We start from the raw sequence: 52,771 nt of genomic DNA on the forward strand, positions 1-52,771 counted from the left end.
TTTGGGTCGAACCGGAGATGATTAATCCCGATTCCGACCTGTTCCGCGCACATCCCGACTGGGTGCTGCAATTGCCCGGCTACGAGCAACCCACTGGCCGCTACCAGTATGTGCTGAATTTAAACCAGCCCGACGCTTTCGCTTATCTACTGGAGCGGCTGAGCTGGCTACTGGGCGAGCATCCCGTCGATTATGTGAAATGGGATATGAACCGCGAACTGGTGCAGCCCGGCCATGAAGGGCGGTTGACCGCCGATGCGCAAACCCGACAGTTCTATCGCCTGCTCGATACTCTGCGCCAGCGTTTTCCTCATGTTGAATTTGAATCCTGCGCCTCCGGTGGCGGCCGCATCGATTACGGTGTGCTTGAGCGTACGCAACGCTTCTGGGTATCGGATAACAACGACGCGCTGGAGCGTCAGACCATCCAGCGCGGCATGAGCTACTTCTTTCCACCAGAAGTGATGGGGCAGCACATCGGCCACGCGCGCTGCCACGCGACGTATCGACGCCATACCATCGCCTTTCGCGGCTTGACGGCCCTGTTCGGCCACATGGGAATCGAGCTCGATCCTGTCAAAGCCGATGACAACGAACTGGAAGGCTATCGCCACTATATTCAGTTGCATAAGACGCTGCGCCCGCTGCTGCACAGCGGCACAACCTGGCGGGTAGAGATGCCGGACGATACGGTACAGGCCACCGGCGTGGTGAGCCGCGATCGCCAGCACGCGGTTTTCCAAATAGCCCAATTGCGTATGCCAGATTATTCGCTGGCAGGCACGCTCCGCTTCCCCGGCCTGCTGCCCGATGCACGCTATGAAGTCAAATTGTTGGATGGCCCAGAGATCAAAACGGTACGTGAAGGTGGCGGCACCATGCGGGAGCTTCCGCCTTGGTTACGTCAGCCGATTGTGGCCTCCGGCGATTGGCTGATGCAGGCCGGCCTTGCCCTGCCCGTCCTGACGCCAGAAACCGCCATTCTGATCGGGCTTTACGCAGTGCGGGACACCGCCAGTCAATAACCTTTTTCCTTGCCCAACCAATACGCAACACGACCGCGCGGGACAGCATTGTCCCGCGTCATGATAACGTCTACCCCATGAGGGGGAATAAAGATGCCTACTACCTCGTGCTACTACAAAAATAACCGTAACTTCTGGATTTTCGGCGCGTTCTTCTTTCTTTATTTTTTTATCATGGCGACATGCTTTCCGTTTTTGCCGATTTGGCTGTCGGATGTTATCGGGCTCAATAAAACCGATACCGGCATCGTCTTTTCCTTCCTGTCTTTGTTCGCCATTCTGTTTCAGCCGTTCCTCGGCATTCTGTCCGACAAGCTGGGCATGAAGAAGCACCTGCTCTGGGTAATCTCCGTGCTGTTGCTCTTTTTTGCCCCTTTTTTCCTGTATGTCTTCGCCCCGCTGTTAAAAATTAACGTAATACTGGGTGCTTTAGTCGGCGGCCTATATATCGGATTCTCTTTCAGCGCAGGAGCCGGAGCCATTGAAGCCTACATTGAACGCATCAGCCGACAGCACCACTTTGAATATGGTAAGGCGCGCATGTTTGGCTGCTTTGGCTGGGGAATCTGCGCCTCAACGGCGGGCATGTTGTTTAACATCAACCCCGATATCGTATTCTGGATGGGGTCCGGGTCGGCGATTATTTTGCTCGTGTTGCTATGTCTGGCAAAAACAGAGAGCAACCCAACCGCCGCCGTCATGGATTCGCTGGGTGCTAACGCCTCACCTTTTAGCCTCAAACTGGCATTAGGCCTGCTGACTAACCGTCAATTCTGGCTGCTGGTACTGTACGTAGTCGGCGTCGCCTGTATTTATGATGTCTACGATCAGCAATTCGCTAACTTCTTTAAATCGTTCTTTAGCTCACAGGAACAGGGCAATCAGATCTTTGGTTTTGTCACCACAGCTGGGGAAGCGGCGAATGCGCTGGTGATGTTCTGCACGCCGTGGCTGATCGGTCGGATCGGCGCCAAAAATGCGCTGCTGGTGGCAGGAACGATTATGTCGATCAGGATCTTGGGTTCGGCCTGCGCCACGTCCGTCACGGAAGTCATCATTCTAAAAATGCTGCATGCCTTCGAAGTACCATTGCTGCTCATCGGGATCTTCAAATACATCGCCAATACGTTTGATTCACGCTTATCGGCCACAATTTATCTGGTGGGCTTCCAGTTCGCCAAACAGTTCATGGCGATATTTCTCTCCTCCGCCGCAGGCAATCTGTACGATCGTATCGGTTTTAACCAGACTTACCTGATTCTGGGCGGCATCGCGCTTGCTTTTACGGCGATCTCCGCCTTTACGCTGTCATCTTCACGCAGCACGGCGACTATGCGTTCGCAGGCGGCGCATTAAAGGTGAGTCGAGCGGTGATAATGGGTAGATCGTAAAGACGCTGCGAGTACATCCCTGCAAGCTCGAGCCGCGCCATCCCTGGCGCGGACACTTTACTCTTCTATCCCATTATCACCGTTTTCGTTCTGCAAATAGGTTTGTTAACGCTCTAAATCGCTCAGAACCGTTTTCCAACACTCACCCCGCACCGCTGAATGAATATCAACAGGGCGGGGTGGATAGTGTTACTTCACGTCCCGTAACGCGGTTTTATCCACATAAGGCTTCATGATGTTATCTGCCTCTTTTTGCGCAGCCGCCGCGGCGTCATCGACCTTTTTCGCCGGATCGTTTAGCAGCGCCGCCAGCTGATTTTCCATCGCTTTGCGTACGGCGACCGTTTCATAGGTTGCATACCACGGATGAGCATATTGCAGCTGCGACAACGCAATGGCTGCACGCGGATCTTTCGCCAGATAGTCTTTCATTTCTGGCAGATCGTAGGCGGCCATACGCGGTGCGAAATAGCCGGTAAAACGGCTCCAACTTCCGCTGACTTCCGGGCTGACCAGATAGTTCATAAACTGCCAGGCCGCTTTCTTCTGCTCCTCGGAAATCCCTTTGAAGCTCACCAGACTCGCCCCACCGATGGTCACACCACGACGCTCTTTTTCCGGCATCATTGCCACACCAAGTTGAAAATCTTTGGTGTTTTCACGCATAAAGCCCAGCGCCCCCGTGCTCAGCATCGCCATACCCAGCTTACCGGAGAAAAACGCGGCGCTGATTTGCTTGGAATTCAGCACGCCAGCGGGCATGGCTTTGTCGCGGTGCACCAGATCGCGCCAGAACTGAAGCGCACCCTTGGTCGATGCGGTGTTGTAATACACTTCTCCTGGATAATCAGCATTGTAATACGCTCCGCCGTTGGCGCGCGTCAGCGCAGACAGCATCCAGCCGCCGTAGTCATCGTTCGTGGACGGAATCATGATGCCCCACTGCCCTTTCGCCGGATCGGTCAGTTTCTTCGCAACCGCAACCACTTCATCCCAATTTTTCGGCGGTTCATTAAAGCCAGCCTTCTTCAGCATGTCTTCGTTGTAATAGAGGATCGGCGTCGAGTTGTGGAACGGGATCGCGTAGGTCACGCCCATCACCTGCGCGTTCTGATGCAGTGCAGGCCAGAAGTTTTTGGTCAGGAAAGGCGTCGCTTTTTCATTGCCGTATTTGAACAGCTCGTCCATCGGCAGGATTTCATCTTTGATGACCAGATCGGCGGTGAAGTTGGCCGACATAATGACCAACGCTGGCGGATCGCCCGCTTTGGCGGCGGCTTCCGCTTTCACTTTCGTCGTGTCGTAATTGCCGGTGAAGATCCCACGCACTTCAACCTGATCCTGTGATTGGTTGTATTCCTTGATGATGCGCGTCATTTCCATCGTCAACTTGCCATCGACTGGGGCAGGGAACATAAAATCGATACTCTCTTTTGCCAGCGCCGGGCCAGACATCAGCAAGGCTATCGCCAGCGCCATCATACGAGGCTTACGCATTTCTTTTCTCCTGGGATAAATTACGGGCGGTTTGCCCGGAAAACCAATGACAATCCTGCGGTGAAAAATGAAGCACAACGGACGTACCAATGTTCGGCACACCATCACGATTTGGCCGACGGTAGCGGATATTGCCCAGCGGCGTATCCACGTGAATCAGATACTCTGCGCCAAACAGCTCCCGTTGCTTCACCGTTCCCGGTAACGATAAATCGCCGTCTGACGCGGCGTGTTCGGTAATATGCTCAGGGCGAACCCCTAGCAGCACACTGGTTAATGAACGCGTTTCTTCACTGGCGGGCAGCACCACAGACAATGCTTGCAAAAACGCATGACCATCAGAACAGGCCAGCGTCACCATGTTCATTGCGGGCGTCCCGATAAATCCGGCGACAAAAACGTTAGCCGGATGGGAGTACAATTGCTCTGGTGTACCAACCTGTTGCAGCACGCCACGATCCAGTACGGCAATCCTGTCCGCCATCGTCATCGCCTCGATCTGATCGTGCGTGACGTAGACGGTGGTGGTTTTCAACTGCCGGTGCAGATCCATAATGCCGTCCCGCACATCGCTGCGCAGTCGAGCATCCAGATTCGACAGCGGTTCATCCATCAGAAACAGGCGTGGATCGCGCACGATCGCTCGCGCCATCGCCACGCGCTGACGCTGGCCGCCGGACAATTTCCCCGGCTTGCGTTTGAGTAATGGCTCAAGCTGGAGCAGACTGGCGACGCGCTGTACCCGCTGTGGATACTCCGCTTTCGGTTCACCGCGCATCCGCATACCAAAAGTGATGTTCTGCTCGACCGTCAAGTGTGGAAACAGCGCATAGTTCTGGAAGATCATCGAGAAATTACGCTGCTTTGGGCTCCATGCGGTAATGTCGTCATCACCCAGCAGGATTTGCCCATCGCTGACGTCTTCCAGACCGGCCAACATACGCAACAACGTACTTTTTCCACAGCCGGACGGCCCAACCAGCACCAGAAACTCACCGTCGGCGATATCCAAAGACAGCGATGCCAGCGCCTGCATGTGCTCGAAGCGTTTACTGATATTACGTAACTGAATCACGGCCATTACGCATCCACCGGACAGCTGATACGCGGATCATAGAGATAAGGGCCGGGGTAAGACCCAAGCGACTGGCAATAGCTCACCAGCCCGGTCACCGGCACATAGCGATGCATCACCACGCTGGCAGGCTCCAGGTTGTAATACGGTGCGTCATCTTCGTAGAAATACGGAACCTGATGGACGGTTCCCGGTACGGTGGCAATAATCGCCTGCCGATGCTGCGTCATAATCAAACGGTGCGTATGCCCGCAAAATACGCGTGTGAGCTGCGGGAAACGTTCGATCAGCATCAGCAGCTCATGCCCGTTTTCGCAGGCGATACGATCCATCTGTGCCGATCCCAGCGGCAACGGTGGATGATGCATGAAGATCGCCGTTTCACGCGTCGAGTGATCTTGCAATTGCTGCTCCAGCCAACCCAGCGTGGACGGCGTCAGCCAGCCTTTCGATTGCCCAGCCAGACTGGTATCGATAAACAGCAAACGCATCGGGAAATCATCCACTGCATAGCGAATATTTTCCGGGTCATCACCCAGTTGCGGACACAGCGGGCGCATCGCGTTGAGAAAATGCTGCTTATCATCATGATTGCCTGGGATCACATACAGCGGGTAATCCAACATTTGTAACACGCGCTGTGCAACCTGATACTCTTGCGGACGCCCGCAGTTAACGATATCACCGCTAATCACTACGGCATCTGGCCGCTCACGTAGCGCGTTTAACTGGTTGATGACCTCCGCATTTTCCCCGTTAATATCAATAAATTCATAGAGCTTGCGCCCTTCACTGCGAAAATGCAGATCGGAAATCTGTGCCAGCAACATAACAACCACCTCTATCATTATTTCGCCCACTGGCGAACATCGATCGTTTGAGAATCGAGATACGCGGAGCATGTCGCTCCTGATAAATAGAACTAAGTAACCTGTATTACCCGCATGGCCTTATCAGCGATTCACTTAATACCCGAGAAGCCGAAGCTGCTCAGGAACTGCTTCTGAAACACCACAAAAGCCACCATCAGCGGCAGGCACACCAGCAGCGTACCCGCGCAGATCAATCCCCACTGTCCACCAGACTCTGCGCCCATCGCGAACGACACCAGCCCGATGGTCAGCACCTGTTTGTCCGGGTCGTTGAGCACCATCAGCGGCCAGAGATATTCGTTCCAGTGGTAGGTAATGCTGACCGTGGCGAAGGCCAGAATCGACGGCCAGGTCATAGGAATCAGGACGTGAAACACCACTTGCCACCAGCGACAGCCTTCCATCAACGCGGCCTCTTCGATCTCTTTGGCAATATTGAGAAACGCCTGACGCATCAGAAACACGCCAAACGCTGAGGCGAAATACGGCATCATCACGCCAGTCAGGGTATTGAGCAGGCCGAGCTGCTTGAGCGTCATCATGTTTGGCACCATCATGACGACAGGCATGATCATCATTTGAATCAGCAGCAGGTAGAACAGCAGCGTTTTGCCACGGAATTCGTGGTAGGCGAAGATGTAGCCCGCCGTGGTGATCGTGACCAGCTGTACCAGAAACGTGCCAACGGCAAAGATCAGCGTGTTGGTGTAGAGTCGTAACCAGTCGGCGCTGTCCCACGCATCACGGAAGTTATCGAGCGTCAGCGGGAGACGCGGCAACAGCGAGGCCATGTCTACGCCAAAACTGCTGGTGCTGACAGAAGAAGACAGCATCCAGATAAACGGGCTGACCCACAGTAACGCGGCACAAATCAGCAACAGCGGCAGCGTAAACCGCGTCGTGATACGAAGAGGATTGGCCATGCTTCGGCTTTCAACGCGCTGACTTTTCACGCTCCGAACGTCAACGATCTGATTTTCAGCGCTCATAATGTGCCCCCTTCTCCAACACCTTCAGATTCATAATGGAAAAAGCAAACAGCAGCGCCAGCGTCAGGAAGGTAGCCGCAGAGGCTTTGCCCAGATCGTGCGTGTCATTCGCCAGATCCTGAATGTAATAAAGCAGCACAGTCGTGGCGTTATTCGGCCCGCCGCGCGTCATCACGGCGACGTGATCAATCTGAGTAATGGCGTAGATAAAAGCGATGGTCACCACAAAGGCGATGGTTGGCCGCAACAGCGGCAGCGTGACGTAGAAAAACACCTGACGCCGCGAAGCGCCCTCCATCAGCGCCGCCTCGCGTGCAGAAGCAGAAATGGCTTGCAGACCGGCGAGAAAAAACAGCATGTAATAACCCGCAAACTTCCAGATACCAATGACGCTCACCGCCACCAGCGCGCTGTCACTCATACCGAGATAGTTGTTGTTCATCGGGCCGAACACTTTCGCCAGAGAGTAATCCAGCAGTCCCAGTCCCGGCATAAAAATGAACAGCCACAGCGTCGCGGCGCTTACCAGCGGAATGATCATCGGAAAGAAGAAAGCAGTGCGCAGCCAGCGATTTACCCTCGTGTTTTCCCACAGCAGCACCGCCAGCAACAGCGCCAACAGCACGCCGGGCACGACCGTCATCAGGATATACAACACGTTGTTCAGCAATGCCTGCCAAAACACGGTGTCCTGCACCAAACGAACAAAATTATCTAACCCGACGAACAGCGGCGTATCGGCATTCAGCCGAGTGTCATACAGGCTGTCGATGACCGAACGCAGCAGGGGGAAATAGGTGAAGGCAAGCAAAAAAACCAGCGTCGGCAACAGCACAAGGTAGGGAAAGCATTTTGCACGCATAACTCTAGGGTCGCTCAGTGTGGAACACAGAGGCTTAACCCTAGAACGCCAGCGTGTCACTGGGGCGTCAGTTTAATGACAGTTTGTTTTCGGAAGTAAATAATTCGCTGGCTAATTTTTAATCTTAAAGATCGACGTGGAGATGTTCTCTCTTATTGTGAACGGATAAGCATTTATTCTATATCACTCCATGTGAACACATTTTTCATATTCAGGTAATTAAGCTTATTCATAAGCTTTATCTGACCACTTTTTTCTGTTTCTTTGTTATTTGAAATGATGAAAGGCACAATGTCTAAGTCCTTACCCAACTCATCGACGAGTATTCGTGCAGTAATATATTGACGAAGTAGTTGATGGGGTAAAAATAAATTTCCGTTTGCTCCAAATTTCTGTGAGTCTTTTACCTCACCAATATAGAGTGTTTTACGTGTTTCAATGACAATATCAATTTCCGTATTGCGGATATTATGAAATAAGCTCAGGGGAGCATTTTCTCGCTCAAGAGAATAATTATCCATTGTTTTAACACGTAAAAATTTTGGTTCCCCACCCATAAAGCTCAACACATTTTCCTGCAAATTTGGAAACAATCGTAAGAATCGCTCATAGAGAGCATCAATCTTGACAGTGTTTAAAGTAATATTTTTCCCAAAGATATAATCCCGATAGCCATACCAAAAAAGTTCGAGCCTGGCCTCTGAGCCATCATCGAAAGGAGCGCTATCGTCGCTATTATTCCCCATCAAATGTCTGATTAACTTATTATTTCGCAGATCAAAAAGATGACCGACCGTTGTCCAATTCTCGGTTCTGTTTTTTATTCCTAAAATCATCGCTATCCCTTTTATTCTTCTTCACTTTATTGGCCTCGCACGCGCTAAAACACATGCGAGACCAATATATCACGCCGAACTCGTTAATAGTCGCTCATCGGTACACATGAACAGAACAGATTACGGTCGCCGTAAACGTCGTCCAGACGCTTCACGCTCGGCCAGTATTTGTGTTCACTCCCCGCCGGGAAGACAGCCAGTTCGCGGCTGTACGGGTACACCCAGTCGGCTACCAGTTCCGCCTGCGTGTGCGGCGCGTTAACCAGCGGGTTGTCGTCCAGCGGCCACTCGCCCTGCACGACGCGGTTAATTTCGGCACGGATCGCCAGCATCGCATCAATAAAGCGATCGATCTCCACCTGACTTTCTGATTCCGTCGGTTCTACCATCAGCGTACCCGCCACCGGGAACGACATCGTCGGCGCATGGAAACCGTAGTCGATCAGGCGTTTGGCGATATCCATTTCGCTAATACCCGTGCTTTCCTTGAGTGGACGAATATCCAGAATGCATTCGTGCGCGACACGACCGTCACGGCCGGTATAAAGTACTGGATATGCCTGCTGCAAGCGCGTCGCGATATAGTTAGCGTTCAGGATCGCCATCTGGCTGGCCTGCTTCAGCCCTTCCGCCCCCATCATGCGGATGTACATCCAGCTAATCGGCAGGATAGAAGCGCTGCCGAACGGCGCCGCAGAGACAGCGCCCTGCTCCGTCAGCACACCATCAATTTTGACCACCTGATGACCCGGCACAAACGGTGCCAGATGCGCTTTCACGCAAATCGGCCCCATGCCCGGTCCGCCGCCGCCGTGCGGAATACAGAAGGTTTTATGCAGGTTCAGGTGCGATACGTCCGCGCCGATGTAGCCCGGCGTCGTAATCCCAACCTGGGCGTTCATATTCGCACCGTCCAGATACACCTGACCGCCGTACTGATGCACGATCTGGCACACTTCGCGAATCGTCTCTTCATAAACGCCGTGGGTAGACGGGTAGGTCACCATGATGCAGGACAGCTGTTCGCCCGCAGCCTGCGCTTTCTCACGCAGATCGTGCAGGTCGATATTGCCCTGCTTGTCGCAGGCTACCACCACGACCTCCATTCCCGCCATCTGCGCCGATGCAGGATTAGTTCCGTGCGCGGAGCTAGGAATCAGACAGAGATGACGACCCGCCTCATTGCGGCTTTCATGATAGCGACGGATCGCCAACAGCCCCGCGTACTCGCCCTGCGCACCAGAATTGGGCTGCATGCAAATCGCGTCATAGCCGGTCAGTTGCATCAGCCAGCCCGATAGCTGTTCGATCATCTGGCGATAGCCCAGCGCCTGTTCCGTCGGGCAGAATGGATGTAGCTCGGCAAATTCTGGCCAGGTAATCGGCAGCATTTCCGCCGCCGCGTTGAGCTTCATGGTGCAAGAACCGAGCGGGATCATCGCCTGATTCAGTGCCAGATCCTTACGCGCCAGACGGTGCAGGTAGCGCATCATCTCGGTTTCACTGTGATAGCGGTTGAACACCGGATGCGACAGGATCGCGTCGTGGCGCACCAGCCCAGCGGGGATCGTTGCCGCTTTCTGGCCGATGGCCGCATCGAGCGCGTCGATATCCAACCCGTGATCGTCGCCTAACAGCACCGCGAACAGCGCCTGCACGTCTTCACGCGTGGTCGCTTCATCCAGCGTAATGCCCACGGCACTCGCCAAATCGCTGCGCAGATTGATGCCAAAACTTAATGCGCGGCTCAGCACCGCGTCCTTATCCGCCACCTCAATGGTCAGCGTGTCAAACCAGCTGCGATGGCGCAGAAGTAGTCCGCCCTGCGTTAACCCTGCTGCCAGAATATCGGTCAGACGATGGATGCGCCCCGCAATACGTTTGAGCCCTTCCGGCCCGTGGAATACCGCATACATCCCTGCGATGTTGGCCAGCAACACCTGCGAAGTACAAATATTCGAGTTCGCCTTCTCGCGGCGAATATGCTGCTCACGTGTCTGCATCGCCATGCGCAGCGCGGTATTGCCCGCCGCATCACGCGACACGCCGATGATACGTCCCGGCATGGCACGTTTATGTTCATCACGACAGGCAAAGAACGCCGCGTGTGGGCCGCCGTAACCCATCGGCACGCCGAAACGCTGTGCGGAACCGAAAACGATATCCGCGCCCTGCTTGCCCGGCGCAGTTAGCAATACTAGCGCCATGATGTCCGACGCCACACAGCTAACGACCTTACGCGCTTTCAGTGCGGCCATCAGGTCGCTGTAATCGTGCAGTTCGCCCGTTGTCCCCGCCTGTTGCAGCAGTACGCCGAACACCGCATCGTCTTTCAGTGCCTCTTCAGCCTTGCCGACCACAATCTCAAAGCCGAAGGTTTCCGCGCGGGTACGCACGACGTCCAGCGTTTGCGGATGCACGTCGTCGGCGACGAAGAAACGTTCAGCCTGCTTGAGTTTGCTGATACGTTTTGCCATCGCCATCGCTTCCGCCGCAGCAGTGGCTTCATCCAGCAGCGAAGCAGAGGCCAAGTCCAGACCGGTTAAATCCTGCGTGACCTGCTGGAAATTCAGCAGCGCTTCAAGACGCCCCTGAGAGACTTCCGGCTGATACGGCGTATAGGCGGTGTACCAGCCAGGGTTTTCCAGCAGGTTGCGTAAAATCACCGGCGGCATCAGCACCGCACTGTAGCCCATACCGATGTAACTTTTATAACGTTGATTGCGTCCTGCAATGGCCTTCAGCTCAGCTAGCGCCTCATGTTCCGTCACCGCCTCTCCCACCGCTGGCGGGCCAGGCAGTTGAATGTCCACCGGGACAATCTGGCGAATCAACGCATCCAGCGATGTCGCCCCCACCACCGACAGCATGTGCTGCTGTTGACTGACGGAAGGACCGATATGGCGCTCGATAAACGCGCCGTCATGTTCGAGTTGACTGAGTGTCTGGGTCATTACAGCAATTTCCTGCATCAATCGTGATAGATCGTTGCCGCGCTGAAATACGACGCGGGCGAATAAAATAAAACGCCCCAGCACAGAGGCTGGGGCGCGTTCACTACTCGTCTTCTTCTAACGACGCCTGATAGCCTTCGGCATCAAGCAATTCATCCAAATCAGACTCATCAGAAATTCTGATACGGAACAGCCAGCCGTCGGTATAAGGCGCGCTGTTGACCAGCTCAGGGGAGCTTTCCAGGTCTTCGTTAACTTCCACGATCTCACCGCTGATGGGCGCATAAATATCCGACGCCGCTTTTACCGACTCCGCCACTGCGCAGTCATCGCCTGCGGCGACCACCGTGCCTACTTCAGGTAAATCGATAAACACCATGTCACCCAAAAGCTCCTGTGCGTGTTCGGTAATACCCACGCTGTAGATACCGCCGCCCTCGTGCAGCACCCATTCGTGCGACGTGGTGTATTTTAATTCTGCTGGTACATTGCTCATTGCATCCCCTTTCCTAAAGTCGTTAATCCTGTATACCCGTCATACTTCAAGCTGCTTGTGCGTTAGCTGCCTTCACGCAACTCGAATTATTTAGGGTATGGCTTATTGTGATAAGCACGCGGCTATTAATACTGAACGATGGCTTTTCCGGCACGGACAAAGCCGGGCTTGGTCACGCGTACGGGCAGTTCGCGGTTACGAATCTGCACGATAGCCTGTTCACCAATCCCCACCGGAACACGCGCCAGCGCGATGCTCACGCCAAGCGTCGGTGAGAACGATCCGCTGGTGATGACCCCTTCGCGCATCACACCATCACTATCAGTAAAGCGCACAGGTAAATCATTGCGCAATACGCCTTTTTCCGTCAGCACTAAACCAACCAGTTGCTCGGTGCCTTTTTCGCGCTGATGCGTTAACGCCTCACGCCCGATAAACTGACGCTCTTCCGGCTGCCAGGCGATTGTCCAGCCCATATTGGCCGCCAGCGGCGAAATGCCTTCATCCATATCCTGACCGTACAGGTTCATCCCCGCTTCCAGCCGCAGCGTATCGCGCGCGCCCAGCCCGCAGGGCTTCACGCCAAGCATCAGTAGTTGCTGCCAGAAATCGACCACCTGCACATTCGGCAATGCAATCTCATAACCGGCTTCGCCCGTATATCCCGTCGTGGCAACGAAGAAGTCCCCTGCCTGCCTGCCAAAAAACGGCTTCATGCTGGCAACCGCAGCCACATCTTCATCACTCAGGCCTTTTGCTCTCAGGAGGCCTTGAACTTTTTCTTGCGCCAGTGGACCTTGTACCGCAACCAGCGCCAGATCGTCGCGCTCGCGAATGTCGACACCGAACGGAGCCGCGTGCTGCTCGATCCAGGCGAGATCTTTTTCACGCGTCGCGGAGTTCACCACCAGACGGAAATCGTCTTCCGTCAGAAAATAAACGATCAGATCGTCGATCACGCCGCCGGAGGCATTCAGCATGCCGGTATAAAGTGCCTTACCTGGCTGTGTGAGTTTGGCGACATCATTCGCCAGCAGATAGCGCAAGAACTCACGCGTTCTCGCGCCGTGTAAATCGACGATGGTCATGTGGGAGACATCAAAAATGCCCGCATCCCGACGCACAATATGGTGCTCATCCAGTTGGGAGCCGTAATGCAGTGGCATCATCCAGCCATGAAAATCAACCATTTTGGCGCCATCGGCCAGATGTTGTTGGTACAACGGGGTCTGCTTTGCCATTCCTCATCCCTCTTCAGCGCATGCGTCCAGGCGATAAAACACACTGCGCAAACGATATCTTCTGACTGAACTTACCACCGAAGCGCGGGTTAAACCACACTCTTATCCATAAGATAAATTATATAGAAAGCAAAGAAAGCCGAGCCACTCACAAAAAACAAAGCAGTGTAATATGCTTAATAATCGATGAAATTAAGCATGTAAATTATTTAAATGCGCACATAAAACAGATTAATGACATTAAAACTGGCTAACTCAGGGAATACCACCCAAATAAAAACCCTATTCGGATTAGATAATATAATGATAAAAACAAGCTTAAATTAGATTTTTTCAATCAAAACCCAACGATAAATCCCAGCCTGACTCCCGCCATTACACTGCCATCATCACGATTCTGTGAGCCACTTCTCAGGCGTCTTTACCTCCGTGCCAGCGTACAAGACGACATGGCAGCAGACGGAAGGCGCTCGCAGAGTGTTTTTTCCACACTAATAACAAGGAATTGCACAACATACATTTTTAGGTTTATCAAAATTAACGTTAAACAGGAGCACACAATGGCTAACAGAATGATTCTTAACGAAACATCCTATTTTGGCACAGGCGCCATCGCTCAGATTGTCGATGAAGTGAGGAGAAGAGGGTTCAGGAAGGCCTTGTTGGTGACGGACAAGGATTTGGTTAAATTTGGCGTCGCTGCCAAAGTTACAGCAAAACTGGATGCGGCAGGGTTACCCTACGATATTTACGATGAGGTGATTCCCAACCCCACCATTCGCGTAGTGAAAAGCGGCATCGAGCGTTTCAAGTCATCCCAGGCCGATTACCTGATCGCGATTGGCGGCGGCTCACCGCAGGACACCTGCAAAGCCATCGGTATTATTATCAATAACCCTGAATTTGGAGATGTCCGTAGCCTCGAAGGCGTTGCCGCCACCCGACGCCCTGCCGTACCGATTATCGCTATCCCGACCACCTCCGGCACGGCCGCCGAGGTTACGATCAACTACGTGATCACCGACGAAGAAAAACGCCGCAAATTCGTGTGTGTCGACCCACATGACATTCCGATTGTCGCCATCGTCGATCCCGACATGATGATGAGCATGCCTGCTTCGTTGAAAGCTGCCACGGGGATTGACGCTCTGACACACGCCATTGAAGGTTTCACCACCAAAGCCGCCTGGGAACTGACCGATACACTGCACCTGAAAGCCATTGAAATTATCAGCCGTTCACTGCGCGATTCCGTTGCCGGGAAGCCGAAAGGCGTGGAAGAGATGGCGCTGGGGCAATACATCGCTGGTATGGGTTTTTCAAACGTTGGGCTTGGGCTGGTACACGGTATGGCGCACCCGCTCGGCGCGTTCTACAACACCCCGCACGGTGTCGCTAATGCGATCCTGCTGCCGCATATTATGGCCTATAACGCCGATTATACCGGTGAAAAATTCCGGGATATCGCCATTGCGATGGGGGTAAAAAGCGCGGCAGATATGCCCATCACTCAGGCGCGAGAAGCCGCGATTAATGCGGTGCGGCAGCTTTCTCACGATGTAGATATCCCACCCAGACTGCGCGATGTCGGGGTGAGAGAAGAGGATATTCCAGCGCTGGCACAGGCCGCCTTTGACGATGTTTGTACCGGCGGTAACCCACGCGATGCGAACATCGACGACATCAACGCGCTGTATCGATCTATTTATTGAGGAGTTACAGCCGTTTATTAGCGCATGACAACAAGGCTCTGTTTTGTGCCCGCTATCGTTATTATGCGGGCACAACATTTACACACGCTAAATCAGCACACTGATATTCAGATTCTCCATCAGCCAGTGGTTGTCGGAATAATCAACTGGGATGGCAATCACCGCGGGGCCGTCAACGTCCATTGCCTGACGGAGCTTGCTGACCAGTTCATCAGCAGATTCTACCGCAAACCCTTTCGCGCCAAACGCTTCCGCATAGGCTTTGAAATCAATCGGCCCGAACGCTACGCCCGCCGGGCGATGGTATTTATGCAACTGCTGGATTTCTACCATGTTGTAGCCGTTATCCACCCAGATGATATGCAGGAGATTGCTTTTCAGGCGCACCGCCGTTTCCAACTCCATACTGGATTGCATAAACCCGCCGTCGCCAGAAACGGACACCACTTTTTTGTCGGGTTGCACCAGCGATACGGCTATCGCCCACGGTAGCGCCACGCCCATGGTCTGCTGACCGTTAGTCATCAGAATCTGTCGCGCCCGGAAGCTATACAGGTAACGCGCTAACCAGATATGGAAACTCCCCATATCCACACACAGCGTGACATCCTCATTCACGATATCCTGCATCGCCCGCACGAGACGCAGCGGGTGGATCGCAAATCCTGACATGTTGATAGCACGCGTACTGAGATCGTGCCGCTGACGCTGCCGATCCTGCAATACGGACTGTGTATCAGCAGACAAAATAAACGATTCACTGATACACGCATTCAACGAATCCACCGTCATCGCGATATTCCCGATCAGTTCGATATCAGGCCGGTAGGCGCTGTCGATCTCCGCTTGTAGCACATCGATATGGATCAGCGTCGCTTTGCCGTTATTCCACAAAACGGGATCATACTCAATCGGGCTATAGCCCACGGTGACAATCACGTCCGCCCGCTGTAGCAGCTTGTCACCAGCCTGATTGTTGAATAGTCCGACACGTCCAGCAAAATGGCTAAATTGTTGCTGATCGATCACACCAGCAGCCTGATACGTGCTGGTAACCGGCAACTGGCTGTGGTGCAAAAAACGACGCAGCGCTTGCGTATTTTCCTGCTGGCTCGCCATTAATCCGAGCAGCAGCACCGGATTTTTAGCCTGCTTCAGCCGCTTGGCGGCTTCAGCAATGTCACTCTGAGGCGCACCGTTTAATAGCGGTAAATGCGGGCAGGCCAATACCGGGCTAATAGCCGGTTCGTTGACGATATCCTGCGGCAGGCTGACAAACGCCGCCCCCGGACGCCCACTTTCCGCAGCCCGGAAAGCATTCGCTAACACTTCGGATATGGCAGAAGAGGCGGTGATTTCTGCACTGAATTTACTGACCGGCTGAAACAAGCTGACCGTATCCAGACTCTGGTGCGTCAGCTTAAGTTTATCTGCCCGTTTAACCGCACCGCCCAACGCCACGACGGCATCCCCTTCTGCGGTTGCCGTCGCTAGCCCGGTCACCAGATTGGAACAGCCGGGGCCGGATGTCACCAGCGTCACGCCGGCTTTCCCTGTCAGGCGCCCTATCGCCGCCGCCATAAATGCGCCGTTCGCTTCATGCCGCACAGGGATCGTTTGAATCGTCGAATCTTCCAGCTCATCAAACACGCGATCAATTTTTGCGCCGGGAATACCAAAAATATGCTTCACGCCCTGCGCTTCCAGGTGTTTTACCACCAGCTCTGCTCCGCTATGCCAGCGCTGTGGTTCCGTTGACTTTTCCATAACATAACTCCGATGAAATGACTAACTCTCTACTGACTGGATGACGCTATTGAGGTTTTCTGATGACAGATCGGCATTGAGAAACTCCCGATCCTGAGGCAAGTCGATGATCAATTTGGCAATCGCGCCAAACGTCAGCGTGCCATTTTCAACGTCATAATTCAGAATATGGCCGCCGCCTTGGCGATCGTCGGTAATGAAGTGTTCGTGGTAGCCCGCAACGTTAATGCCCTGGGTATAAGCTGGGCTACGAAATCCAATAACGCTGCCGCTACGGTGTTCAAAATGAAACGTCGGTTGCCCTTCAATGGCCTCCTGCATCGGTTTATAAGGCCGACACTGCCGAGGCACAGTACGCGTTTCAACGCAGCGGAAACGCCCATCAATCCGTAGCGCGCAGAACAGATTGTCTGTTCCCACGATCCTATCGATCTGGCGATGAACTTCTTCACGTGAGGTCCAGCGATCAAAATGGATCGTTTCCGTCGGATGAAAGAACGTCATGACTGCAAATGGCGTTTTCTGCTCCGGCTGCGCCGCCCGTGCACTGCCGTCAGATAACAATTGGAAAATCTGGCTGTTTAACGCAACGAGTTCCCCATCCAAACTGTTAAATGTTCCTAATCCAAAGTCACCATGTTCCAGTAATTCCGTCATTGTTCGGCTACCTTCGTACACGCCATTTATTAGTCCACTCATTAGTGAAGTTTGATAAATAACGCTGTCTACATGCTGACCGCGGAAGTCACAAGCATAGCTAGCAAAGGCTTCTTCACAGGATTGTTCATCGATACACGTTTTCATACATTCCTTCTCACTGCGCCAATTACTTAAAAATTACTAATCTTTAGATAAAGATTGACGCGAGAGAGGACAAAATTCCAATATGCAATGAAGGTCATTTCAAGATCGGGAACATATTGGAGCTACGTGAATGGAACTACGATATCTGCGCTATTTTGTCGCCGTTGCACAAGCGCGACATTTCACGCGGGCGGCGGAGAATCTGGGGATGTCACAGCCGCCTCTCAGCCAGCAGATCAAGAAATTCGAACAGGAGATCGGTACACCACTGTTCAAACGACTGACGCGCGGTGTAGAAATGACAGAGGCGGGGCAAGCATTGTATGAGGATGCATGCCAAATTCTTCAACTCACCGATTCGGCCATCGCACGGACGAGAAGTATTGCACGAGGTGAGACGGGGAGCCTGAAAGTAGGTTTTTCACCGTCGGCCATGTTCCACCCCACCGTGCTTGCACTGCTGCATCGCTACTGCCAGCAACATCCACACGTTCAACCACTACCGAAGGAAGAAAATCCGGCGACGCTTATTACCTCATTACAAGAACGCCATATCGACATCGCATTTCTGCGCTTACCTTGCGATCTCAGTGATGAGATTAACGGGGAAATTTTGGCCGAAGAGCCAATGAAATTGGTGCTGCCCGCTGAACATGCGCTTAGCCATAAAATGCAGGTTTCGCTAAGCGAATTGCGTCAGGAGCCGCTGATTATTTTCCCGCGCGAGGTTTGTCCGGGGCTGCACGATATGATTATTCGTACCTGCTACCTGTCAGGCTATGGTCCCAGACCCAGCCCCTTTGCCCCACAGTTGACGGCGACCATTGGGATGGTCGCTGCGGGCTTCGGTATTACTCTTGTACCAGAATCACTCGCCTGTATTAAGGCCGATAATGTGACCTATCATGATATCGGCATGCCCAAAATCCATACACAAATTGCGGCTATCTGGCGTAAGCATGAACGATCGGCCGTGATCGTGAATCTGATCCACCTGATTCGCCAACATCTGAACAATCAGCATCCCGATTAATGCGGTTATGTAGAAAATTCCGGCCATCTCCCCGTCAAAAAGCTAGTAATTGATATAAATTCTTATATGATATTAGTTATCATTATCACTTTTGCCGGGTGGAAAAATGCTAACAGCAATGATCACAGCCTGCGGGCTATGGGGGGTGAGCTGGTGTATGGGGAAACATCTGTCTAGCGCCTGGGGCGTGCTGTTGCCCTGTGCCATTATGCCGCTACTCGCACTGCTCAATCTGAACCTGACACACTTAAAAGTGATTATCGCCATCGCCCTGTTGGCGACGCTTGTCATGCTGTTCCATCAACGTTTGCGTCACTATTTACTCCTGCCATCCTGCATTGCGCTGGCTGGCGGTTTGGCGGCGCTGTCCGTTATGTTTAATCTAACGACGCTATAAAAACCATGAATGACAAACAAACGCAGAAAGCGCTATAGCTAAAAACGGGATAATAGAGAATAAACAGAGAAGAACATCAGGAAGATACAGAGGCGTTCGGTGGTGCGAAGAGAGGGACTTGAACCCTCACGTCCGTAAGGACACTAACACCTGAAGCTAGCGCGTCTACCAATTCCGCCACCTTCGCACTGAGAACGTTGCTTGTCTTATGCAGTAAATTCATCTCATGTAATACATTTATCACGACATGGTGCGAAGAGAGGGACTTGAACCCTCACGTCCGTAAGAACACTAACACCTGAAGCTAGCGCGTCTACCAATTCCGCCACCTTCGCAACGCTGTCATGCAATTTTTACTATGCGATACTGATTTACTGCTTCGGTTCGACAAACCAGAACCGTTGTAGTGATGTTGGTGCGAAGAGAGGGACTTGAACCCTCACGTCCGTAAGAACACTAACACCTGAAGCTAGCGCGTCTACCAATTCCGCCACCTTCGCAACACTGCTTTACGCAATATCACTACGGGGGCGAATTCTAGAGGTTTTCGCGTTCACGTCAATGATTATTTCCTCGGGAATGCGGGGTTTGCTGTAAAAATCATCATCTATCCACGGCGTTGCGCGTAAAGAGTTCATCAAGCCATTCAATAAACACCCGAATCCGTGGCGCAAGAAAGCGGCCAGGCGCATACATCACATAAAGCGGCATCGCGGGCGGTGGCGTCTCCGGCAAGATCTCCACCAGTTCTCCGCTTTCCAGAAGTGAGCTTAAGCCGCGATGCGGAGCCTGAATAATCCCCAATCCCGCGCGTGCGCCTGCAATGTAGGCATCAGCACCGTTTATCTGTAACGTGCCGGGAAGCATACGCGTAATCCGCTCGCCTCCCGACATGAATTCCAACGGATAAAGATATTCGGTACGCAGAGAGAAATAGCCCACCATGTGATGCCCTGACAGCTCATCAAGCGAGCGTGGCACGCCGTAACGCGCCAGATAGCCGGCCGACGCACAGGTGACCTGCGGCATGGACGGCAAATGGCGGGTCGCCAGCGTCTCGTCCTCCGTCTGCCAGGCACGCAGTACGCAGTCAACACCTTCACGCAGCACGTTAATCGCCGCATCATTGGCACTCAGCATTAGCGTCACCTGCGGATAGCGCGCATAGAACTCGCCCAATGCTGGAACCACAATTTCACGCGCCAGCGAGTGCGGCATATCCACCCGTACTTTGCCTACCGGCAGTTGCTTTTGCTGCGTGAACAGCGTGTCGATTTCTTCAATTTCCACGAGCAATTGCAGGCAACGTTCATAATAAACGCGTCCTTCATCGGTAATCTGCACCTGACGGGTCGTGCGTTGCAGCAAACGTACCCCTAGCCGCCCTTCAAGCTGTTTAATGGTGTTGCTCACCGTCGCACGCGGCAGCGCCAGCCGCTCCGCTGCACGGCTGAAACTGCCCAGTTCGACAATTCGCACAAAAACCCGCATCGCTTGAATATGATCCATCACCGCCACCATTGTTAGTTATTTTTGAATAGTGTTGCATAAAAAGCGCTATTTATCTTTTTCAGATAAACAACCAGACTGCTCTCACTGCCAACGAGATGAGGAAGATGACAATGCAACAGCGCAAATTAGGAGCAAATGGTCCGCAGGTTTCAGCCATTGGGCTAGGTTGCATGGGGATGAGTGATTTTTACTCAACCGCGCAAGATGAAAAAGAGTCCATCGCCACGTTGCATCGTGCGCTGGAACTGGGCGTCACCCTGCTGGATACCGCCGATATGTATGGCCCTCATACCAATGAACTGCTGCTGGGCAAAGCGATAAAAGGCAAGCGCGAACAGGTCTTTTTGGCAACCAAATTTGGCATCGTACGCGATCCGGCAAATCCCCACGCACGCGGTGTCTGCGGTAAGCCGGACTATATTCGTCGTGCGGTAGAAGGCAGCCTGACGCGGCTCGGTACGGACGTTATCGATCTTTACTATCAACATCGTATCGATCCAACCGTGCCGATTGAAGAGACGGTCGGCGCGCTGGCCGAGCTGGTTAAGGAAGGTAAAATTCGCTACATCGGCCTGAGTGAAGCCTCTGTCACCACGCTGGAGCGCGCACATCGCGTACACCCCATTACGGCGTTACAGAGCGAATATTCACTGTGGACGCGCGATATGGAAGCTGAGATTCTGCCGACCTGTGAGCGTTTGGGCATCGGCTTTGTGCCTTATAGCCCGCTCGGGCGCGGCTTTCTGACGGGCGCAATCCGTAGCCCGGACGATTTGGCTGTCGACGATTTCCGTCGCACCAATCCACGTTTCTCTGAGGAAAACTTCGGGAAAAACCTGCAACTGGTAGAGAAAATTAACCAACTAGCGCAGGAAAAACAGGTCACGCCCTCACAGCTGGCACTGGCATGGGTACTGGCGCAGGGCGAACATATCGTGCCAATTCCGGGCACCAAACGCCGTCGTTATCTGGAAGAAAACGTTGCGGCGCTGGATGTCACACTAACGAAAGAAGAACTGGCCGCTATTGATGCCATCTTCCCGCCCGATGCCGCAGCAGGTGAACGCTACGGCAAGGAGAGTATGGCAGCCCTGAATCAGTAGGTTTTTATCGACGGCCTTTACCTGTACGCGGCGGACGACCCACGGTGGCCTGATACACCTTGAAGCGCCCGGTCTGCGCCAGCACTTCATGGCTGCCAAATGCAGCATCTAACAGCGCCGGATAAGGCAGGAAGGCGTTAGCGACGATGCGCAGTTGTCCACCAATTGGTAGATGGGTCACCGCACCACGAATCAGCATTTCCGCGGCTTGCAGGCTGGTTTGTAAGCCGTCGTGGAATGGCGGATTGGACACGATCATATCGAAGCGGCCATTGATGTCTGAATAGACATTACTCGCAATCACACTGCCTTCCAGCGCGTTCGCTGCCAGCGTAGCCTTACTGGACTCCACCGCCGCAGCGCTGACATCGCTCAGCGTCAGGCGGATTTTCGGTGACTGCTTCGCCAGCACCGATGCCAACACGCCAGCACCGCAGGCGATATCCAGCACTTTACCTTTCATGTGCGGTTCAAACGTAGACAGCAGCAGTCGGCTACCTGGGTCCAGGTCATCACGACTGAAGACGCCCGGAAGCGTTTTAACAGTAACGCCGTCCGTCACATACTCATCCCACCACTCATCCAGCGTGAAGTTGGCCTGCTTATCAATCCGACCGTGGTAAAGCCCGCAGCGGCGCGCGCTGTCGATTTTTACCAGTTCAACAAAGTCAGACAGCACAGTTTCAGCACTGCGTACGCCGCTGCGGTTTTCTCCAACCACGAAGATCTCCGCGCCGACAGGCAGCAAGGACAACAGATTACGCAGTTGGAATTCCGCTTCCTGTTTGCTTTTCGGCCAGTAATAAATCAGCGTGTCGCTATCCGCCACCAGCGCCGCATCCGCCACCAGACCGAATTGCGCATTCTCTCCAAGCGGCTTTGTCATCTGCTGCCAGTGGTGATATTGGTTGCAATGGACACGCACCGACGCCGCCTCAAATTGCGCGGGCAGGGTATCCTGCAAATCACCGGCAAACAAAACGCGGCGTGAAAGAAATTCGTCACTATGGCGCAGTATAACTTCACTGGCGGGGGTTAATGCGGACATCAGGCTACAGCTCCTTAATCATTGAACGGGGGATTATATACACTTCGTCCCCGAAGTTGCAGAGCGGAGAGGAAATAACCGCGCCGACATTGGCGCAGCCTGACGGGGTTTGCTAGCATAGGCACGAATTATTTTCTCGCCCGCCAGACAGGACAACGCATGGAATCAAGACGTGACAGGCTGCTACAGCAACTGGGGATTACGCAGTGGACGCTGCGTCGCCCGACAGTGCTGCAAGGCGAAATCGCCGTCAGTCTACCCGACCAGGTGCGTCTGGTGATCGTCTCTGCCGAGCCGCTGGCTGATGATGAACCGCTGCTGGCCGACGTTTTGCATAGTCTGGCGTTGACGCCTGCGCAAGCCTATCGCCTGACGCCGCAGCAGATCGAGATGCTGCCCGCCGACGCACACTGCCATAGCTGGCGGCTGGGCATCGCAGAGCCCATTGCGCTACAGGGCGTTCAGCTTTCCAGCCCTCTGCTTTCCGAACTTCATCAAAATGCCGACGCTAAACGGGCGTTATGGCAACAGATCTGTGAACATGAACACGATATCTTCTCTGACGCCAGCCGACCTGGCACAAGCCTTTAAAATTGAACAAGCCAGTCACACCTTTCCCTGGACGGAAAAAACGTTTGTCAGCAATCAGGGTGAACGTTATGTCAACCTGAAGCTGAGCCATGACGGGCAACTTGCCGCTTACGCCATCACGCAAGTCGTGTTGGATGAAGCGACACTGTTCAATATCGCCGTGCACCCCGACCATCAACGTCAGGGTTTCGGTCGTCAGTTATTGGAACACTTGATCGATGAGATGGAGCGGCGTGGCATTTTGACGCTGTGGCTGGAAGTGCGCGAATCAAACACTCGAGCCATCGCGCTGTATGAAAGTCTGGGCTTTAACGAAGTCTCAGTGCGCCGCGATTATTACCCCACGGCACAAGGCCGGGAAGATGCCATTCTTATGGCGCTGCCACTCGGTTAACATCTTTATCTATACTCTAAATAATTCGAGTTTCAGGAAGGCGGCAAGAGAAGGAATCCCGATGAGCTTACTCAGGTAAGTGATTCGGGTGACTGAACGCGGCCAACGCACATGCAACTTGAAGTATGACGAGTATACGGCGGATGCCATAATGTGAACCCCGTCCCGCTCTGGTTTTTTTTCCGACAAAAAAATCCCCGCAACGTGATCGTCATAAATAAAACCTTGTTTCTTTTTTATCACAATAAGGTTCCATTTCATGTTTCTGGTTTGCAGGCATGCCATGGTTTATCCGTTATCTACGAGGACTACTATGAAAAAATACACTCTGGCTACGACGCTCCTGTGCGGCTTATTCTCTCTTTCCGCTTATGCGGTACAAGTCACGGCGGTTACGGCCTCCGCTTACGATTCAGACAAGGGCCACAAGCCTGCCAACATTGCCGATGGCGACGTAAAAACGCGCTGGGCGGCAAATGGTGAGAGCTGGGTTCAGTTAGAACTGGATAAAGAACAATCCGTTGAGAACTTTGTGCTGGTTCCTTTCAAAGCAGACGAGCGCAAACTGAAATTCTCCGTTTCCTACTCTACTGATGGGAAAAGCTGGCAAAAACTGGCTGACAATCTGGTTACCTCTAACAACGCCAAAGACGGCGAGAAATTCACGTTCCCTGCCGTTAAAGCCAAATTCTTCAAGCTGGATACGTTTGGCACCGATGTGAACAAGTGGAGCGCCATCAACGAGATCAGCTTTAACAGCGCTGCGCAGGTTCCAGCCCAGGCTATTAAGTAACGTGTTGGAAGGGTCTGGCGCGTAGACCAACCCATCTCTATTTCGTTAAACCTCACCACGCCTGAATCGATTACCGGGCGTGGTGCATTCCAACCTTAACCTCCCACCTCGCTCCTTTGGTAGCGTTATCCACATTTTCCTTATCGTTGAAATAAAAATCATTCTCAACTAAGATGCGCCTGAAATTTGACCTCCGATCGATCCGTTTCAGGCACCTGACATGTCATCAGCCAATATTGATACCTCAGCAGATCTGCATCAGCTCTATTGTCAGCACCACGGCTGGTTGCAGGGGCTATTACGTAAACGACTGGGGAATCTGTGTGATGCAGCCGATCTGGCGCAGGATGTGTTTTTACGGCTATTACTGAAACCACGCCAGTTCGACAGCCACGCTGGCGCACGAGCTTATCTAAGCGTGATGGCACAAGGCATGTGTATCGATCTCTGGCGTAAGCGAGAAATTGAGCGGGTGTGGCTCACCTCGCTCGCCGAACAGCCGGAACCCGTTGCCCTGTCGGCGGAAGACAGCAACATCATTCTCGAAACCTTATATCAAGTCGATGCCATGCTACGTGCGTTGCCAGAGAAGGTGCGTGCGGCTTTCATCATGGCGCAGGTTCAAGGGCAACCTTATCGGGAAATTGCCGAGGCGCTGGGCGTTTCCGAACGCATGGTGAAGAAATATATGGCGCAGGCCATGCTGCACTGTGTGTTGCTGGAAGCAGAGATAGATGCGGACGCTCAGGCCGCTCACTTATGAATAAACCCAGTTTTATTGCCTTACAGCAGGCATCGCAATGGTACGCTCAGCTGTGCGATCGAGAACCTGGCGATGAACACGACCACCACTGGCAACGCTGGATGGAGGAAAGCGAGGAACATCGTCATGCCTGGGACTATGTGCAAACCGTCAGCCAGCGTTTCCAACCGCTGCGCGGCGACGGTCAGCAGCCCGCATTGAATACGCTACTGCATAAGCCGGAATCAATGGCACGCCGTCGTGCGCTCAAACTCGCCGCACTGCTCAGTACCGGTTCATTACTTTCCTGGCTGACGTACCGCCATACGCCGTTAAAAGGCTCGCTGCTGGCGATGACGGCCGATCATCACAGTGCGGTAGGAGAAATCAAATCGCTTACCTTGCCGGACAACACCCGGCTGTGGCTGAACACCGCCAGCGCGATTGATATCCGCTACAGCAATCAGCGTCGGGAAATCGCGCTGCTGGCGGGCGATATTCTGATTGATACCGCTGCCGATGCTCGCCCCTTCTTCGTCACCACCGCACAAGGGCACTTGCAGGCGCTGGGCACGCGTTTTAGCGTAGCGCAGGAACCGGACGTCACAACGCTGACCGTTTACCAACACGCGGTCGAGGTCAGCGCCAAGTACGCGAGCGCCGCACGTCGGGTCAACGCAGGCTATCACCTGCGTTTTGGCACCGACGGTCAGGGTAACATCGAGCCCAATCAGCAGAACGATGCCGACTGGTCACACGGCATGTTACAGGCAGACAACATGTCGCTGGGTGAGGTCGTGGCGCAGCTGTCACGCTATCGCCACGGCTATCTGGCGTGCCAACCCGCTATCGCTGATCTACGCGTGATGGGTACCTTCCCCTTAATCGATACTGACATGGCGCTGAATATGCTGGCGCAGGCCTTTCCCGTCCGCATCCATCGGCGTTTTCCGTGGTGGGTGACCGTCGAACCGCGCTGATATCGTTCTTATACCAGTCACCTTTTTAGAGACCGTTTTTGGAATAAAGACAAAAAATTTTCTTTTTTGAGTTCCCCTTTTTCGACTGTCGTTCGATTCACAGTAAAACCACCAATTTTTACTCTGGGTCAGAAGGCGAATTTTCATGGCATTGATTCCATTTTTCTCTACACAGCGCACACCTTCCAAACTGGCGATTGCCGTTCATCTGTTGCTATGTGGCACACCGCTGATTGTACATTCCACCGCAATGGCGGCAGAAGCGACAACCGCAGCAGCAACCAAAACCTATTCCATCCCTGCCGGGCCGCTTAACCAGCAACTCAACCAGTTTGCCGCCCAATCAGGCATTTATCTGGTCGGCGATGCACAACTGTCGACAGGAAAAACTGGGCAATCTCTGCAAGGGAATTACGGCGTGGATGGCGGATTCGCGACGCTGCTGGCAGGAAGCGGGCTTCAGGTGATTCCGCAGCCTAACGGCGTCTGGCGTTTACAGAGAATACCGCAAGGAGATGAAATGCTGATCGTGGCGGGCGTCAACCGCAACGGCGTGACCGAAGGGACACAGTCCTACACCACGCGCAGCATGAACACCGCGACACAGTTAGCTTTGTCGCCGCGAGAAACGCCGCAGTCAGTGAGCGTCGTCACACGCCAGCGCATGGACGATCAGAATATGACCTCGCTGGATGAAGCGATGAAACAAACCACCGGCATCAACGTGGTCAATCAGAACAGCTATCAGGTGAAATACGAATCGCGCGCTTTCGTGATGGATAATATCAAAGAAGACGGCATTAATTTCTCCAGCCAAAACAGCGTATCCAACATGGGCGCAGTTCAGTCTTCAAGCGAATCACCCGATCTGGCGATTTATGACCGCGTCGAGATCCTGCGCGGCGCATCCGGTTTATCACAGGGAAATGGCGAACCCGGCGGCACCGTGAATCTGGTACGTAAGCAACCTACTCACAACTTTCAGGCATCTGGCAGCGTTGGCGCGGGCAGTTGGGATAATTACCGCAGTGAACTCGACGTTTCCGGGCCGCTGAACGACGATGCCAGCCTACGCGGCCGTCTCGTTGGCGTTTATCAGGATAAGCAAAGCGTTAAAGATTACGAGCATAGTGAAAGAAAAGTGCTGTTCGGCACGCTGGCCTACGATCTGACACCCTCCACCACCGTCACCGGCGGCATCAACTGGCAAAAAACCCGAGGCGTGCCGGATGTGTATGGCGTCCCGTTTGCCACCAATAAAAGCAGCCTGAACCTGCCTCGATCGACCTATCTGGGCGCAAGCTGGAACCGCATCGAATTTGAAAAAATTAACCCATTCGTCGAACTGGAACACCAGTTCGACAATGACTGGACGCTAAAAACCGCGCTGAACTATATCCACTCCCGCGCGGCGAGCAGTTATATCGGTATCATGAACGGCACAAGCGGCGTCAATCCGGCAACGGGGAGTTCGTCGCTAAACAATAATCTGCGCTACGACAATAAAGCCGAACAGTGGGGCTACAACTTGAGCCTGAGCGGTCCGTTCGAGCTGCTGGGTCGCAGCCACGAATTGGTGGTAGGTGGTGATTATCAGAAAGAAAATTTTGATAACAACCACATTCGCATCGACAACAAGGATGCGGTAAATATTTTCAACTGGCAGCCGAATTCGCTGGCAGAGCCAGATTGGTCAAATGCGAGTCTCTACAACAACCATTATAACGACCGTTTTAATTTGTATCAGCGCGGTGCTTTCGCTACCGCCCGTTTTGAATTGGCAGACGACTGGAAGCTGATTCTGGGCGGCCGCTATAGCGCCTACAGCTATGACGAATACTTCACGAACCAGATTCGTAATACGTCTTCGCTCAGCACACTGCATGCCAGTAATGAGTTTGTACCTTACGGTGGCCTGCTGTGGGACTTTGCCGATAACTATACCTGGTACCTGAGCTACGCCGAGATTTACAAGCCGCAGAGCGAGAAGGACAGCAGCGGTAAGTTGTTGCCCGCCATTACCGGCACCAACTACGAAACCGGCGTGAAGGGCGAGTTCTTTGATGGCGATCTGAACACCTCGCTGGCGCTGTTCCGCATCATTCAGGAAAATCGGGCAATGGCCGTCGCGAATAGCTCGGTTTGTCTGATCGGCACCAGTTGTTCCCAGCCAGAAGGCAAGGTACAAAGCCAGGGGGTAGAGCTAGATGTCACAGGGAAACTGGCTGAAGGCTGGCAGATTCAGACGGGTTATACCCTGATTAACAGTAAAATTCTTGAAGGAAGCGCGAACGAAAAGGCCGCACAGTTCAGCCCGCGCACGCCGAAGCATATGTTCAAGCTGTACACCTCATACAATCTGCCGGGTGAGTTGAATCAATGGACGATTGGCGCGGGTATGACGGCGCAGACCGAGACGCAAACTTACCCTAACCGGGCTTTTGGCCTGTCTCAGGGCGGCTATACATTGTTTAACGCCAATGTCCGCTATCAGTACAGCAAAAACCTGAGCTTCAATCTGGTAGGCAATAACCTGACGGATAAAACCTACTACTTGAACCTGAATAACCGCCACCTCAGCGGCAATAACTATTACGGTGACCCACGTAATTTCATGCTAACCGCGAAGTGGAAGTTCTAAATGCACTCGCCTGCCGGCTTCTGCTGGCGGGCTATTGCTCAATCCATTATGCAAACGCTTAAACGTTTTTATTCGCTGGTTGCACCTTTCTGGCTGACCACGCGCGCCACGCTGTTGTGGCTGCTACTGCTGCTGATTATGAGCCTGACGCTCTCCGTCGTGTGGATCAGCGTGCAGTACAATAACTGGAGTCGGGATTTTTACGACGCGCTGGCCGACTACTTTCAGCATGCATCAATCTACGATATGGCGGTGCGCTATCTTGCCTACACGCTGCTATTCGTACTGGTGATCATCTGCGGAAACTGGCTCAAGAAACAGCTGATTATCCGCTGGCGCGATACCATGACACGCCAATATGAACAGGACTGGCTGCGCAATCACGCCCACTACCAGCTCAATTCAGGGCTGGATAACCCCGATCAGCGCATTGCGGAAGATATTCGCCTGCTGATCGAGCAAAGCCTCGAACTCCTGCTCTCGCTGTTAAAAAATACCGCTCGGTTCTTCTCATTCATCGCCATTCTCTGGCAGCTTTCCGGCGTCCATACCTTCACATTAAGCGGCTATACCCTCACGATACACGGCTATCTGGTGTGGATTGCCCTCGCCTACGCTGCACTTGCGAGTATCGTGACGCATCGGCTGGGCCATCGCCTACACAAACTGAATATTGAGCGTCAGCGGACAGAAGCGGACTACCGAGCCACGCTGCTGCGAGTGCGGGACAACAGCGAGCAAATTGCGTTTTATCAGGGCAGCGACGCCGAGCAGCAGCGGATGCGGCAACACTTTCAGCCCATCGTGCAAAACTGGCAGCGTTTAATGGCGCGGGAATTGCGGTTAGAAAGCTTTACCACCAGCTATTTCCGCTTCAGCCTGATTATCCCCGTTTTCGCCACCCTGCCGCTGTTTCTTGCCCGTCAGGTCAGCCTTGGAGCAATTATGCAGGCGCGATCCGCCTTCGGCTATGTGCTGGATGCCTTTGGCTGGTTCATCGATGCCTATCGTCAGTTGGTTCAATGGTCTTCCACCATTGAGCGGCTGTGGGAGTTTCAGCACCGCTTGCAGCAATTACCGACGCCAGACGCACCGTGCCGTGAAGGACATGCCTTGTATATCAATGCGCTATCCATACCACGCCCCGATGGTTCGCCGTATTTCGCCCCGCTGACACTTACGCTTCAGGCGGGTGAATGGGCAGTACTCAGCGCAGCCAGCGGCAGTGGGAAAACTACGCTACTGCGCGCGCTGGCTGGGCTGTGGCCGGTATCGCAAGGAGAGTGTCGTTTTCCGGTAGGTCGAGCACTCTTCTTGCCGCAAAAAACCTATTTACCACAGGATACATTGCGTCAGGTATTGTGTTACCCACAGGCACAGCTAGCCGATACCGTACAATTGATCACGGTACTGGAGCAAACCGGACTCGCCTCACTGATTTCTCGTCTGGATGACAAAGCAAACTGGAGCCGAGAGCTGTCGGGCGGTGAACAACAGCGCCTGTCACTCGCGCGTGCGCTACTGCTGCGCCCGACACTGCTTTGTCTGGATGAAGCCACCAGCCAGCTCGATGATGCAGCGGCGCTTCAGCTGTTAGATCACATCAGGATAACGCTACCACACACCATCGTGCTGGCCGTCAGCCATCAGCCCGCCGTGCTGGATTGTTTCACGCATCAGATACGGTTAACGCCACTCGCGCCAGAGGAAAAAGAGGGATCAGGGAGCCACGCTATCGATCGTTCGATTACGTCACCGGAGGCGGACAGTCAGCAGGTTTCTTACCTAAGGATGTGAAGACGAAAACAGGAGAAACATAGCCCGGAGCGAATGTCCGGGCTGTGATGATATTACTCGTTATCGCCCAGCAGAACGGATTCCAGCGCGATCTCGATCATCTCATTGAACGTATTTTGACGTTCTTCTGACGTGGTTTGTGCACCGGTACGAATGTGGTCAGAAACGGTACAGATTGCCAGCGCTTTCGCACCGAACTCTGCCGCTACGCCGTAGATACCGGCCGCTTCCATTTCTACACCCAGAATGCCGTATTTTTCCATCACGTCGAACATCTGCGGGTCTGGCGTGTAGAACAGATCGGCAGAGAAGATGTTACCTACGCGCACAGAAACATCGCGCGCTTTGGCGGCATCAACGGCATTGCGCACCATATCGAAATCGGCAATCGCCGCATAGTCGTGATCTTTGAAACGCATACGGTTCACTTTGGAATCCGTACAGGCCCCCATACCGATCACCACGTCGCGCAGTTTGACATCTTCACGCACCGCGCCGCAGGAACCCACACGAATGATCTTCTTCACACCGAATTCAGTGATCAGCTCTTTCGCGTAGATCGAGCAGGATGGGATGCCCATACCGTGCCCCATGACCGAAATTTTACGGCCTTTATACGTGCCAGTGAAACCCAGCATGCCACGCACGTTGTTCACTTCGCGGGCATTTTCCAGAAAGGTCTCTGCAATATACTTAGCACGCAGCGGGTCGCCCGGCATCAGTACAACGTCCGCGAAATCACCCATTTCTGCATTAATATGTGGCGTAGCCATGCGTTTATTCCTTAATTAATCAAGTTCACGTAAAAACGACGTGTTTTACAGTATCGATTTGCCGTAGTCCATAGGCGACAGGCCAAAGTAGGCAGCAACCGTCTGCCCGATATCGGCGAAGGTTTCACGGTGACCGTACGATCCCGGCTTCACTTTCGGCCCATAGATCAACACCGGTACATTTTCGCGGGTATGATCGGTGCCGTGCCAGCTCGGGTCACAGCCGTGGTCAGCCGTCAGAATCAGGATGTCATCACCTTTCACGCGTGACATCAATTCTGGCAGGCGACGGTCAAACAGCTCCAGCGCGGCGGCATAGCCCGGAATATCGCGGCGGTGGCCGTAAGCGGAGTCGAAATCAACAAAGTTGGTAAACACGATAGTATTGTCGCCCGCGCTATCCATTTCTTTCAGCGTGGCATCAAACAGCGCATCAAGACCAGTCGCCTTCACCTTTTTGGTAATACCAACCTGCGCGTAGATATCTGCAATTTTACCAACGGAAACCACTTCGCCCCCTTTTTCATCCACCATTTTTTTCAGGATGGTAGGCGCAGGTGGTTCAACGGCCAGATCGTGACGGTTGCCAGTACGCTCGAAGTTGCCGGGTTTGTCGCCGATAAACGGACGTGCGATCACGCGCCCGATGTTATAATTCCCTTCGGTCAGCTCTTCGCGGGCAATCTCACACAGCTCATACAGCTTATCCAAACCGAACGTCTCTTCATGGCAGGCAATCTGGAACACGGAATCCGCAGAGGTGTAGAAAATCGGCTTGCCGGTTTTCATGTGTTCTTCAGCTAACTGATCCAGAATCACCGTACCGGAAGAGTGGCAGTTGCCCAGGTAGCCCGGCAGATTGGCGCGTTTGACCAGTTTATCCAGCAACGCCTGCGGAAAACTGTTTTCTTCATCTTTAAAATAGCCCCAGTCGAACAGGACAGGTACACCGGCAATCTCCCAGTGGCCAGACGGTGTATCTTTGCCCGAGGAGATTTCGCTGGCGTGCGCATAAGCACCGATGATGTCGGCGTGTTCATCCAACCCTACCGGAAACGTCCCCGTTGAAGCCTCAGCAGCTTTGCCCAGACCCAAACGGCTCAGATTCGGCAAATGCAGCGTACCTCTACGCCCTTTATCCGCCGTTCCCGCCGCACACGCCTGAGCGATATGACCCAGCGTATCCGAACCCACATCACCAAAACGTTCTGCATCAGCACTGCTGCCGATGCCAAACGAGTCAAGAACCATAATATATGCACGTTTCATTTTTTCTCTCCTGCGCAGCGATGCGCTAACGCCCCACCTATCGGCAGGGGAAAATCAATTCAAGACGACCTATCGCCAACCCTACGCAATCACGCTTCCGCACTCACCCGACGATAAACCATCGGGGTCTTTTCTGGCGCAGTGTCACCCAACTGGATCGCAGCCCGGACTTCATTCGCCGCCTGCTGCCACTGCGCTTCCGTATTGGCGTGGATCACCGCCAGCGGGCGCTGCGCATCAACACGCTCACCTAGGCTAATCATGCTATCCAGACCAACGCTATAATCGATCGTATCCGTCGCCTGACGGCGTCCGCCGCCCAGCGAGACGACAGCCATTCCCAGTGCACGGGTATCCATCGCGGTCACAATGCCTTCACGCGCGGCGAACACTGGCTTACTTAATGTCGCCACCGGCAGGTAACGATCGTAGTGTTCAACAAAATCGCCCGGTCCACGCTGTGCGGCAACCATGCGGCCAAAGACGTCGGCGGCTTTACCATTATCCAACACGGCCTGCAAACGTGAGTGTGCATCGTCCGCCGAGTTTGCCAGCCCGCCCGCGAGCAGCATCTCACCACATAGCGCCATAGTAACATCATACAAGCGTGGATTACGGTGCTCCCCCGTCAAGAAACGCACGGCTTCACGCACTTCCAGCGCATTCCCCGCGCTGGAGGCCAACACCTGATTCATGTCCGTCAGTAGTGCGCTGGTGCGGCATCCCGCATTGTTCGCCACACCGACAATCGCCTGCGCCAACTGTTCGGACAGTTCATAAGTTGGCATAAACGCCCCAGAGCCGACTTTGACGTCCATCACTAACGCGTCCAGCCCTTCAGCCAGTTTCTTCGCCAGAATCGATGCGGTGATCAGTGGAATTGAATCGACCGTAGCAGTAATGTCACGCGTGGCGTAAAAGCGCTTATCCGCCGGAGCCAACGATGAAGTTTGCCCAATAATCGCGACGCCAACCTGCTGAATGATACGACGAAAATGGTCATCGTTCGGGAAAATATCCAGTCCCGGAATCGCTTCAAGCTTATCCAGCGTGCCGCCGGTATGCCCTAAGCCACGCCCGGAGATCATCGGGACATAGCCCCCACAGGCGGCAACCATTGGCCCCAGCATCAGCGAGGTCACATCTCCCACGCCGCCGGTAGAATGTTTGTCCACCAGCGGGCCGTTCAGGTTCAGGCTTTTCCAGTCCAGCACCGTACCGGAATCACGCATCGCCAACGTCAGCGCCACGCGCTCATCCATCGACATATCGTGAAAATAAATGGTCATCGCCAAAGCGGCAATCTGACCTTCAGAGACGGTATTGTCACGAATACCGTTAATAAAGAAGCGGATTTCTTCTTCGCTCAGAGCTTTTCCATCACGCTTCTTACGAATAATTTCCTGAATCAGAAACAAGGTCTGTACTCCTGATGAATTCTGATATGGCTCAGCAGCCAGTCTCTGCAAGCACATTTGCTGTGGTGAACCGATGCAGTCATAAACAAAATGCTGCCATGAATGAAATGTTTTCACGAATAAAACAGTGCGCCGTGTGCGCGTGATTAAGCGCAGTTCTGTTGAGCAGAAACGGCGTACTCAAGCGTTGCCAGCAGACGGGTCTACTTCAGCACCCATGATATCGTCCGCCAGTTGCAGATAGATGGCGGGGTTTCTTACTCACGCAGGATCTTTTTCGCCAGAGGCGATAAAACGTGGTTAACCCCATCAGCGTCAGCGCACGTTGCGCGGCTATGGTTAGCTTGATCATATAACTCTCCAACTCGTCAGCCGGTCTAGCCGGCCCTGAACATTAACTGGCGTAAACCAGCACGTTTGGCGAGCGGACTTGGTTCCTTGAAGATGGCGCTCAGGAGATACAACCTGTAACGGCACTGAGATCCTTCTCACCGCAATCTGCCTTCCTCTACCGTTCATCCTGCGATGGCTTCAACACCGAAAGAACAATACTGGAAGAAACTATGTAGGCACGTGAACACATCAGATATTTGAACACGCTGCGCCTGACTATTTTGTGCATTCATTCACACTTGATGTAAGAGGAATGCAATAGATGGTTATTATATGTGATTTTAATCACACAAACTGCCCTCAAGAAGGTTAATCAGGTGAATAACGGGAACGCTATATCACCAGCGTAATACACGAGTAAAAACCTGGTTAAGAGCATAGAGTAAGCATAGCGGCTTCTCCCTAGGCACAGGGAAAAGCCGCAGGAAAATTATTTCCCTGAAGAGGGCTTTCGGTAATCCAATGCAGGTTCTCGATCGCCCAGCAGAAGTTTATAGCTGAAATTATCTCCACGGCTTTTGATAAATTCAGCCTTCGCCTGTTGAATGAATGCCGGAGTACTTAACAACAGTGACACGGCACTTCACGTAGCAGAATAAGCGTCCTAAACTGACCGCCAACCAGACTGTTTCAGAGAAACCACTGACAAAACCATGACTGAAGACGCTGAACATACCCTCTGGTATCTGTACATGCTGCGCATGGTCAACGGGGCGCTGTACACGGGGATTACGACGGATATCGGCCGCCGCCTGAATCAACATCAAACGGGAAAAGGGGCAAAAGCGCTACGGGGTAAAGGCGAGTTGACGCTGGTGTTTCACTGTCTGGTGGGCGATCGCTCAAGCGCACTCAAGCTGGAATACCGCATTAAGCAGTTGAGCAAAAAACAAAAAGAAAGGCTGGTACAAGACCAGCCTCAGACACTATACATTTCAGACACAATGATTGATACGCTATCGGCTAGAGAAAGCGGTTAAACGGCTCTGCATATTCAACCAGCCCGATCGCCTGTTCAAATCCGCTTTCGCCTTCAGACGACTCTTCACCAGCAACCTGATTGTCCGCCAGTGGGTAGACCTGAAAAGTCGATTCACTGTCCGGCCAGCGACAATGCAACTGGTGCTCGGTAGCCGGAACAAAACCAAAGCGGGAATAGTAAGCCGGCTCACCCAGCACGACGACGGCGGTGTAGCTAAATTCATTCAGCGCATCCAGCCCTTCGTAGACCAGCTTCTCCCCCACGCCTTGTCGGCGCAGACTTTCGTCTACCGCCAACGGTGCAAGCGCCACCCACTGCCGATCCTCACCTTCGATCAGCACCGGGCTGAATGCGGCGTAGCCCACCACGCCGCCCTCATCGTCGGTTGCTACCACGCCAAGCGTCAATAAGCCGTCTTCACGCAGTTGATGAACCAGATCCGCTTCCGCGCCCGTTGGAAAAGAACGGCGCAATAAGCTGTCGATCCCTGCGGCATCAACGGGAATTTCCACCCGAATTAGCATGATACTGGCGCGTGATTCGTTGTCTGCACCACGCCCTCCTGTAAGCCTGCTTCAACAAAGTTCGCCAGTTGCAGCAGGCCGATACGCAGCGGCGCTGGCATGGCTTCGAGCTCAATGGCATCCATCAGGTTCTTCACATACAAACCTAACTCGGTATCGCCCTCAATGCGCAGACGACGCTGGAAAAACAGCGTATCGGGATCTTCTTTGCGCGCGGCGATTAAAATCAGATCGTTAGCATCCGCACTAAAGCTGACATCCGGCGTCTCATCGTGACTGACCACCAGACGACCATCACGCAGCGTCATAAACCACTGCAAACCGACATCACGCACCTCAATTTTCAGCCAGCGGCTTTCGAGAAATACCAGATCGCCCTCTTCCAGCGCCTGACGGAACTGCCAGCCCAACATCTGTTCCAAAACCTGACGCTGTAGCGCAAAAGGAGTGAACTTGAGTGGCTTACCTAATAAGCTCGGCCCTTGACGCACAATCTGCGCTCGTAGTTTTTCCAACACTGGCATACTCCTCTTAAAGCAATCTGACTGTTCAGATAATCTGCAAACATTTTGCCACATCCACCGCAAGCGGCAGGGGTCTATGTCAATAATTTAGTCGCTTATCCGATTATGCCCAACAGATTTTGTCCTTGCGCGACGATTAGCACCATAAACTGCCTTAAATCAAAGTCCTTACCTGATGGGTTAATTAAGATTCCCAATCGTTAACAACATTCATCGACTGATAAATAATCGCTTACGACGACCCGCAAGAGTGGCTGGCAAAACGCCCGTCATAAAAGCGGTATCAGTCTGAACATCATTGATCGTACCGACCCGCTACGGCCCGAAGGGATTAATGAAGGATTGTGTATGGAACTGCTTTGCCCCGCTGGCAACCTGCCAGCACTGAAAGCTGCCATCGATAATGGCGCAGATGCGGTCTATATCGGCCTGAAAGATGACACCAATGCACGTCATTTTGCCGGGCTGAACTTTACCGATAAGAAACTACAGGAAGCACGCGAATACGTGCATCGTCATCGGCGTAAGCTGCATATCGCTATCAATACGTTTGCTCACCCGGACGGCTATCAGCGCTGGCAGCGTGCCGTCGATATGGCCGCGCAGATCGGCGCCGACGTACTGATCCTCGCCGATCTCGCCATGTTGGAATATGCCGCCGAGCGCTACCCCAACACTGAACGCCATGTGTCGGTGCAGGCTTCCGCGACAAACACCGAAGCGATTCGTTTCTATCATCGTCACTTCGATGTCTCACGTATCGTGCTGCCACGCGTGCTGTCCATCCATCAGGTAAAGCAAATCGCTCGTACCAGTCCGGTGCCGCTCGAAGTTTTCGCCTTCGGTAGCCTGTGCATCATGGCGGAAGGCCGCTGTTATCTCTCTTCTTATCTGACCGGTGAATCACCGAATACCGTAGGTGCCTGCTCGCCCGCTCGGTTTGTTCGCTGGCAGCAAACGGAAAACGGCATGGAATCACGCCTGAACAATATTCTGATCGACCGCTATCAGGACGATGAAAACGCCGGTTATCCGACACTATGTAAAGGCCGCTATTTGGTCGATGGACAGCGCTATCACGCGCTGGAAGAGCCAACCAGCCTGAACACGCTGGAGCTTCTGCCTGAGCTAATGGCTGCCAATATTGCTTCCGTGAAGATAGAGGGTCGTCAACGCAGCCCAGCTTACGTCAGCCAGATTACACAAGTGTGGAGACAAGCTATCGATCGCTGCCGTGCCAATCCTGAAACATTCATACCCACTCAGGCCTGGATGGATGCGTTAGGCTCAGTGGCAGAAGGCACGCAAACCACGCTCGGCGCGTATCACCGTAAATGGCAGTAGCAGGAGAGCACATGAAATACGCATTAGGGAATATCCTCTACTATTGGCCCAAAGAAGACGTCGAGGCATTTTATCAGGCAGCGGTGAACAGCAGCGCCGATATCGTTTATCTCGGTGAAACCGTGTGTAGCAAACGCCGTCTGATGAAAGTAGCCGACTGGTTCAACGTGGCCCGCGAAGTCGCCAACAGCGGTAAACAGGTGGTGATCTCTACGCTGGCACTGTTACAAGCCCCGTCTGAACTCACCGAGCTAAAGCGCTATGTAGAGAACGGCGAGTTCTTGCTGGAAGCGAACGATCTGGGCGCCGTTAACATCGCAGCCGAACGCAATCTGCCGTTTGTTGCCGGGCACGCGCTCAATTGCTACAACGCGTATACCCTACGTGTGCTGCACAAACAAGGCATGGTGCGCTGGTGCATGCCAGTTGAGCTTTCTCGCGACTGGCTGCAAAATTTGCTGAATCAGTGTGACGAGCTTGGTTTTCGCCATCAATTTGAAGTAGAAGTGCTCAGCTACGGCCATTTGCCGCTAGCCTATTCTGCGCGTTGCTTCACTGCCCGTTCAGAAGATCGACCAAAAGATGAATGCGAAACCTGCTGCCTTAGCTACCCGCAAGGCAGAAAAATGCTGTCGCAGGAAAACCAGCAGGTGTTCGTCCTCAATGGCATCCAGACGCAAAGCGGCTATTGCTACAACCTCGGTAACGAGCTGACGTCAATGCGGGATTTAGTCGATATTGTCCGGCTGTCGCCAAACGATATCACCACTCCAGCCATGCTGGATACATTCCGCGCCAACGAGCAAGGTCATGCACCATTAACACTGGAAAATCAGGCGGATTGCAACGGCTACTGGCGTCGCGTTGCTGGCCTGGAACTTGTTCAATAACTCATATCCTATCAGGGCGGCTAACCGCCCTTTCCTTCCTAAGCGCATCTTTGAACTACGTATAACCGTGACATTCCCGCATACTGATCTGACTTTCATCATTGACTGACGGCGTTAGCATCCACCGGCCTGGTGGAGTCAGTGAACAACAAAGTGAGCCATATTATGTCTATGTCTTCTCAACCCACCGTGTTTTCCGTCCTCGATCTTGCGCCAATTCCACAAGGTGCGACAGCGCGTGACGCCTTCCATCGCTCTCTGGATCTGGCGCAGCGCACAGAAAAATTGGGCTATCACCGCTATTGGCTGGCGGAACACCACAGCATGACCGGTATCGCCAGCGCAGCAACGTCGGTCCTGCTCGGCTACCTTGCCTCGGGAACGGCGCGCATCCGTCTTGGCTCCGGCGGTGTCATGTTGCCGAACCACTCACCGCTCGTCATCGCTGAGCAGTTCGGTACGCTGGAATCGCTGTATCCCGGCCGCATCGATTTGGGATTAGGCCGCGCACCCGGCACCGATCAGCGCACCATGATGGCGCTGCGTCGTCACCTTAATGCCGATATCGAAGATTTCCCACGTGATGTGCAGGAATTGCAACGCTATTTCGCCGATGCACAGCCGGGTCAGGGAGTGCAGGCCGTCCCGGGACAAGGCTTACACGTTCCGATCTGGCTATTAGGTTCGAGCCTGTATAGCGCACAGCTGGCCGCGAGACTGGGGCTACCTTTTGCCTTCGCCGCGCATTTCGCGCCCGATATGTTGCTGGAAGCATTTCGTCTCTACCGTGAAAACTTTGTCCCTTCTGCCACCCACGCCAAGCCCTACGCGATGGTTTGCGTCAATGTGGTGGCGGCCGATAGCGATCGGGATGCGCGTTTCCTCTTCACCTCGATGCAGCAACAGTTCATCAACCTACGCCGTGGCACGCCGGGTCCGCTCCCTGCACCGGTAGAAAACATCGATACGGTTGGATCTCCCGTTGAACAGTTTGGCGCAGAGCAAGCACTACGGCTGTCGATTGTCGGTGATAGCGCCAAGGTACGTCATGGATTACAGAGTCTTTTGCGTGAAACACAGGCGGATGAAGTGATGATCAATGGTCAAATCTTTGACCATCAGGCACGATTGCGATCTTTTGAAATCGCGATGGATATACGGCAGACGCTCTAACACGCCTTGATGGGTGGTAGTAACAAAAAAAAACGACCCTGAACGGGTCGTTTTGCATTGAATAAAATATTGCTACAGCCTGTATTGGAACAAGCTGAAGTGAAACTTACGCGTCAGCAGGACGACGACGCGGAGCACGTGAAGCACCGTCACGGTTTTCACGGTTGAAAGAACGCTCACGACGCTCACCGCCGTTACCATTACCTTCACGACGTTCACCACCGCCGAAAGAGCGACGTGGAGCGGCGCCATCACGACGTTCGCCACCAGGACGACCACCACCACGACGTTCTGGCTGTGCAACGGCATCACCCAGCAATTGCATATTCATTGGTTTGTTCAGAATACGCGTGCGAGTAAAGTGCGATAACAGGTCGCCCGGCATACCTTTTGGCAGCTCGATCGTTGAGTGGGACCCGAACAGCTTGATGTTACCGATGTAACGGCTGCTGATATCCCCTTCGTTGGCGATAGCACCAACAATATGACGAACTTCGACGCCGTCATCACGACCCACTTCGATACGATACAGCTCCATCTCACCCGCATCACGACGCTCACGGCGTTGTGGACGGTCACCGTCACGGCTTTCGCGAGAATCACGCGGATCGCGGCGACGATCGCCACGTGAATCACCACGAGACTCATCACGATCGCGGAATTCACGACGCGGACGGAATACCGGATCTGGCGGCAGAATCAGAGGACGTTCGCCCTGTGCCATTTTCAGCAGCGCGGCGGCCAGCGTTTCGATATCCAGTTCTTCCTGCGGTTGCAGTTTCGTTAACAGCGCGCGGTACATGTCCAGATCGCTGCTTTCCAGCTGTTGCTGTACTTTAGCAGCAAACTTAGCCAGACGACGTTGTCCCAACAGTTCCGCATTTGGCAATTCCACTTCAGGAATCGTCAGCTTCATTGTGCGTTCAACGTTGCGCAGCAGGCGACGCTCGCGGTTTTCTACAAACAGCAGAGCACGACCTGCACGACCTGCACGACCAGTACGACCAATACGGTGGACGTAAGATTCGGCATCCATCGGAATATCGTAGTTCACTACCAGACTGATACGCTCAACGTCCAAACCACGCGCCGCAACATCGGTCGCGATCAGGATATCTAAACGACCATCTTTCAGACGCTCCAGCGTTTGCTCACGCAGTGCCTGATTCATGTCACCATTCAGCGCAGCACTGTTGTAACCGCTACGTTCCAACGCTTCAGCCACTTCCAGCGTAGCGTTCTTGGTACGAACGAAAATAATTGCCGCATCAAAATCTTCTGCTTCCAGGAAACGCACCAGCGCTTCATTTTTACGCATACCCTGCACAGTCCAGTAGCTCTGGCTGATATCTGGACGCGTAGTCACGCTTGATTGGATGCGAACTTCTTGCGGATCTTTCATGAAACGACGCGTAATGCGGCGAATCGCTTCTGGCATGGTTGCAGAGAACAGCGCAGTCTGATGCGCCGCAGGGATCTGAGCCATGATGTTTTCAACATCTTCGATGAAGCCCATACGCAGCATTTCATCAGCTTCATCCAGAACCAGACCACTCAGGTTGGACAGATCCAGCGTACCGCGTTTCAAGTGATCCAGCAGACGACCAGGAGTACCAACAACGATCTGGGCTCCACCACGCAAAGCACGCAGTTGAACGTCATAACGCTGGCCGCCGTACAGGGCAACAACATTAACGCCGTGCATATGCTTAGCAAAATCATTACAGGCTTCAGCAACCTGAACAGCCAACTCACGGGTTGGTGCCAGCACCAGCATCTGCGGCGCTTTTAACTCAGGTTTTAAGTTATTGAGTAATGGCAGAGCAAAAGCCGCAGTTTTACCGCTACCGGTCTGTGCCATACCCAGCACATCACGACCGTTCAGCAGGTGAGGAATACATTCAGCCTGAATCGGCGATGGTTTTTCATAGCCCAGATCGGTCAGGGCATTAATAATAGGAGCAGACAGCCCCAAATCGGAAAAAGAAGTAAATAAATCAGTCATGTACACGTGCCTCATTAAACATGGCGGCCAGTCTACATAACTCGTCGTGAAAATTTTCAGTCATTTTCATTGAAAAGTGTGAACCGGCTCAAATTGGATTAAAAAGCGAACAAAAAAGCCCTCACCCGTGAAGGTGATAACCGAAGTTTTTTAGGCTGATGTAAGTGTTCGTCAGCTATTGCTGGTCCGATCCTGATAGGTCGTCTTGCTCTTGGCCTAATAGCGCCAATTCCAACAATGCATAGCGGTGCTCAACAAAGTTATGGACGTTGTTGGCAACCGTCAGCTTGAACAGCGCCAAAGCGGTGTTCTTGTCCCCCAGACTTAGGTAGTGCTTACCTAAATAGAAGTCAGTTTCACTGAGATGCTCAGCGAGCGAAGTGTTATCCGTAGCTTCTTCCTGTAAACGCTGCATCAGTGTTTTTTCACTGATACTGCCCAGGTAGAATTCGACAATATTCCATCCCCAAGGCCCTTTCTTCGCGTCGTCATAGCGTTTCTTCAACGCAATTTTGGCCGTCTCTGGATTGATTTCTCGCTCCACAAGATACAGCCATAACGAACGGAAAGGATCATTCGGATCGTCTCGATAAAACGCCAGCAGATCATCCTGCGCTAACAGATAGCGACCGCCATAATACAAAGCGATGCCACGGTTTAAACGCGCGTAATTGTAAGTTGGATCAAGCTCTAGTACAGAATCAAACGCTTCATAGGCAGCATCAAAATTGCCTGCCTGCGTTAAATAGATACCCAAATAGTTAAAAACTTCTGGAATATCAGGGCGGATCGTCAACGCTTGTGAAAAATCATTCCGCGCTAATGCCCGTAGCCCGAGACTATCATACAGCACTCCGCGCTCATATAATAGCTGTGCTCGCTCATCATCGGTTAATGCCCGGCTTGCAAGGATTTGTTCCATGCGTGCCAAGATCACTTCCTGCTGCAAAGTCGGCTGTAACGGAATCGCCAATACTGCGTCTTTACGCCAATCCGTGTTGCTGCATCCTGCCAGCATGAGTGCTGTTGCAACATAACACCAGCGCAAGAAAGGCTTCATTTCCCACTCCCGAAGACAAACATTGGATGAACATCCTGTCCCGGACTGCTCAACGCAAGGACATCCATACCCTTACGATATATGCAGCACCTTGCCATAATCAGGCAAGGTGCCATAGGACCGTTTTCTAACAGTCGTTATTCCTCAGAAGACGGGGCTGCCGCTTCCTGAGTTTGCGCATTAGCTTCTTTGATGCTTAAGCGCACGCGGCCCTGACGATCAACTTCCAGAACCTTAACTGGCACTTCCTGACCCATTTGCAGGTAATCAGTCACTTTCTCTACACGCTTGTCGGCGATCTGAGAAATATGTACCAGGCCTTCTTTACCGCCGCCAATAGCGACGAAAGCACCAAAATCAACGATGCGGGTAACTTTACCCTGATACACGCGGCCGACTTCGATTTCGGCAGTGATCTCTTCAATACGACGAATCGCGTGTTTCGCTTTTTCACCGTCAGTTGAAGCGATCTTCACTGTACCATCGTCTTCGATTTCAATGGTCGTACCCGTCTCTTCGGTCAGAGCACGGATCACTGAACCACCTTTACCGATCACATCTTTGATCTTATCGGTACTGATTTTGATGGTGTGAATACGCGGTGCAAATTCGGAGATATCACCACGTGGCGTGCTGATTGCCTGCTCCATCACACCCAGAATGTGCAAACGAGCACCTTTGGCTTGATTCAAAGCAACCTGCATGATCTCACGGGTAATCCCTTCGATCTTGATATCCATTTGCAGCGCGGTGATGCCTTCACGGCTACCAGCAACTTTGAAGTCCATATCGCCCAGGTGGTCTTCATCACCCAGAATGTCGGACAGAACAACGAAGTTGTCGCCTTCTTTCACCAGACCCATCGCGATACCCGCAACGGCTGATTTGATCGGCACACCTGCATCCATCAGTGCCAGAGAAGCACCGCAGACAGACGCCATCGAAGAAGAACCGTTAGATTCTGTGATTTCAGAGACCACACGCACAGTGTACGGGAACTCGCTCGCCTTCGGCATAACAGCCAACACGCCGCGCTTAGCCAGACGACCGTGACCAATTTCACGACGCTTAGGCGAACCCACCATACCCGTTTCACCAACAGAGTACGGAGGGAAGTTGTAGTGCAGCAGGAAGCGATCGGTACGTTCACCGGTCAGTTCGTCAATGGTCTGCGCATCACGCTCAGTACCCAGCGTTGCAGTGACCAACGCCTGCGTTTCACCACGGGTAAACAGTGCGGAACCGTGGGTACGCGGCAGTACACCAGTACGCACATCCAGACCACGAATCATGTCTTTTTCACGACCATCGATACGCGGTTCGCCAGCCAGTACGCGGCTACGCACAACGTTTTTCTCGACGTTGCCCAGGATTTCCTGGATCTCGCCAGCATTCAGCGTCTCATCTTCGGCTTGCAGAGCAGCAACAACATCAGCTTTGATGACGTCAACCTGTGCATAGCGCTCTTGTTTTTCGGTGATGCGGTAAGCGTCACCCAAACGAGCTTCAGACAAAGCCTGTACACGCTGCTCTAAAGAAACATTCACTTCTGGCGCATGCCAGTCCCACTTCGGCTTGCCAGCTTCGGCAACCAGAGCGTTGATGTTTTCGATAACAACCTGTTGTTGATCGTGACCAAATACGACTGCACCCAGCATTTGGTCTTCACTCAGCAAGTCAGCTTCAGATTCCACCATCAGAACCGCGCCTTCAGTACCTGCAACAACCAGATCCAGACGGCTTTCTTTCAGCTCATCTGTCGTTGGGTTCAGGACATACTGGTCATTCAGGTAACCGACGCGCGCCGCACCGATAGGGCCGCTGAACGGGATACCGGACAGGCTCAGCGCAGCAGAAGCACCAATCATAGCAACGATGTCAGGGTTAACCTGTGGATTAACGGAAACGACAGTTGCAATCACCTGAACTTCATTCAGGAAACCTTCTGGGAACAGAGGGCGAATCGGGCGGTCAATCAGGCGGGAAATCAGCGTTTCGCCTTCGCTTGGACGACCTTCACGGCGGAAGAAACCACCGGGGAAACGTCCAGCAGCGTAAGTACGCTCTTGATAGTTAACCGTCAACGGGAAGAAACTTTGGCCGGGTTTAGCGTTTTTAGCGCCGACAACGGTAACAAATACCGCTGTATCATCCATGCTTACCATTACAGCGGCGGTAGCCTGGCGTGCCATCATACCCGTCTCTAACGTGACGGTATGCTGACCATATTGAAACTTACGAACGATCGGATTCAGCAAAATAATATCCTTAACTGGGGCGCGTTACACGTATTCTAGATAAACGCACCAATGAACTCCCGACCTTTACACTACATCCTCACGACTAATGACAACCCTTATCTTGCTTATGCAGATAAAGCCTCTCATTAGCCGCGCGAACCTCTGTAATGAAAGATCATATTTAACAACAATACACTACTCTGTTTTGCTAACGCTTCCTAGAAGAAAGGGGCCAAAAGAGGCCCCTTCCCACTGAAACTCAGAAGACTTAGCGACGCAGACCCAGACGCTCGATCAGACTGGTGTAACGTGCTACATCTTTACGCTTCAGGTAGTCCAGCAGCTTACGACGCTGAGAAACCATACGCAGCAGACCACGACGGCTGTGGTGATCTTTTTTGTGCTCAGAAAAGTGGCCTTGCAGATGGTTGATCTGCGCGGTCAGCAAAGCAACCTGAACTTCAGTAGAACCACTATCGTTAGTGCCACGACCGAAGTCTGCTACGATTTTAGCTTTAGCTTCAACACTTAGAGACATTGTAATACTCCAAACATTATAGATAAAAAACAGGCGCCGATCTCTAATTCAGCTACCCAATAGTCAAGCCGCGCTATTCTACCCTCAGCGTTCCGCGATAGCAAGGTAGCTACGGGCGGGTTTACACCGGAAACTCAACAACCAAACGCCGTGGCGCAACGCGACCATCGTCGTCAATTTCACCCATTCCAATAAATTTGTGCGCGTCGCCCTCGGTGATTCTCACCATGCCGTTCAACGGTGCATTCGCTGCCTGAACCGCTTGTCCAAGCTTCAAATAACCTGCAACAACGGGTGGCAAATTTACTTCTGGGAAATCAATGACCGGGCTTTCCATCGGCATAAGTAGCGGATCAAGAGTCAGAGAAAGTGCGTGTTCTTGCGTCTGAGCCTGCTCGACCAATGCCGACAATTGCTCCAGCGTCACCATTCTTTCGGTAGGGTACGTGGCAACCTGCAAGCGACGCAGGTAAATAACATGCGCGCCACATCCCAGCTTTTCACCCAGATCGTCAATAATGGTACGGATGTACGTCCCTTTCGAGCAGTGGATCTCTAGCTCCAGCTCATCGCCTTCCCAACGAATAAACTGAAGTTCGTAAACGGTGATTTCACGCGCTTCACGCGGAACCGTCAGCCCCTGACGAGCGTACTCATACAGCTTACGCCCCTGGTATTTCAGCGCCGAGTACATGGATGGCACTTGTTGCGTAGTACCGCGAAAGCTCTCCAGCGACTGCTCCAGATCCGTAGCAGAAAAGCCAATGGCACGCTCTTCAATTACGTTGCCATCAGCATCAGAGGTATCGGTGCGTTGCCCAAGGCGAGCAATGACACGGTAGCGCTTATCAGAGTCCAGCAAGTATTGGGAAAACTTTGTCGCTTCCCCAAGACAAATCGGCAGCATACCGGTTGCTAATGGGTCCAACGCTCCAGTATGGCCTGCTCTGTTCGCGTTAAAAATCCGTTTTACTTTCTGCAAAACATCATTAGACGACACGCCCTGCGGTTTATCTAATAACAATACGCCGTGTACATCACGGCCACGGCGACGAGGACGACTCATTAATCCTCCTGATCTTCGCCCGTAACAGAACGACGTTCCGTATCGTTTCTAACCACATTGGTTACCAAATTGGACATTCTCATCCCTTCAACCAATGAGTTGTCATAGGAGAACGTCAATTCAGGAACAACACGCAGGCGCATTGCTTTGCCGATCATCATACGGATAAAGCCAGACGCATCTTGCAGTGCTTTCACCGCTATTTTAACTTGCTCTGGCTCGTTATCATTCAGGAAGGTTACAAAAACCTTGGCATACGCCAGATCGCGAGAAACTTCCACACCAGATACGGTCGCCATGCCGATGCGCGGATCTTTCACTTCACGTTGAATGATAATGGCGATTTCTTTTTGCATTTCCTGCGCAACGCGCTGGGTGCGGCTGAATTCTTTTGCCATGATAAATCCTCCAGTAAAAATCGGGGGGCACTAGGCCCCCCTTACAAATCACTTACGTCGTCGCTGAAATGGATTAGGCGATCGTACGTTTGATCTCAATCGTTTCAAAGACTTCAATCATATCGCCTGGGCGAACATCGTTGTAGTTCTTCACGCCGATACCACATTCCATGCCGTTACGGACTTCGTTAACGTCATCTTTGAAGCGGCGCAGAGATTCCAATTCGCCTTCATAGATAACCACGTTGTCACGCAGTACACGGATTTTGTTGTGACGTTTGACGATACCTTCCGTCACCATACAGCCAGCGATAGCGCCAAATTTCGGTGATTTAAAGACGTCACGCACTTCGGCCAGACCAATGATCTCTTGCTTGTATTCCGGCGCCAGCATACCGCTCATCGCCTGTTTCACTTCGTCGATCAAATCATAGATGACGGAGTAGTAACGCAGATCCAGACTTTCCGCTTCAACTACGCGGCGAGCTGATGCATCTGCACGAACGTTAAAGCCAAGGATAATCGCATTCGATGCCGCTGCCAGCGTAGCGTCAGTTTCTGTGATACCGCCCACACCGGAACCGACAATCTTCACTTTCACTTCGTCAGTAGACAGTTTCTGCAGTGAATCAGAAATGGCTTCACAAGAACCCTGTACGTCAGATTTCAGAACGATGTTCAGTTCAGAAACTTCACCTTCAGTCATGTTGGCAAACATGTTTTCCAGTTTAGATTTCTGCTGACGAGCCAGTTTGACTTCACGGAATTTACCCTGACGATACAAGGCAACTTCACGCGCTTTCTTCTCGTCACGAACAACCGTCGCTTCATCACCTGCGGCAGGCACACCGGACATGCCAAGAATTTCTACAGGAATAGAAGGACCCGCTGACGCAATTTCACGGCCTAACTCATCACGCATCGCACGAACACGGCCATATTCAAAGCCGCACAAAACGATGTCACCTTTATTCAGCGTACCTTCGCGAACCAGTACGGTTGCAACCGGGCCACGACCTTTATCCAGGAAGGATTCGATCACTACACCGTTTGCCATACCGCTGCGGACCGCTTTCAGCTCCAGAACTTCGGCCTGCAACAGAATCGCATCTAGCAGCTCGTCGATACCCGTACCCGCTTTAGCAGATACGTGGACAAACTGAGATTCACCGCCCCACTCTTCTGGCATGATACCGTACTGAGACAGTTCGGTTTTCACACGGTCTGGATCGGCATCAGGTTTATCGATTTTGTTTACGGCGACAACAACCGGAACCTGAGCCGCTTTCGCGTGCTGGATTGCTTCGATTGTCTGAGGCATCACGCCATCATCTGCCGCAACAACCAGTACCACGATATCTGTAGCCTGAGCACCACGAGCACGCATTGCGGTAAACGCGGCGTGTCCCGGTGTATCCAAGAACGTAATCATACCGTTGTCAGTTTCAACGTGGTAAGCACCGATGTGCTGGGTAATACCACCCGCTTCGCCTGCTGCTACCTTGGTTGAACGGATATAGTCAAGCAGAGAGGTTTTACCGTGGTCAACGTGACCCATGATGGTCACGACCGGCGCGCGGGATTCCGCCGCAACACCCATATCACGGTCGCTCATTACCGCTTCTTCCAGCTCGTTTTCACGACGCAGGATGACTTTATGCCCCATCTCTTCCGCTACCAGCTGCGCGGTTTCCTGATCGATGACCTGGTTGATGGTTGCCATTGCACCCAGTTTCATCATCGTTTTGATGACCTGAGAGCCTTTAACTGCCATTTTGTTAGCCAGCTCAGCAACGGTAACCGTTTCGCCAATCACAACATCGCGGTTAACCGCCTGAGCAGGCTTGTTGAAGCTCTGCTGTAGTGAACTTGGCTTACGCTTACCTTTACCACCACGGGTAACAGCACGCGCTTCTTCACGGTCAGCTTTGGACTCAGACTGACGGTTGCCTTTCTTCTGCTTGGTGACTTTAGCAGCACGGGTGCGGCTACGGCGTTCACCTTCAACCTGACGGTCGTTCTCATCTTCCGCTTCGCGTGCATGATGAGATGTTGTCACATGGTAATCAGCAGATTCTTCAGGTTTAGCGCTTTCCGCTTCCCAACGTCCGGCGTTTTCTTCAGCCATGCGGCGAGCTTCTTCAGCAATACGACGCGCTTCTTCTTCAACTTTAAGACGCGCAGTTTCTTCTGCTTTACGCTTAAGCTCGGCAGCTTCCGCTTCACGTTTCGCTTTCTCAGACTGAGCCGGCTTGGTCATATTTTCGTTTTGTTGGTTCGTCACTTTTTCTTTTTCCGCTACATCACGCTTAGCTTTTTCAGCGGCTTCACGTTTGGCTTGCTCGTCGGCAGCACGCTTCGCTTTCTCAGCAGCTTCGCGCAGATCGGCCTCGCGCTTAGCCTGCTCTTCAGCGACACGTTGTGCCTGTTCTTCCGCTTCACGCCGTGCCTGCTCTTCCTCTTCAGCCCGTTGGGCATCAATTGGATCGCGTTTTACATAAGTGCGTGTCTTGCGGACTTCGATCTGCACCGACTTACTTTTACCGCCGGTGCTAGGGACATTTAACGTGCTACGCGTTTTGCGTTGCAGCGTCAATTTACTCGGCGCATTACCGCGATCGCGATTCAGATGCGCTAATAACGTTTCTTTTTCATGCTGGGTCACAGAGTCCGATGCAGACTTGGTCATTCCCGCATCAGCAAACTGCTGTACCAGGCGGTCCACCGGAGTTTGAATCTCTGCGGCCAGCGATTTTACGGTTACATCTGTCATGCTGTTCCTTTCCTGCTACAGTTCGTTATTCGTTGTCGTCGCCAAACCAACAGATATTACGCGCGGCCATAATCAATTCGCCCGCTTGCTCATCATTGAGCTCTTCAATATCCGTCAGGTCGTCGACGCCCTGTTCAGCAAGATCTTCCAGCGTACAAACACCGATCGCAGCAAGTTTGAACGCCAACTCACGCGACAGCCCAGGCAAGCTAAGCAAGTCTTCAGCAGGTTGACCGTCACCAAGGCTTTCTTCATGCGCCAGTGCCAGCGTTGTTAATGCGGCTTTAGCACGCTCACGCAATGCTTCAACGGTTTCTTCATCAAGGCCTTCGATGGCCAATAGTTCCTTGATTGGCACGTAGGCCAGTTCTTCAAGTGAAGAGAAACCTTCTTCAACCAGCACAGTGGCAAATTCTTCATCAATATCAAGATGCTTGGTAAAGACGTCGATTGCAGCATGTGCTTCAGCCTGATGCTTGGCTTGAAGATCTTCCACTGTCATCACGTTCAGTTCCCAACGATCGTCTGAACGATGCTGTTTCAACAATTGGGAAGCCAGACGGACGTTCTGCCCGTTGCGACCAATCGCCTGAGCCAGATTGCTCGACTCAACGGCGATATCCATCGTGCAGGTATCTTCATCAACGACGATCGATACCACATCAGCAGGAGCCATAGCATTGATCACAAACTGTGCAGGATTATCATCCCACAGAATGATATCAATACGCTCGCCGCCCAGTTCACTGGAAACAGCCTGCACACGTGCACCACGCATACCGACACAAGCCCCAACGGGATCGATGCGTTTGTCATTCGTCTTCACTGCAATTTTCGCACGTGAACCCGGATCGCGAGCCGCAGCCTTAATCTCGATAACTTCTTCACCGATTTCTGGCACTTCAATGCGGAAGAGTTCAACCAGCATTTCCGGACGGGAACGGCTGACAAACAGTTGAGCACCGCGAGCTTCTGGACGAACAGAGTACAGCACGCCACGAATACGGTCACCAGGGCGGAAATTTTCGCGAGGCAGCATGTCTTCACGGCCAATGACTGCTTCCGCACTCGTGTTAGAGCCATCCATTGGTCTGACTTCAAGCGAAATATTATCACGGTTCACCTTCTTCACGACACCGGTGATAATCTCGCCTTCTTGTTCACGGAACTGATCAACAACCATCGCACGTTCAGCTTCACGAACTTTCTGTACGATAACTTGTTTTGCCGTTTGCGTGGTAATGCGGTCAAAGGTTACGGATTCGATTTGATCTTCAACGTAGCCACCAACATCGAGAGAAGGATCTTCAAACTGCGCAGCATCAAGCGTAATTTCGCGAGTTGGCTGAGTGACTTCATTCACGACTAACCAACGACGGAAAGTATCAAAATCGCCCGTTTTGCGATCGATACTGACGCGAACATCAATTTCCTGTTCGTATTTTTTCTTGGTCGCTGTCGCCAGTGCGGTTTCCAACGCTTCAAAAATCTTCTCGCGCGGAAGGGCTTTCTCATTGGAAACTGCTTCAACAACAGCCAGAATCTCTTTGTTCATCCTAGTTGCCTCATCCAAACTTTAAAAGTGGGGTACAAGATTCGCTTTCTGAATGTTGCTCAGCGCGAATACTTCATCTTTGCCTTCCACTGTTATGGTGATCATTTCGCCGTCAACAGCGTTGATCACACCCAACCATTTACGGCGATTCTGGACTGCCATACGCAGCACCACTGTCACCTCTTCACCGATGAAATGCAGATAGTGTTCTGCTGTGAATAAGGGACGTTCGAGCCCTGGAGACGAAACCTCCAGGTTATAAGCAACAGTGATTGGGTCTTCTACATCCAATACCGCACTGACCTGGTGGCTGACATCAGCACAATCATCAACAGTGATCCCATCTTCACTATCAATATAGATACGCAGCGTCGATTGGCGACTACGGATGAACTCAATTCCAACTAATTCGTAGCCTAATGCGGCCACGGGCGCTGAAATCATCTCTGTTAATTTTTGCTCTAATGTGGACAAGTCCACCCCCAAGACATAAAAAAAGGGCCTAATAGCCCAGTTGTTTGTTGCCAAATAACAAAAAACCCCGAAAAATCGGGGCTTTATGCAACTGGACCCTAATACCGCGAACCAGCACGGCATAACTTTCGGTGAAGGATTTTTTCAAAAATCACTGCAAAAAGAGATAGAAATTGAGTGAAGAACGTATTTGAAAAAACACTTTACTGGAAGTAAGTGGTTGCGGGGGCCGGATTTGAACCGACGACCTTCGGGTTATGAGCCCGACGAGCTACCAAGCTGCTCCACCCCGCGTCCGAAAACGTGGCAAATACTACGCTGACAACCGCATAAATGCAAGTCATCCATAGGATTGGTTCGAAGGCGATTTTTATACGCAGAATAGGTCCATTTGTCAATAACAACCAGCTTGGCTGGAGGCATCAACCGCAAAACCAGGGACGCTAAAGAACTCCTGTTCTGTCCGTCGAGGAAGACTAAGAGGCCAAAGAGGGAAAGATATGGCACTTTGCCCCCATATGTTTAAATAAAATAATAACTAACCGAAATTTACCTTCATTCTTCCTCTAACAATAAAATCCGCTACAACAATCACCCTAACATCAATATCGCTCATACTGATTTTCAAGAAAAACTATGCTTCAAATTTTTTTAGAAAAAAATGCTAAATTACGCTTTCAAGACAAAATGCTATGTAATACTCCTTTCATACAAAAAATATTGATACCTCATATAATCATTAGCTTCAACAAATGAGCCAAGAATAAAAATAGATTTACCCACAACAACACATCCATCTCTTCCCTTTATTTCCAGAAAT

General features: G+C 52.6%; 45 protein-coding genes and 4 tRNA genes (1 of these 49 running past the window's edge). 17 read left to right on the forward strand and 32 right to left on the reverse strand.

Annotated elements, in window-relative coordinates:
* Window positions 1–1,025: the final stretch of an alpha-galactosidase gene (locus tag A6301_RS21350; protein WP_234258688.1), read on the forward strand. 1,120 nt of this gene lie to the left of the window's left edge; the window shows 1,025 of its 2,145 coding nt (coding positions 1,121–2,145); its start codon lies off the left edge, out of view; it ends in the stop codon at window positions 1,023–1,025.
* A 93-nt stretch (window positions 1,026–1,118) separates the two neighbouring features.
* Entirely contained in the window at window positions 1,119–2,381 is a 1,263-nt protein-coding gene (locus tag A6301_RS21355) for an MFS transporter (RefSeq protein WP_234258689.1), read from the forward strand.
* A gap of 224 nt (window positions 2,382–2,605) precedes the next feature.
* Here the strand turns inward: A6301_RS21355 and A6301_RS21360 are convergent, their stop codons facing one another.
* The 9 genes from A6301_RS21360 to gcvT all read right to left on the reverse strand — a co-directional run bounded on the left by A6301_RS21360 (window position 2,606) and on the right by gcvT (window position 13,238).
* Complete coding sequence (locus A6301_RS21360) at window positions 2,606–3,913, reverse strand: ABC transporter substrate-binding protein (protein ID WP_205541053.1); 1,308 nt, start codon at window positions 3,911–3,913, stop codon at window positions 2,606–2,608.
* Complete coding sequence (locus A6301_RS21365; protein WP_205541051.1) at window positions 3,906–4,994, reverse strand: ABC transporter ATP-binding protein; 1,089 nt, start codon at window positions 4,992–4,994, stop codon at window positions 3,906–3,908. Before A6301_RS21365 ends, A6301_RS21360 begins: the two co-directional genes overlap by 8 nt.
* Entirely contained in the window at window positions 4,994–5,818 is an 825-nt protein-coding gene (locus A6301_RS21370) for a phosphodiesterase (protein WP_234258690.1), read from the reverse strand. Before A6301_RS21370 ends, A6301_RS21365 begins: the two co-directional genes overlap by 1 nt.
* Window positions 5,819–5,949: 131 nt before the next feature.
* The gene (locus A6301_RS21375; protein WP_107167862.1) at window positions 5,950–6,849 is read right to left on the reverse strand and encodes a carbohydrate ABC transporter permease; all 900 of its coding nucleotides are present in this window, start codon (window positions 6,847–6,849) and stop codon (window positions 5,950–5,952) included.
* Window positions 6,839–7,711 (reverse strand): carbohydrate ABC transporter permease, encoded by an 873-nt coding sequence (locus A6301_RS21380; RefSeq protein WP_205541045.1) that lies wholly within the window; start codon window positions 7,709–7,711, stop codon window positions 6,839–6,841. The genes A6301_RS21375 and A6301_RS21380 overlap by 11 nt, the downstream gene beginning before the upstream one ends.
* A 173-nt stretch (window positions 7,712–7,884) precedes the next feature.
* A complete protein-coding gene (locus A6301_RS21385; protein ID WP_234258691.1) occupies window positions 7,885–8,547 on the reverse strand; it encodes a hypothetical protein in 663 nt (220 codons plus the stop codon).
* Between the two features lie 83 nt (window positions 8,548–8,630).
* Entirely contained in the window at window positions 8,631–11,501 is a 2,871-nt protein-coding gene (gene gcvP, locus A6301_RS21390) for an aminomethyl-transferring glycine dehydrogenase (protein ID WP_234258692.1), read from the reverse strand.
* Between the two features lie 103 nt (window positions 11,502–11,604).
* Window positions 11,605–11,997 (reverse strand): glycine cleavage system protein GcvH, encoded by a 393-nt coding sequence (gene gcvH, locus A6301_RS21395; protein WP_107167865.1) that lies wholly within the window; start codon window positions 11,995–11,997, stop codon window positions 11,605–11,607.
* Between the two features lie 125 nt (window positions 11,998–12,122).
* Entirely contained in the window at window positions 12,123–13,238 is a 1,116-nt protein-coding gene (gcvT, locus tag A6301_RS21400; RefSeq protein WP_234258693.1) for a glycine cleavage system aminomethyltransferase GcvT, read from the reverse strand.
* Between the two features lie 560 nt (window positions 13,239–13,798).
* Between gcvT and fucO the strand changes: the two genes are divergently transcribed.
* Window positions 13,799–14,950 (forward strand): lactaldehyde reductase, encoded by a 1,152-nt coding sequence (gene fucO, locus A6301_RS21405; RefSeq protein WP_234258694.1) that lies wholly within the window; start codon window positions 13,799–13,801, stop codon window positions 14,948–14,950.
* An 87-nt stretch (window positions 14,951–15,037) separates the two neighbouring features.
* On the opposite strand, the gene alsS is transcribed toward fucO, so the two are convergent.
* Window positions 15,038–16,717 (reverse strand): acetolactate synthase AlsS, encoded by a 1,680-nt coding sequence (alsS, locus tag A6301_RS21410; RefSeq protein WP_234258695.1) that lies wholly within the window; start codon window positions 16,715–16,717, stop codon window positions 15,038–15,040.
* 21 nt (window positions 16,718–16,738) lie between these two features.
* Window positions 16,739–17,521 (reverse strand): acetolactate decarboxylase, encoded by a 783-nt coding sequence (gene budA / locus A6301_RS21415; protein WP_234258696.1) that lies wholly within the window; start codon window positions 17,519–17,521, stop codon window positions 16,739–16,741.
* 130 nt (window positions 17,522–17,651) lie between these two features.
* On the opposite strand from budA, the gene A6301_RS21420 reads away from it, so the two are divergent.
* Both A6301_RS21420 and A6301_RS21425 read left to right on the forward strand, forming a co-directional pair.
* Window positions 17,652–18,554 carry a LysR family transcriptional regulator gene (locus tag A6301_RS21420; RefSeq protein WP_205541034.1) on the forward strand — a complete coding sequence of 301 codons (903 nt, stop codon included), beginning with the start codon at window positions 17,652–17,654 and terminating at the stop codon, window positions 18,552–18,554.
* A gap of 106 nt (window positions 18,555–18,660) precedes the next feature.
* Window positions 18,661–18,951: a DUF1435 domain-containing protein gene (locus A6301_RS21425; protein ID WP_107167871.1), complete on the forward strand. Its 291-nt coding sequence runs from the start codon at window positions 18,661–18,663 to the stop codon at window positions 18,949–18,951.
* A 100-nt stretch (window positions 18,952–19,051) separates the two neighbouring features.
* Here the strand turns inward: A6301_RS21425 and A6301_RS21430 are convergent.
* The 4 genes from A6301_RS21430 to A6301_RS21445 form a co-directional block, all read right to left on the reverse strand.
* A tRNA-Leu gene (locus A6301_RS21430) sits at window positions 19,052–19,138 on the reverse strand.
* A 61-nt stretch (window positions 19,139–19,199) separates the two neighbouring features.
* A tRNA-Leu gene (locus A6301_RS21435) sits at window positions 19,200–19,286 on the reverse strand.
* Window positions 19,287–19,364: 78 nt separating this feature from the next.
* Window positions 19,365–19,451: transfer RNA gene (locus A6301_RS21440), tRNA-Leu, on the reverse strand.
* 103 nt (window positions 19,452–19,554) lie between these two features.
* Complete coding sequence (locus A6301_RS21445) at window positions 19,555–20,460, reverse strand: LysR family transcriptional regulator (protein WP_234258697.1); 906 nt, start codon at window positions 20,458–20,460, stop codon at window positions 19,555–19,557.
* A 113-nt stretch (window positions 20,461–20,573) separates the two neighbouring features.
* On the opposite strand from A6301_RS21445, the gene A6301_RS21450 reads away from it, so the two are divergent.
* Window positions 20,574–21,566: an aldo/keto reductase gene (locus A6301_RS21450; RefSeq protein WP_205541029.1), complete on the forward strand. Its 993-nt coding sequence runs from the start codon at window positions 20,574–20,576 to the stop codon at window positions 21,564–21,566.
* A gap of 4 nt (window positions 21,567–21,570) precedes the next feature.
* Here the strand turns inward: A6301_RS21450 and rsmC are convergent, their stop codons facing one another.
* Complete coding sequence (gene rsmC, locus A6301_RS21455) at window positions 21,571–22,614, reverse strand: 16S rRNA (guanine(1207)-N(2))-methyltransferase RsmC (RefSeq protein WP_107167874.1); 1,044 nt, start codon at window positions 22,612–22,614, stop codon at window positions 21,571–21,573.
* A 159-nt stretch (window positions 22,615–22,773) separates the two neighbouring features.
* Here rsmC and A6301_RS21460 point away from each other — a divergent pair, with 159 nt between their 5' ends.
* From A6301_RS21460 to A6301_RS21490, 7 genes are all read left to right on the forward strand, one after another.
* The gene (locus A6301_RS21460; protein WP_234258698.1) at window positions 22,774–23,205 is read left to right on the forward strand and encodes a DNA polymerase III subunit psi; all 432 of its coding nucleotides are present in this window, start codon (window positions 22,774–22,776) and stop codon (window positions 23,203–23,205) included.
* Window positions 23,156–23,599: a ribosomal protein S18-alanine N-acetyltransferase gene (gene rimI / locus A6301_RS21465; protein ID WP_234258699.1), complete on the forward strand. Its 444-nt coding sequence runs from the start codon at window positions 23,156–23,158 to the stop codon at window positions 23,597–23,599. The genes A6301_RS21460 and rimI overlap by 50 nt, the downstream gene beginning before the upstream one ends.
* Before the next feature lie 313 nt (window positions 23,600–23,912).
* Window positions 23,913–24,392: a discoidin domain-containing protein gene (locus A6301_RS21470; RefSeq protein WP_107167878.1), complete on the forward strand. Its 480-nt coding sequence runs from the start codon at window positions 23,913–23,915 to the stop codon at window positions 24,390–24,392.
* Between the two features lie 220 nt (window positions 24,393–24,612).
* A complete protein-coding gene (locus tag A6301_RS21475) occupies window positions 24,613–25,155 on the forward strand; it encodes a sigma-70 family RNA polymerase sigma factor (protein WP_234258700.1) in 543 nt (180 codons plus the stop codon).
* On the forward strand, window positions 25,152–26,114 hold the full coding sequence (locus A6301_RS21480; protein WP_234258701.1) for a FecR domain-containing protein: 963 nt from the start codon (window positions 25,152–25,154) through the stop codon (window positions 26,112–26,114). Before A6301_RS21475 ends, A6301_RS21480 begins: the two co-directional genes overlap by 4 nt.
* 145 nt (window positions 26,115–26,259) lie before the next feature.
* Complete coding sequence (locus tag A6301_RS21485; protein ID WP_234258702.1) at window positions 26,260–28,755, forward strand: TonB-dependent receptor; 2,496 nt, start codon at window positions 26,260–26,262, stop codon at window positions 28,753–28,755.
* Entirely contained in the window at window positions 28,756–30,552 is a 1,797-nt protein-coding gene (locus tag A6301_RS21490) for an ABC transporter ATP-binding protein/permease (RefSeq protein WP_234258703.1), read from the forward strand.
* 53 nt (window positions 30,553–30,605) lie between these two features.
* Here the strand turns inward: A6301_RS21490 and deoD are convergent, their stop codons facing one another.
* The 3 genes from deoD to deoA form a co-directional block, all read right to left on the reverse strand.
* Window positions 30,606–31,325 carry a purine-nucleoside phosphorylase gene (gene deoD, locus A6301_RS21495; protein WP_012773304.1) on the reverse strand — a complete coding sequence of 240 codons (720 nt, stop codon included), beginning with the start codon at window positions 31,323–31,325 and terminating at the stop codon, window positions 30,606–30,608.
* A gap of 45 nt (window positions 31,326–31,370) precedes the next feature.
* Window positions 31,371–32,594, reverse strand: coding sequence for a phosphopentomutase (gene deoB, locus A6301_RS21500; RefSeq protein WP_234258704.1), 1,224 nt, complete (start codon window positions 32,592–32,594; stop codon window positions 31,371–31,373).
* An 89-nt stretch (window positions 32,595–32,683) separates the two neighbouring features.
* Entirely contained in the window at window positions 32,684–34,012 is a 1,329-nt protein-coding gene (gene deoA, locus A6301_RS21505; RefSeq protein ID WP_205541010.1) for a thymidine phosphorylase, read from the reverse strand.
* A gap of 1,046 nt (window positions 34,013–35,058) precedes the next feature.
* On the opposite strand from deoA, the gene A6301_RS21510 reads away from it, so the two are divergent.
* Window positions 35,059–35,385 (forward strand): GIY-YIG nuclease family protein, encoded by a 327-nt coding sequence (locus A6301_RS21510; RefSeq protein WP_234258705.1) that lies wholly within the window; start codon window positions 35,059–35,061, stop codon window positions 35,383–35,385.
* Here A6301_RS21510 and A6301_RS21515 read toward each other — a convergent pair.
* Both A6301_RS21515 and A6301_RS21520 read right to left on the reverse strand, forming a co-directional pair.
* The gene (locus tag A6301_RS21515; RefSeq protein ID WP_215483483.1) at window positions 35,369–35,911 is read right to left on the reverse strand and encodes a GNAT family N-acetyltransferase; all 543 of its coding nucleotides are present in this window, start codon (window positions 35,909–35,911) and stop codon (window positions 35,369–35,371) included. The two genes, A6301_RS21510 and A6301_RS21515, sit on opposite strands and share 17 nt — an antisense overlap.
* Entirely contained in the window at window positions 35,905–36,429 is a 525-nt protein-coding gene (locus A6301_RS21520) for an SCP2 domain-containing protein (protein WP_107167887.1), read from the reverse strand. Before A6301_RS21520 ends, A6301_RS21515 begins: the two co-directional genes overlap by 7 nt.
* 354 nt (window positions 36,430–36,783) lie before the next feature.
* On the opposite strand from A6301_RS21520, the gene A6301_RS21525 reads away from it, so the two are divergent.
* The 3 genes from A6301_RS21525 (at window position 36,784) to A6301_RS21535 (ending at window position 39,842) form a co-directional block, all read left to right on the forward strand.
* On the forward strand, window positions 36,784–37,779 hold the full coding sequence (locus tag A6301_RS21525; RefSeq protein ID WP_234258706.1) for a peptidase U32 family protein: 996 nt from the start codon (window positions 36,784–36,786) through the stop codon (window positions 37,777–37,779).
* 11 nt (window positions 37,780–37,790) lie between these two features.
* Window positions 37,791–38,669: a U32 family peptidase gene (locus A6301_RS21530; protein WP_107167889.1), complete on the forward strand. Its 879-nt coding sequence runs from the start codon at window positions 37,791–37,793 to the stop codon at window positions 38,667–38,669.
* Between the two features lie 165 nt (window positions 38,670–38,834).
* The gene (locus A6301_RS21535) at window positions 38,835–39,842 is read left to right on the forward strand and encodes a luciferase-like monooxygenase (RefSeq protein ID WP_234258707.1); all 1,008 of its coding nucleotides are present in this window, start codon (window positions 38,835–38,837) and stop codon (window positions 39,840–39,842) included.
* A 106-nt stretch (window positions 39,843–39,948) separates the two neighbouring features.
* Here the strand turns inward: A6301_RS21535 and A6301_RS21540 are convergent, their stop codons facing one another.
* The 11 genes from A6301_RS21540 to A6301_RS21585 all read right to left on the reverse strand — a co-directional run bounded on the left by A6301_RS21540 (window position 39,949) and on the right by A6301_RS21585 (window position 52,245).
* The gene (locus tag A6301_RS21540; protein ID WP_168444495.1) at window positions 39,949–41,847 is read right to left on the reverse strand and encodes a DEAD/DEAH family ATP-dependent RNA helicase; all 1,899 of its coding nucleotides are present in this window, start codon (window positions 41,845–41,847) and stop codon (window positions 39,949–39,951) included.
* Complete coding sequence (gene yrbN / locus A6301_RS22530; RefSeq protein ID WP_099606227.1) at window positions 41,840–41,917, reverse strand: protein YrbN; 78 nt, start codon at window positions 41,915–41,917, stop codon at window positions 41,840–41,842. Before yrbN ends, A6301_RS21540 begins: the two co-directional genes overlap by 8 nt.
* A gap of 105 nt (window positions 41,918–42,022) precedes the next feature.
* Window positions 42,023–42,907 (reverse strand): lipoprotein NlpI, encoded by an 885-nt coding sequence (nlpI, locus tag A6301_RS21545; RefSeq protein ID WP_107170100.1) that lies wholly within the window; start codon window positions 42,905–42,907, stop codon window positions 42,023–42,025.
* Between the two features lie 137 nt (window positions 42,908–43,044).
* Complete coding sequence (gene pnp, locus A6301_RS21550; protein ID WP_107170101.1) at window positions 43,045–45,165, reverse strand: polyribonucleotide nucleotidyltransferase; 2,121 nt, start codon at window positions 45,163–45,165, stop codon at window positions 43,045–43,047.
* A gap of 250 nt (window positions 45,166–45,415) precedes the next feature.
* Entirely contained in the window at window positions 45,416–45,685 is a 270-nt protein-coding gene (rpsO, locus tag A6301_RS21555; protein WP_010279698.1) for a 30S ribosomal protein S15, read from the reverse strand.
* A gap of 121 nt (window positions 45,686–45,806) precedes the next feature.
* Window positions 45,807–46,751 carry a tRNA pseudouridine(55) synthase TruB gene (gene truB / locus A6301_RS21560; protein WP_107170102.1) on the reverse strand — a complete coding sequence of 315 codons (945 nt, stop codon included), beginning with the start codon at window positions 46,749–46,751 and terminating at the stop codon, window positions 45,807–45,809.
* Window positions 46,751–47,149, reverse strand: coding sequence for a 30S ribosome-binding factor RbfA (rbfA, locus tag A6301_RS21565; protein WP_005971529.1), 399 nt, complete (start codon window positions 47,147–47,149; stop codon window positions 46,751–46,753). Before rbfA ends, truB begins: the two co-directional genes overlap by 1 nt.
* Before the next feature lie 73 nt (window positions 47,150–47,222).
* A complete protein-coding gene (gene infB / locus A6301_RS21570; protein WP_234258708.1) occupies window positions 47,223–49,922 on the reverse strand; it encodes a translation initiation factor IF-2 in 2,700 nt (899 codons plus the stop codon).
* A gap of 25 nt (window positions 49,923–49,947) precedes the next feature.
* The gene (nusA, locus tag A6301_RS21575; protein WP_107170104.1) at window positions 49,948–51,477 is read right to left on the reverse strand and encodes a transcription termination factor NusA; all 1,530 of its coding nucleotides are present in this window, start codon (window positions 51,475–51,477) and stop codon (window positions 49,948–49,950) included.
* A gap of 21 nt (window positions 51,478–51,498) precedes the next feature.
* Window positions 51,499–51,951 carry a ribosome maturation factor RimP gene (rimP, locus tag A6301_RS21580; protein ID WP_025919808.1) on the reverse strand — a complete coding sequence of 151 codons (453 nt, stop codon included), beginning with the start codon at window positions 51,949–51,951 and terminating at the stop codon, window positions 51,499–51,501.
* 217 nt (window positions 51,952–52,168) lie between these two features.
* A tRNA-Met gene (locus A6301_RS21585) sits at window positions 52,169–52,245 on the reverse strand.
* Window positions 52,246–52,771: the final 526 nt, after the last annotated feature.

The sequence above is a fragment of the Pectobacterium sp. IFB5596 genome (genome assembly GCF_021432585.1).
Taxonomy (GTDB): Bacteria; Pseudomonadota; Gammaproteobacteria; order Enterobacterales; family Enterobacteriaceae; genus Pectobacterium; species Pectobacterium punjabense.

What these genes read in the sequence shown, in the direction of transcription:
- A6301_RS21540 (WP_168444495.1), bottom strand. Translation starts at nt 41,847, where the DNA reads ATGACTGATTTATTTACTTCTTTTTCCGATTTGGGGCTGTCTGCTCCT.
- gcvH (WP_107167865.1), bottom strand. Translation starts at nt 11,997, where the DNA reads ATGAGCAATGTACCAGCAGAATTAAAATACACCACGTCGCACGAATGG.
- rbfA (WP_005971529.1), bottom strand. Translation starts at nt 47,149, where the DNA reads ATGGCAAAAGAATTCAGCCGCACCCAGCGCGTTGCGCAGGAAATGCAA.
- A6301_RS21380 (WP_205541045.1), bottom strand. Translation starts at nt 7,711, where the DNA reads ATGCGTGCAAAATGCTTTCCCTACCTTGTGCTGTTGCCGACGCTGGTT.
- A6301_RS21460 (WP_234258698.1), top strand. Translation starts at nt 22,774, where the DNA reads ATGGAATCAAGACGTGACAGGCTGCTACAGCAACTGGGGATTACGCAG.
- gcvT (WP_234258693.1), bottom strand. Translation starts at nt 13,238, where the DNA reads ATGGCAAAGCAGACCCCGTTGTACCAACAACATCTGGCCGATGGCGCC.
- rpsO (WP_010279698.1), bottom strand. Translation starts at nt 45,685, where the DNA reads ATGTCTCTAAGTGTTGAAGCTAAAGCTAAAATCGTAGCAGACTTCGGT.
- budA (WP_234258696.1), bottom strand. Translation starts at nt 17,521, where the DNA reads ATGAAAACGTGTATCGATGAACAATCCTGTGAAGAAGCCTTTGCTAGC.
- deoD (WP_012773304.1), bottom strand. Translation starts at nt 31,325, where the DNA reads ATGGCTACGCCACATATTAATGCAGAAATGGGTGATTTCGCGGACGTT.
- deoB (WP_234258704.1), bottom strand. Translation starts at nt 32,594, where the DNA reads ATGAAACGTGCATATATTATGGTTCTTGACTCGTTTGGCATCGGCAGC.
- A6301_RS21450 (WP_205541029.1), top strand. Translation starts at nt 20,574, where the DNA reads ATGCAACAGCGCAAATTAGGAGCAAATGGTCCGCAGGTTTCAGCCATT.
- A6301_RS21475 (WP_234258700.1), top strand. Translation starts at nt 24,613, where the DNA reads ATGTCATCAGCCAATATTGATACCTCAGCAGATCTGCATCAGCTCTAT.
- alsS (WP_234258695.1), bottom strand. Translation starts at nt 16,717, where the DNA reads ATGGAAAAGTCAACGGAACCACAGCGCTGGCATAGCGGAGCAGAGCTG.
- infB (WP_234258708.1), bottom strand. Translation starts at nt 49,922, where the DNA reads ATGACAGATGTAACCGTAAAATCGCTGGCCGCAGAGATTCAAACTCCG.
- A6301_RS21385 (WP_234258691.1), bottom strand. Translation starts at nt 8,547, where the DNA reads ATGATTTTAGGAATAAAAAACAGAACCGAGAATTGGACAACGGTCGGT.
- A6301_RS21480 (WP_234258701.1), top strand. Translation starts at nt 25,152, where the DNA reads ATGAATAAACCCAGTTTTATTGCCTTACAGCAGGCATCGCAATGGTAC.
- A6301_RS21530 (WP_107167889.1), top strand. Translation starts at nt 37,791, where the DNA reads ATGAAATACGCATTAGGGAATATCCTCTACTATTGGCCCAAAGAAGAC.
- gcvP (WP_234258692.1), bottom strand. Translation starts at nt 11,501, where the DNA reads ATGACCCAGACACTCAGTCAACTCGAACATGACGGCGCGTTTATCGAG.
- A6301_RS21515 (WP_215483483.1), bottom strand. Translation starts at nt 35,911, where the DNA reads ATGCTAATTCGGGTGGAAATTCCCGTTGATGCCGCAGGGATCGACAGC.
- A6301_RS21355 (WP_234258689.1), top strand. Translation starts at nt 1,119, where the DNA reads ATGCCTACTACCTCGTGCTACTACAAAAATAACCGTAACTTCTGGATT.
- rsmC (WP_107167874.1), bottom strand. Translation starts at nt 22,614, where the DNA reads ATGTCCGCATTAACCCCCGCCAGTGAAGTTATACTGCGCCATAGTGAC.
- fucO (WP_234258694.1), top strand. Translation starts at nt 13,799, where the DNA reads ATGGCTAACAGAATGATTCTTAACGAAACATCCTATTTTGGCACAGGC.
- truB (WP_107170102.1), bottom strand. Translation starts at nt 46,751, where the DNA reads ATGAGTCGTCCTCGTCGCCGTGGCCGTGATGTACACGGCGTATTGTTA.
- A6301_RS21375 (WP_107167862.1), bottom strand. Translation starts at nt 6,849, where the DNA reads ATGAGCGCTGAAAATCAGATCGTTGACGTTCGGAGCGTGAAAAGTCAG.
- A6301_RS21420 (WP_205541034.1), top strand. Translation starts at nt 17,652, where the DNA reads ATGGAACTACGATATCTGCGCTATTTTGTCGCCGTTGCACAAGCGCGA.
- nusA (WP_107170104.1), bottom strand. Translation starts at nt 51,477, where the DNA reads ATGAACAAAGAGATTCTGGCTGTTGTTGAAGCAGTTTCCAATGAGAAA.
- A6301_RS21535 (WP_234258707.1), top strand. Translation starts at nt 38,835, where the DNA reads ATGTCTATGTCTTCTCAACCCACCGTGTTTTCCGTCCTCGATCTTGCG.
- A6301_RS21470 (WP_107167878.1), top strand. Translation starts at nt 23,913, where the DNA reads ATGAAAAAATACACTCTGGCTACGACGCTCCTGTGCGGCTTATTCTCT.
- A6301_RS21365 (WP_205541051.1), bottom strand. Translation starts at nt 4,994, where the DNA reads ATGGCCGTGATTCAGTTACGTAATATCAGTAAACGCTTCGAGCACATG.
- A6301_RS21370 (WP_234258690.1), bottom strand. Translation starts at nt 5,818, where the DNA reads ATGTTGCTGGCACAGATTTCCGATCTGCATTTTCGCAGTGAAGGGCGC.
- nlpI (WP_107170100.1), bottom strand. Translation starts at nt 42,907, where the DNA reads ATGAAGCCTTTCTTGCGCTGGTGTTATGTTGCAACAGCACTCATGCTG.
- A6301_RS21525 (WP_234258706.1), top strand. Translation starts at nt 36,784, where the DNA reads ATGGAACTGCTTTGCCCCGCTGGCAACCTGCCAGCACTGAAAGCTGCC.
- yrbN (WP_099606227.1), bottom strand. Translation starts at nt 41,917, where the DNA reads ATGAAAATGACTGAAAATTTTCACGACGAGTTATGTAGACTGGCCGCC.
- A6301_RS21445 (WP_234258697.1), bottom strand. Translation starts at nt 20,460, where the DNA reads ATGGATCATATTCAAGCGATGCGGGTTTTTGTGCGAATTGTCGAACTG.
- A6301_RS21510 (WP_234258705.1), top strand. Translation starts at nt 35,059, where the DNA reads ATGACTGAAGACGCTGAACATACCCTCTGGTATCTGTACATGCTGCGC.
- A6301_RS21360 (WP_205541053.1), bottom strand. Translation starts at nt 3,913, where the DNA reads ATGCGTAAGCCTCGTATGATGGCGCTGGCGATAGCCTTGCTGATGTCT.
- A6301_RS21485 (WP_234258702.1), top strand. Translation starts at nt 26,260, where the DNA reads ATGGCATTGATTCCATTTTTCTCTACACAGCGCACACCTTCCAAACTG.
- A6301_RS21425 (WP_107167871.1), top strand. Translation starts at nt 18,661, where the DNA reads ATGCTAACAGCAATGATCACAGCCTGCGGGCTATGGGGGGTGAGCTGG.
- A6301_RS21490 (WP_234258703.1), top strand. Translation starts at nt 28,756, where the DNA reads ATGCACTCGCCTGCCGGCTTCTGCTGGCGGGCTATTGCTCAATCCATT.
- rimI (WP_234258699.1), top strand. Translation starts at nt 23,156, where the DNA reads ATGAACACGATATCTTCTCTGACGCCAGCCGACCTGGCACAAGCCTTT.